Raw genomic sequence first — 55,627 nt, forward strand, 5'->3', positions numbered from 1 at the left:
CTTTTCGCGCAGCGGACCGCGGGTGCCAGCCGGCACCCGGTCTTCCCTGCGCCCTCTTGGAAAAGAGGGTGAAGTGACCAAGCAAAGCTCGGGCGAAATCAGCCGCGAGAATGCGAAGGCATGTCTGCACCTCCACACTCGCTGTCATCGCCCGCGAAGGCGGGCGATCCAGTACGCCGAGACGCCAGTGATTGAAACGAGGGGGCGCGGCGTGCTGGATTCCTTGCCTTCGCGGGGAATGACAAGTGTTACTTGGAGAACGCAGCGTCGCCTCACACTCCGTCATTGCGAGCGCAGCGACTTGTCCGCCGAAGCCTTTGGCGAAGGCGGAAGCAATCCAGAATCTTTCCGCGGCGGGATTTTGGATTGCTTCGTCGCAAGGGCTCCTCGCAACGACGAGGAGGAGAGAGCGAGCGCTACACGCTCTCGTGCCCCGGACGCGGCGCAGCGTCCCCCGGCGATGCGAAGCATCGTCCGGTTCGACGATGCGCTGCAGAGCCGGGCCCATCAATCTGCGCCGTACCATGTCACCCTGGGTCCCGGCTCTGCGCCGCAACGCCCCGCGTTGCAGCTTGTCCGGGACACGAGAGATGTGCATCGCTTCGCGTGGGGCCGCCGCCGACTCACTTCCGGTATGCCGCCTGTCGTCCAGAGCGGATGTTCTGTGCCTTCCGAAAGATCTTAGGTTGTGGATCGTCATTCTAGCGAGGTATCGGCGTAAGGAAGCCCGTGTCTTCCCGGTAACGATTGTGCTGCTTGTGCAACACCCACATCGGATTTAACCCTCATCACCGGCGGTTCGCACCGCCGCCGCTTTTTGGCCACACCCGAACATGAATAAAATCGCTCTAATGTTTTAAGGGCAGTGGCGGTCTTCGAAGGCGACGAGAAAATCCCAAGGTCGATTCAAATCTTGGCTCTGATTTTTCGGGTCTGAAAGGGTTGGCAGGGGAAGCTGGTTGCGATGGGCGCGAAGATCAACAAGCAAAGGCTGCCGAGCCGTCACGTGACGGAAGGCCCTGCGCGCGCGCCGCATCGGTCCTACTTCTACGCCATGGGTCTGACCACCGAGCAGATCCACCAGCCCTTCGTCGGCGTCGCCTCGTGCTGGAACGAAGCTGCTCCCTGCAACATCGCGCTGATGCGTCAGGCGCAGGCGGTGAAGAAGGGCGTCGCGTCCGCCGGCGGCACGCCGCGCGAATTCTGCACCATCACCGTGACCGATGGCATCGCCATGGGTCATGACGGCATGCGCTCCTCGCTGCCGTCGCGCGAATGCATCGCCGATTCGGTTGAACTGACCGTGCGCGGCCATGCCTATGACGCGCTCGTCGGGCTCGCCGGCTGCGACAAGTCGCTGCCGGGCATGATGATGGCGATGGTCCGCCTCAACGTGCCCTCGATCTTCATCTATGGCGGCTCGATCCTGCCCGGCAATTTCCGCGGGCAGCAGGTCACCGTGCAGGACATGTTCGAGGCGGTCGGCAAGCATTCGGTCGGCGCTATGTCGGACGAGGACCTCGACGAGATCGAGCGCGTCGCCTGTCCCTCGGCCGGCGCCTGCGGCGCGCAGTTCACCGCCAATACCATGGCGACCGTCTCCGAGGCGATCGGGCTGGCGCTGCCGTACTCGGCCGGTGCTCCGGCGCCCTACGAAATCCGCGACGCCTTCTGCATGACCGCGGGCGAGAAGGTGATGGACCTGATCGCCCAGAACATCCGGCCGCGCGACATCGTTACCCGCAAGGCGTTGGAGAATGCGGCCGCCGTGGTCGCCGCGTCCGGTGGCTCGACCAATGCTGCGCTGCACCTGCCTGCGATCGCGCACGAGGTCGGCATCAAATTCGACCTGTTCGACGTCGCTGAAATCTTCAAAAAGACACCATATGTCGCGGATTTGAAGCCGGGTGGCCGTTATGTCGCCAAAGACATGTTTGAAGTAGGTGGCATACCGCTTCTGATGAAGACGCTGCTCGACAACGGCTTCCTGCACGGTGATTGCCTTACCGTCACAGGCCGCACGATCGCTGAAAACCTCAAGAGCGTGAAATGGAATCCGCACCAGGACGTGGTGCACCCGGCAGACAAGCCCATCACTGTGACAGGCGGTGTGGTCGGCCTGAAGGGCAATTTGGCGCCAGAAGGTGCGATCGTGAAAGTCGCGGGAATGTCCAACCTCAGGTTTACCGGTCCAGCCAGGTGCTTCGACCGTGAGGAGGACGCGTTCGAGGCGGTCCAGAACCGCACCTACCGCGAAGGCGAAGTCATCGTGATCCGCTACGAGGGGCCGAAGGGCGGTCCCGGCATGCGGGAAATGCTCCAGACCACGGCAGCGCTGACCGGCCAGGGCATGGGCGGCAAGATCGCGCTCATCACCGACGGTCGCTTTTCCGGTGCCACCCGCGGCTTCTGCATCGGCCATGTCGGGCCGGAGGCGGCGGTCGGCGGCCCGATCGGGCTGCTCGAGGACGGCGACGTCATCGAAATCGACGCGGTGGCCGGTACCCTTAACGTAAAATTGAGCGACGCCGAGCTCGCCCAGCGCAGAACCAAATGGAGCGCCCGCGCGACTAACCACACGTCGGGTGCGCTCTGGAAATATGCTCAGCAGGTTGGACCGGCGGTCGGGGGGGCAGTGACCCATCCGGGCGGCGCGCACGAGAAACAGTGCTATGCGGACATTTAGGCGTGCCACAGTTGCGTTTGTGTTGGGGGCGGCTGCGCTGGCCGTGCCGGCGTTCGCCTTCGACGGTTCGCCGGTCAATCCCAAGGATGCGACAATCCCGGTCGTGACGACCTTGCCCGGCGCTGCGGGTGCGGTGCGCACCAAGGTTCCGCCGCAGGTCGCAACCCAGGAGACCTCGCTCAGCGCGCTGCAATATGCCGCCGAGGGCGGCCACCCCATCGCGCAGTGGAAGCTCGGCCGCATGTACGCCAACGGCGACGGCGTCGCCCAGGACGACCTGCGGGCCTTCGAATATTTCAGCCGGATCGCCAATGCGCATGCCGAGGACAGCCCGTCGGCGCCGCAGGCGCAGATCGTGGCCAACGCCTTCGTCGCGCTCGGCCGCTACTATCTGGCCGGCATCCCGAATTCGAAGGTCAAGGCCGACCCGGACCGCGCCCGCGAGATGTTCTCCTATGCCGCATCCTATTTCGGCAACGCGGACGCGCAATACGACCTCGCCCGTCTGTACCTGAAGACCCCGGACGCCTCGCGCGAGGACTACCGCTATGGCGCGCGCTGGCTTGGCCTCGCCGCGCAGAAGGGCCAGCACCAGGCCCAGGCCTTGCTCGGCCAGATGCTGTTCAACGGCGACCGCCTGCCGCGGCAGGCCGCGCGCGGCCTGATGTGGCTGACGCTGGCGCGCGACAGCGCCGGTGCCGACGAGGTCTGGATCAAGGAAAGCTACAACCGCGCCTTCGCCAAGGCCTCCGACGACGACCGCGCTATGGCCCTGCAAATGCTGGAGCAATGGGTGCAGGGGCGTCGGGAGTGATCGGCTGAGGCGGCCTTAAGCCGCCTCGAGATCCAGATCCGCCCACACCGGCACGTGGTCCGACGGCTTCTCCCAGCCGCGCACATAGCTGTCGATGCCGACATTGGCGAGCTTGTCGCTGGCCTGCGGCGACAGCAGCAGGTGGTCGATCCGCAGCCCCTGGTTCTTCTGCCAGGCCCCGGCCTGGTAGTCCCAGAACGTGTAGAGCCCGCCCTCGTCGGTGACGGCGCGCAAGGCGTCGCTGAGGCCGAGGCCGAGCAGGGACTGGAAGCTCTCCCGCGTCTCCGTCTTGAACAGCGCGTCCTCGGTCCAGGCGGCCGGATTGTGCACGTCGCGGGCATGCGGGATGACGTTGAAATCGCCGGCCAAGATCAGCGGGACCTCCTCCTTGAGTCGCTCCTTCGAATAATCAAGAAGCCGCGACATCCATTTGAGCTTGTAGGGATATTTATCGGTCCCGACCGGATTGCCGTTGGGCAGATAGAGGCAGGCGATGCGCAGCACGCCTCGCTTGAGCGTCACCACGCCTTCGAGGAAGCGGGCATGGCTATCCTCGTCGTCGCCGGCGAGGCCCGAGTTGGTCTCGTCGAACCTGAGCTTGGAGAGCAGGGCGACGCCGTTGAACGTCTTCTGCCCGTGCGTCACCACGTTGTAGCCGAGCGCCTCGATCTCCAGCCGCGGAAAGGCCTCGTCGACGCACTTGATCTCCTGCAGGCAGACGATGTCCGGCTGGCACTCCTTCAGCCAGGTCAGGAGCAGATCGATCCGCTGCCGGACCGAGTTCACGTTCCAGGTGGCTACTCTGATGGGCATTGGGAGGGCTCCGCGCAGGGGGTCTTGGGTTAGAACAAAATGCAAACGCGCCCGTCAAGCCGTCCGCAAAATCTCCCACAAAATTAACCCGGCTTAAGCAGGCCGCAGGCCATTGATCGTCAAGAGGTTCCTCGGATGGATGGCCGGACAAGGCGATGAATCGAACTCAGCCGCGTGACGGCCTGATCGGCGCGTTCCTGTATTGGCTCGGCGGCTTCGAGATCGAGGACGGTCTGACCGCCGATCTCAGCGAGCGCGAGATCCGCCGCATCCGCGCCAAACAGATCGACGCGGTGACCCAGCTGATCCCCGTGACGATGGCGGTGACGATGCTGAACGTCGCCATCGTACTGATCCTGTTCTGGGGCAGGGGCTGGAACGACTTCCTCGCGATCTGGGGCCTGACGCTCGCCGTCACCGCTTCGCTCGCGGTGCGCGCGTGGCACAGGTCGCATCAGGACCCGCCGCAGGAGGCTTCGCCCCGCGCGGCGCGGCAGACGCTGCGGCAGGCGTTTTTTCTCGCCGCGATCTGGGGCGCGCTGCCGCTCGCTCTGTTCAGCCGCATCGAGCCGACCAGTCAATTGCTCCTCGCCTGCCTGATGGTCGGCATGATGTCCGGCGGCGCCTTCACGCTCTCGACCTTCCCGCGCGCGGGCCTCGTCTATCTCGCGACCATGACGATCGCCTGCGCCGGCGCGCTGCTCCTGTGCGGCACCGGCCCATATCTGGTGACCGCCGTGTTCCTGCTGCTGTTCGCATTCTTCATGGCGCGTAACATCGTCTCCCAGGGCAACCTCTTCCTCGGCAATCTCAAGGCCCAGCTCGAGCTCGAGCGCCAGACGGAGATCATCTCGCTGCTGCTGAAGGATTTTCAGGAGAACGCCAGCGACTGGCTCTGGCAGACCGATGCCGAGGGACGTCTCGTCGACGTGCCGCAACGATTCGCGGACGTCGCGCAGCTGCCGCTTCCGCTGCTGAAAGGCGCGCAGTTCGCCGACGTGCTCGACATGCTCTGCCCCGAGGGCAAGTCAGCGGCCTACAACATCGTCGGCCTGATGGAGCAGGCCGAGCCGCTGCACGAGATGAATCTCAAGGTCGTCGCAGGCGGCGAGGCCCGGCTGTGGTCGCTGACGGCGAAGCCGGCCCATGACCGTGACGGTCATTTCCTCGGTTATCGCGGCTTCGGACGCGACGTCACCGAACGCTGGCGCGCGGAAAAGGCCGAGGCCGAAAGCCGCGCCAAGTCCGACTTCCTGGCGGTGATGAGCCACGAGATCCGCACGCCCATGAACGGCGTGCTCGGTCTTGCCAGCATGCTCCTCGAAACCAGGCTCGATCCGGAGCAGCGCGAGGCCGTCGCCACGATCCGCGAGTCCGGCGACAACCTCCAGCGCATCCTCAACGACATTCTCGACCTCTCCAAGCTGGAAGCTGGCCGCTTCCAGTTCGAGGCGATCGACTTCGCGCCGCAAGCGCTGGTCGAGACGGTTGCGACCGTGGTGCGCGCCAGCGCCAAGAGCAAGGGGCTCACGGTCAAGGTCGAGCTCGATCCGAACCTGCCGCCGACGCTCCGCGGCGACGTCGCGCGCATCCGCCAGGTGCTGCTCAATCTCGCCTCCAACGCTGTGAAGTTCACCGACGAAGGCGAGGTGACGATATCGGCGACCTGCCAGGCGCGGCGCGACCTGCTGGCGACCGTCGAATGGACGGTGACTGACAGCGGCATCGGTATCGCGCCCGACAAGCTCGGTCTGCTGTTCAGCGATTTCGCCCAGGCCGATGCCTCGATCAGCCGCCGCTTCGGCGGCACTGGCCTCGGCCTTGCCATCAGCAGGCGGATCATCGAGCAGATGGGCGGCACGATCGGCGTCATCTCGACGCCGGGAGAGGGCTCGACCTTCCGTTTCACGCTGGTCCTGCCCTGGAGCCAGGCGCAGGCGTCCGATCAGGCTGGCGGCCGCGACGAAGCCGACGAGCTCAAGGCCCGGATCGCCGGTCTCGACCGGCCGCTGAAGGTGCTTGTCGCGGAGGACGATGCGGTCAACCGCATGGTCGTGAGCAAGATGCTGGGGGCTTTCGACATCGAGCAGCGCGTCGTCACCGACGGGACCGAAGCCGTCGCGGCTGCCTGCGAAGGCAATTACGATGTCGTGCTGATGGACGTGCGCATGCCCGACATGGACGGGCTCGCCGCCACCCGGGCCATCCGCGCGCAAGGCGGGCGCTTCGAGACCTTGCCGATCGTCGCGCTGACCGCCAATGCCTTCCCCGAGGACATCAAGATCTGCCGCGAAGCCGGCATGTCGGACTTCCTGGCCAAGCCGCTGCGCAAGCCGGCGCTGGTCGGAGCGTTGCTGCGGGCGCTGGACGGCCACGTCATGTCGGAGGACGCGCCGCTCCAGCCGGCGTTGATGCCGACCGAGGTGGCCTGGACGGACGAGGAAAGGCAGATAACGGGCGCGTAGCCGCGTTAGACCGAGAAGCTCGTCCCGCAGCCGCAGGACGCGGTGGCGTTGGGATTGTTGACGCGGAACGAGGCGCCGATCAGGTCATCGACGAAATCGACCTGCGACCCCGCCAGGAACGGCTGGGAGGCGGAATCGACCAGCACCACCGCATTGTCCTGCTCGATCACGAGATCGTCGTCGGTGCGGGCACGGTCGATGTCGAACTTGTACTGGAAGCCGGAGCAGCCGCCGCCCTCGACGGAGATGCGCAGCATCGCGCCAGAACCTTCACCCTTGAGGATCTCCCCAATCCGGCGTGCGGCCCGGTCGCTGATGGTCACGGCAGTCGTCATTGCTGGTCTCCGATAGTCCCGGCGTCATACCCAATTCATTTGGTATCCCGCACCCGACATAGTTAAGTGCCACCATACGCAGAATCAAATGGATAGGGACTAAATTCGCCGTGTCCGTCGGAATGGCAGCCCCCCGAGCGCCCTATGCCTGCGACCCCGATCGCAGCCGCGGCCGGTTGGTCGCCGAGCCCCCGAGCCGGACCCGCAGCCCGTTCCGGCGCGATTGCGACCGGGTGATCCATTCCACCGCGTTCCGACGCCTGAAGTACAAGACCCAGGTGTTCGTGTTCCACGAGGGCGACCACTACCGCACCCGGCTGACCCATTCGTTGGAGGTGGCCCAGATCGCCCGCGCGCTGGCCCGCCAGCTCGGGCTCGACGAGGATCTCACCGAAACATTGGCCTTGGCCCACGACCTCGGTCATCCGCCGTTCGGGCACGCGGGGGAGCGGGCGCTGGATGCTTGCCTGAAGCAGTTCGGGGGGTTCGACCACAATGCCCAGACGCTGCGCGTCGTGGCTTCGCTCGAGCACCGCTATCCCGAGTTCGACGGGCTCAACCTCACCTGGGAATCGCTGGAAGGCATCGTCAAGCACAACGGGCCGCTGACCGATCGCAGCGGCGCCCCGGTCGGGCGCTACCGCGAGCATGGCGTTCCCGTCGGGATCGCCGACTACGTCAAGACCTACGATCTCGAATTGTGGAGCTTCGCCTCGCTGGAGGCGCAGGTCGCCGCGATCGCCGACGACATCGCCTATGACGCCCATGACATTGATGACGGTCTGCGCGCCGGCCTGTTCCAGCTCGACGATCTCAAGGTGATGCCGCTGACGGCCGAGATCATCGCCGAGACTGCGGCGCATTATCCCGATCTTGAAGACGTCCGGCGCGGTGCCGAGCTGGTGCGGGAGCTGATCTCGCACCTGATCGGAGCGGTGTTTGCGGAGACAGAGAAGAACCTCGCGGCCGTGAAGCCGCAATCGGCCCAGGATGTCCGGCGGCAGAGCCGGGCGCTGGTCGCGTTTCCCGCCGAGGTGGCGGAGGAAGAGGCCGCCATCAAACGCTTCCTGTACCAGCACATGTATCGCCACGCGCGGGTGATGCGGGTGATGGGCGAGGCCGAGCAGATCCTGTTTGACCTGTTCGCGAAATACCTGAAATCCCCCAGCGAGCTGCCGCCGGAATGGCTGCTGGGGGCTGAGGCGGACGACGAGGGCGACCGGGCCCGCCGGATCGGCAATTTCATTGCCGGAATGACTGACCGCTTCGCCCTGACCGAGCACCAGCGGCTCTTTGACTCGACCCCGGATTTGCGTTAGGCGGCGGCCATGCCCCAGACATCCTCATCGCTGCATCTGTTCGCCGACGTGCTCGCACGCGTGCACGGCGCCTGCCGCGCGCTTGCGGCGGATTCCAGCTGGCCCGAGGGCATCGATTTCTCCCGCGTCGTCGTCGAGCCGCCGCGCGATACCTCCCATGGCGACATGGCGACCAACGCCGCCATGGTGCTTGCGAAAGAGGCAAAGGCAAAGCCGCGCGATCTCGCCGAGCAGATTGCCGAACGGCTGCGTTCCGACGCGCTGATCGCCAAGGTCGATGTCGCCGGTCCCGGCTTCATCAATCTGACTCTGAAGCCCGCCGCCTGGGCCGAGGCGCTGCGCACGGTGCTGCGCGAGGGTGCCGAATACGGCCGCATCCGGGGCGCCGCCAAGGTCAATGTCGAATACGTCTCGGCCAATCCGACCGGGCCGATGCATGTCGGCCATTGCCGCGGCGCCGTGTTCGGCGACGCGCTGGCGAGCCTGCTCCAGTTCGCCGGCCACGATGTCACGCGCGAATATTACATCAATGACGCCGGCGCCCAGGTCGACGTGCTCGCGCGCTCAGCCTTCCTGAGGTATCGCGAAGCGCTCGGCGAGGACATCGGCGCGATCCCGGAAGGGCTCTATCCCGGCGACTACCTCAAGCCGGTCGGGCAGGCGCTGGCGACGGAGCATGGCGACAAGCTGCTCGCGATGAGCGAGGCCCAGTGGCTGCCGACCGTGCGCGCCAAGGCGATCGCGATGATGATGGACGAGATCAAGGACGATCTCGCCGCCCTCAACATCCGCCACGACGTGTTCTTCTCCGAGCGCTCCCTGATCGAGACCGGCAACAACAAGGTTGCCGAGACCATCGACTTCCTGAAGGCCAAAGGCGACATCTACGAAGGCCGCCTGCCGCCGCCGAAGGGCGCGCCGGTCGAGGATTGGGAAGACCGCGAGCAGTTGCTGTTCAGGGCGACCGCCTATGGTGACGACGTCGATCGTCCGCTGATCAAGTCGGACAATTCCTACACCTACTTCGCCTCCGACATCGCCTATCATAAGAACAAGTTCGACCGCGGCTTTGCCGAGATGATCGACGTCTGGGGCGCCGACCACGGCGGCTACATCAAGCGCATGCAGGCCGCGGTGAAGGCGACGACGTCGGCTAAGGGAGCGCTGGACGTCAAGATCGTCCAGCTCGTGAAGCTCTTGCGCAACGGCGAGCCGGTGAAGATGTCCAAGCGAAGCGGGGACTTCGTCACCTTGCGTGAAGTGGTGGATGAGGTCGGCCAGGACGCCGTCCGCTTCATGATGCTGTACCGGAAGAACGACGCGGTGCTCGATTTCGACCTGGCCAAGGTCATGGAACAGTCGCGCGACAATCCGGTGTTCTACGTCCAGTACGGCCATGCCCGCGGTCACTCGATCTTCCGCAATGCCCGCGCCGAGGTGTTCCCGGAACTCCCAGAGGATGCCGGCGCGCGGATCGCATGGCTCGCTGAGTCGGCGATGGAACGCCTGTCGGACCCTGTCGAGCTCGATCTTCTTAAGCGCCTCGCAATTTATCCGCGCATGCTAGAAGCTGCCGCCGCTGCCCATGAGCCGCACCGAATTGCCTTTTATCTCTATGATTTAGCCAGCGAATTTCATGCACTTTGGACGAAAGGGCGCGATTTGCCCTATTTACGCTTCATTATCAATAATGATGCAGATCTTACAAAGGCGCGATTGGCAATGGTCCAGGGCGTCGTCTCGGTCCTGGCATCGGGCCTCGCCATCCTCGGCGTCCATGCCCCGGACGAGATGCGGTAGTTTGGGGCGAACTACTTAAGGGGAATTCGGGGGTAACCGGCAGAAGCCGGATCGCTTAGACTTGGTTGAAAGCCTTGTGGGTCGAAAGCCGTGCCTTGGTCGAGGGGCGCGCGGCTTTCCCGAAGGGACGCATCATCACGATGGCCGAACGATATCAGGACAGACCGTTTCCTTCCGATGACTATGGTCGCGGCGGCGACCAGCATGGGAAGGCGGATAGCGATCCCTTGGCCGAGCTCGCCCGTCTGATCGGGCAGACCGATCCGTTTGCAGCGCAGTCGCGTCCGCCGGCGGCGCCCGCCCATAGCTATCAGGACCACGATTACCGCCAGCTCGATGATCAGCAGGACTACGCGGAGCAGGCACCGTCGCCGCCTTCATGGATGCGGCGTGCCAACGTACAACCGCAGCCGGCACCCGCGCCCGAGCCTGACTATCCGGTCACCGTAAGCCCGGTTCATCCGCTGCATCGCTACGCGGCCAAGCCCGCCGCGCCCGAGCCTGTCGTTCATCAGCCGCAGGCCTACCAGGACTCCTATCAAGATCAGGCTCATCCGGAGCAGGCCTATCAGCAGCATGGTCAGGCCTACCAGGAGCAGTCCTATCAGGAACCGTATGCGCAGCCCGATCCGTCGCGCTACGACGATGCGCTCTATGGTCGGCTGGAGACGAGCGAGCAGGACTATCAGCGCGAGCCGGCCTATCCCGACGACCCTTACGCCTACCAAAGCGACTATCCCGAGGAAGAGGTCGAGGAGCCGAAGAAGCAGCGCGGCGGCATGATGACGGTTGCGGCGATCCTGGCGCTTGCCGTGCTCGGCACCGGTGCTGCATTCGCCTACAAGACCTATATCGGCTCGCCTCGTAGCGGCGAGCCGCCGATCATCAAGGCCGACAACACCCCGACCAAGATCGTGCCGGCGCCAACGGACTCCGCGGCCAAGGTGCCGGACCGCATGGTCAGCGGTGACGGCACTGAAAAGATCGTGCCGCGCGAGGAGGCGCCCGTCGACGTCAACGCCACGGCGGGCGGGCCGCGCGTGGTGTTCCCGCCGCTGAACCAGAATGCGAACCCGCCCTCGGTGGCGAGCGTGTCGCCATCCACCGTGCCGCCGCCGAGCGCGGGTCCGAGCCCGAGCAACGGCACGCTGCCGAACAATTCGCCGCGCGCGATCAGGACCGTTGCGGTGAAGGGCGATCAGACCGATAGCGCCGTGCCGCAATCTGCCGCCGCCAAGCCGGCGCCCGCGGCGCCGAAGCCCGTTGCCGCGCCGGTTGCGCCCGCCGCGCCGCGCAATCCGCCGACCTCGGCCAATGCCAGCGCCAACCAGCCGATGTCGCTGGCGCCGCAATCGTCCCCGGCGGCCGAGCCGCCGCAGCGGATGGCTGCGACCAACCCGACGCAGATCGCGCCGACCAGCAGCGGTGGCGGCTACATCGTGCAAGTCTCCTCGCAGCAGAGCGAGGATAGCGCCGCCGCATCCTACCGGGTGCTTCAGAGCAAATACGGCAGCGTGCTCGGTTCCCGTTCGCCCGTCATCAAGCGTGTCGACCTCACCGACAAGGGCAAGGGAGTCGTCTACCGCGCCTTCGCCGGCCCCTACGGTTCGGCCGAGGAAGCGACGCAGGCCTGCAACAATCTGAAGTCCGCAGGCCTGTCTGCCTGCTTCGTCCAGAGGAATTAACGGCCGTTTCCTTGACCCCCTCGCGGGGCAGGGTTAATCGGCCGTTATGAGAACGCGGGCCTTCATTACCGGCGTATCCGGAACGGAACTGACCGCCGCCGAGCGGGAGTTTATCCGTGCCGAACGCCCATGGGGCTTCATCCTGTTCAAGCGCAATGTCGCGACACCGGCTCAAGTTGCTGCATTGGTTGCGGAATTGCGTTCGGTCGCGAAGGCCCCCGACGCGCCGGTCCTGATCGACCAGGAGGGGGGACGGGTGCAGCGGCTGGGGCCGCCACACTGGCCGGTTTATCCGCCGGGGGCCGTATTCGCGAATTTGTACGACAGTGATTCGGCCCTCGGGCTCACCGCGGCGCGCCTCAGTGCCCGCCTGATCGCAGCCGATCTCGTCGATCTGGGCATCACCGTGGATTGCCTGCCGCTGGCCGATGTGCCGGTGCCGGGCGCCGATGCGGTCATTGGCAACCGAGCCTACGGCACCGAGCCGGGCAAGGTCGCGGCGATCGCCCGCGCCGTCGCCGAGGGCCTGGAGCAGGGCGGCGTGCTGCCGGTGCTCAAGCATATTCCCGGGCATGGCCGCGCCACCGCCGACACCCATTTCAAGCTGCCGACCGTCGACACGCCCCGGGACGAGCTGGAGCGGACCGATTTCGCCGCATTCAAGCCGCTGGCTGATCTGCCGATGGCCATGACTGCACATGTTGTGTTTAGCGCCTTCGACCCCGCCCATCCGGCGACGACATCTGCGACAATGATTGCTGACGTGATTCGCGGCGCAATCGGGTTCCAGGGTTTGTTAATGAGTGATGACGTGTCGATGAACGCGCTGTCGGGGAATATCGCCGAGCGGACTCGCGCGATCTTGGCGGCCGGCTGCGACGTGGCCCTGCATTGCAACGGCAACATCGAGGAGATGCGCGACGTCGCCGGCGAGACACCTGAACTGGCCGGTGGGGCGTTGGAGCGGGCGAACGCCGCGCTCGCCGCACGCAAGCCGCCGCAGCCGTTCGACCGCGTGGCCGCACGCGCCGAACTGGATGCATTGATCGCACGGGCAAACACGGCATCGGCATGACTGCAGAAATCCTATCGTTCGAAACCGGGCGGCCCGCAGAGCTCGCCGAGGGTGAGCCGGCGTTGGTGGTGGACGTCGAGGGCTATGAGGGCCCGCTCGATTTGTTGCTCGCGCTGGCGCGGCAGCAGAAGGTCGATCTCGCCAAGATTTCGATCCTCGCGCTCGCCGACCAGTACCTCCATTTCATCGAAGCCGCGCGAAAGATCCGGCTGGAGCTCGCCGCGGACTATCTGGTGATGGCCGCATGGCTTGCCTTCCTGAAGTCGCGCCTGCTGCTGCCGGAGCCGCCGAGCGCGGAAGGCCCGAGCGCCGAGCAGATGGCGACGGCGCTCGCCAACCGGCTGCGCCGCCTGGAAGCCATCCGCGAAGCCGCCAACCGGCTGATGAACAGGCCGCAATTGCAGCGCGACATCTTCCCGCGTGGCGAGCCCGAGCACATCGCCGAGATCAAGCACCCGAAATACACGGCCACGCTCTATGATTTGCTCACCGCCTATGCCGCGCAACGCCAGTCGCGCGTGCTGGCGAGCGTGCATCTGGCCAAGCGCACGGTGTGGTCGCTCGCCGAAGCGCGCGCCACGCTGGAGCGGCTGGTCGGCAGCATCACCGAGCAGGACGATTGGGGTGTTCTCGACGACTTCCTGATCCGGCATGTCGCCGACCCGACGCAGCGCGCGACGGTGTTCGCCTCAAGCTTTGCCGCCGCGCTCGAACTGGTGCGCGAAGGTCAGCTCGAGCTGAATCAGAAGGAAGCGTTTGCGCCGATCTATTTCCGGAAGGGGCGCCCAAAACCGGTCCCGGACGCAGCTCCTGCGCCTGATGCGCCGGTCGCTTAAGTGCAAGAAGGAGAATCTGCCATGGCAAGCCTGGCTGAAGTGCGGGTAGAAGAGGCCGAGCCGATGGAGAACGAATCCCAGGCGCGTCCTGAGGAGTTGCGGCTGCTGGAGGCGCTGCTGTTCGCCTCGAATGAACCGCTGGACACCGCGACGCTGGCCAAGCGCATGCCCGAGGGCGTCGACGTCAAGACGGCGCTCGAGCAATTGCAAGCCGATTATGCCTCGCGCGGCGTCAATCTCGTTCGCGTCGCCAACAAATGGACGTTCCGCACCGCGGGCGATCTGGCTTGGCTGATGACGCGGGAGAGCACCGAGACCCGCCGCCTGTCGCGGGCCGCAATCGAGGTGCTCGCGATCATCGCCTATCACCAGCCGGTGACGCGGGCCGAGATCGAGGAGATCCGCGGCGTCGTCACGTCAAAGGGCACGCTCGACGTGCTGCTGGAGACCGGCTGGATCAAGCCGCGCGGCCGACGCAAGACGCCGGGCCGGCCCTTGACCTTCGGAACCACCGAGGAGTTCCTGTCGCAGTTCACCTTGGAACAGCTCGGCGACCTGCCGGGCCTGGAAGAGCTGAAGGGGACGGGCCTGTTGGATTCGCGCCTGCCCACCGGGTTCAGCGTGCCGACGCCGTCGGACGATCCGGCGCTGCGTGAGGACGAGGATCCGCTGGAACCCGGCGATGACCTCGATCTCGCCCTTGCGCCTGCGGTCGAGCCTGAGAGCCCGCCAGAAGGCGGCAATGAGGGTGGCAGCGAAGGCGGCGCCGAGGACTGACGTACCGGCGAATTACGGGCCCCTGCGACCAGTTAACACTAGCAAGATTGCGTAGCACCGACAGCGAATTGGCGCTGCCTTGGTCCTTGTTTTTGAGGCCTGCCAAGCCTAGGTTTCGGTGAGATCGGCCGGGTCCCCGGCTATGCGCGTTTGGAGGGTTGCAGGATGGGTTCACTCAGCATTTGGCACTGGATCTTGGTGATCGCAGTGGTCCTGCTGCTGTTCGGCCGCGGCAAGATTTCGGATCTGATGGGCGACGTGGCTCAGGGCATCAAGGCGTTCAAGAAGGGCATGCAGGACGACGACAAGGCTGCCGAGAAGCCCGAGCCGGCGAAGTCGATCGAGCACAATGCTGCGCCGACCGCGACACGGTCCGACGTCGGCAGCAAGGCCGTCTGAGCCGGAAGAAGCACGCGAGACGCGGGTAGCGGCCCGATCCTGCGCGCAAGGGATGGGCCGGCTCCGGCTTCGCGTGAACGGAAGACCTCATGTTCGACATCGGGTGGAGTGAACTGGTCCTCATCGGGGTCGTGGCCCTGATTGCCATCGGCCCGAAAGAGCTGCCGGGCGTGCTGCGCATGGTCGGGCAGTGGATGGGCAAGGCGCGCAAGATGGCGGCCGAATTCCAAGGCCAGTTCCAGGAGGCGATGCGTGAGGCCGAGATGGCCGACCTCAAGAAAAGCTTCGACGAGGTCAAGGAAGCCGCCACGGGTTTTAATCCGATGAGCTCGCTCCAGAAGGACGTGAGCGACGCGCTTCGCATCGATGCGCTGGACAAGCCGGCCGAGACGCCGGCGGCCACCGCCGTCGATCCGCCCGTCACGCCCACGACACCGGAGACCCCGACGCCGTCGACCTTCATGGAAGCCGAAGCGCATGCGGCCGCGGACGAGCCGCTCGCGATCACCCGTGAGGTCGAACAGGCAAAGGTTGCGCAGGACACCGCGCCATCCGAAGCGATCAAGGACGCCAAAGCGTCATGACCGACGCCGATATCGAGGCCAGCAAAGCCCCGCTGATGGACCATTTGATCGAGCTGCGCTCGCGGCTGATCAAGGCGCTGCTCGGCTTCGGCATTGCGTTCATCTTCTGCTTCTTCTTCGCCAAGCAGATCTACAACGTCCTTGTCTGGCCGTTCGTGTGGATTGCGGGTCCGGAGAACTCGAAATTCATCTACACGGCGCTGCTCGAATATTTCATCACCCAGCTCAAGCTCGCGCTGTTCGGCGCCGGCTTCATCTCGTTCCCGATCGTGGCGACGCAGATCTACAAGTTCGTCGCGCCCGGCCTCTACAAGCACGAGAAGCAGGCGTTCCTGCCGTATCTGGTCGCGACGCCGTTCTTCTTCGTCCTGGGCGCGGCGCTGGTCTATTTCGTCGTGCTGCCGATGCTGGTGCGCTTCTCGCTCGGCATGCAGCAGTCCGGCGGCGACGAGACTGCGCAGATCCAGCTGTTGCCCAAGGTCGGCGAATATCTGTCGCTGATGATGTCGCTGATCTTTGCCTTCGGCATCGCCTTCCAATTGCCGGTGATCCTGACGCTGCTCGGGCGGATCGGCATCGTCAGCTCGACAATGTTGCGCGAGAAGCGCCGCTACTTCATCGTCATGGCCTTCGTGATCGCAGCCGTGCTGACGCCGCCCGACGTGCTCAGCCAGTGCTCCCTCGCGTTTCCGCTGATGGCGCTCTACGAGGGCTCGATCCTCGCGGTGGCGATGGTGGAGAGGAAAGCGGCCGCCGCACAGGCTGCCACCGGCACTGACGTGTCGACGCCGGCCAATCCGGCGGAGTAGGGCACTTTCGCACTATCATGTCGTTGTCCAGCCCATGATTCGTCATGCCCGGGCTTGACCCGGGCATCCACGACTTGATCTAAGGCGGCAGATACGTGGATGGGCGGGACAAGCCCGGCCATGACGGGAAGACAGCCATGCACGACATCAAAGCGATCCGCGACAATCCGCAAGCCTTCGACGCCGGCCTCGCGAGGCGTGGCTTGACGCCGATGTCGGCCTCGCTGCTCGCGATCGACGAGAAGCGGCGTGCGGCGATCCTGGCCTCCGAGCAGGCGCAGGCGCGGCGCAATGCAGCTTCGAAGGAAATCGGCGATGCCAAGAAGGCCAAGGACGAGGCGCGTGCGGCCAAGCTGATGGCCGAGGTCGCCGAGCTCAAGACCACGATGCCCGAGCTCGAAGCGGCGGCGAAAGCCGCCGACGATGAGCTGAACAAAGAGCTGGCCGCGATCCCGAACATCCCGTTCGACGACGTGCCCGACGGCGTCGACGAGCACGGCAACGTGCAGCACCACGTGTACGGCAACAAGCGCAACTACGCATTCGCGCCGAAGCTGCATGACGATCTCGGCACCGCTCTCGGCTACATGGATTTCGAAGCGGCGGCAAAGCTCTCCGGCGCGCGTTTCGTCGTGCTGAAGAAGGGGCTGGCGCGGCTCGAGCGTGCCATCGGCCAGTTCATGCTCGATCTGCACACCACCGAGCATGGCTACACCGAGATCAATCCGCCGCTCTTGGTGCGCAACGAGGTGATGTTCGGCACCGGACAATTGCCGAAATTCGAGCACGATCAGTTCTGGGCGATCAAGGGCGAGCTGCTCGCCTCGCCGGACCATGAGCGGCTGAAGACCGAGCGCCTCGGTCTGATCCCCACCGCCGAAGTGTCGCTCACCAATCTCGCCCGCGAATCCATCCTCGATGAGAAGCAATTGCCAATGCGGCTGACCGCGCTGACGCCATGCTTCCGCGCCGAGGCGGGTGCGGCGGGGCGCGACACCCGCGGCATGATCCGCCAGCACCAGTTCACCAAGGTCGAGCTGGTCTCGATCACGACGCCGGAAGTGAGCAAGGACGAGCTGGAGCGGATGCTGTCCTGCGCCGAGCAGGTGCTGCAGAAGCTCGACCTGCATTACCGTGTGATGACGCTCTGCGCAGGAGATATGGGCTTCTCGGCGCAAAAAACCTACGACATCGAGGTCTGGATGCCCGGGCAGGGCGAGGGCGGGGCGTTCCGCGAGATCTCGAGCTGCTCGGTCTGCGGCGACTTCCAGGCACGGCGCATGGATGCGCGCTCGCGCGGGCCCGACGGCAAGCCGCGCTTCGTGCACACGCTGAACGGCTCCGGCACCGCCGTCGGCCGCGCGCTGATCGCCGTGATGGAAACCTATCAGCAGGAGGACGGCTCGATCGCGGTTCCGGACGTGCTCCAGCCCTATATGGGCGGGCTGAAGGTGATCGCGCGCGACTAAAGCGTTTTCCTGCGAAGTGGACACCGGTTCGCGTCCGAAAACGCGGCATGACGAGAATCGCGTTGCGAAGATCGGGCGGCCCGCTATCCTGCCGGCCCGTCCACGCGAACCCTCCGTTCATGGCCTTGCACCGCGACATCTTCTGGGTCGGCAGACAATGGGCGGTGACGGGGGCCGGGATCCAGGCCATCGATCAGCGCCTCCGCGGCGTTCTCGACATCGAGATCGCGCGGCTCTGGGACGACGATCTCGTGCAGAGCCGGCGGGCCAAGCCCGGGGTCAATGCTGCGGATTTCGACAAGGCGCTGAGCGTGGCACGCGAACGCTTTCCGCAGGAGCCGACGTCCGATCCGTTCGTCGCGCAGCTAAAGGCGCTCGGCGTCATCGAGGCTTCCGTCGTGAACCCGGTCGTGCCGGCGATGCAACTGCGTGCAGAAGGCCGGCTTGCGCGCTTCCTGCCGCAATGGCGCGTTCGCCGCTAGCGGGACCAGCCAGGGAACCAGCCGCCGGCCCGCCGCAATCGTCCGGTTTGCCTGATCGGCGCTGGCCGGATAAGACGGCTCAGACCCGCTTTCAGGAATCGAACCTTCCGCATGCGCATTCTCTGCACCAATGACGACGGCATCCACGCTCCCGGCCTCAAGGTCGTGGAGGAGATTGCGCGCGCTTTGACCGATGATGTCTGGGTGGTGGCGCCCGAGCTCGACCAGTCTGGCGTGTCGCACTCGCTGTCGCTGAACGATCCCTTGCGTCTGCGCGAGGTCGGCCCACGGCACTTCGCCGTGCGCGGCACGCCGACCGACTGCGTCATCATGGGAGCGCGCCATATTCTGGGAGCCAAGCTGCCCGATGTCGTGCTGTCCGGCGTCAATAAGGGCCGCAACGTCGCCGAGGACGTGGTCTATTCCGGCACCATTGCCGGCGCATTGGAAGGCACCATCCTGGGGTTGCCGTCATTCGCATTGTCGCAGGAGTTCAGCGTCGAGACCCGCGAACGGCCGCCCTGGGACACGGCCCGCAAATTCGGGCCGGATATCCTGCGCAAGGTGATCGCCGCCGGCGTTCCGAAGGACACCGTCATCAACATCAACTTCCCGTCCTGCGCGCCGGAGGATGTGCTGGGCATCCGCGTCACGCGGCAAGGCAAGCGCAATCTCGGCTTCCTCAGGATCGACGAGCGCCGGGACGGCCGCGGCAATCCTTATTTCTGGATCGGATTCGAGCGGACCGCGATGCTCGACACGCCCGCCGACGGCACCGATCTCGCGGCGCTGCGCGAGCGCTACGTCTCGGTCACCCCGCTCAGGCTCGACCGCACCGACGAGGCGTTTTCGGAAGCGCTTGGCCTCACCCTGAAATAAGGGTTAGCTGCCGCGAAGCGCGGCCTCGATGGTCTTGCCGAGCGCGTCGAGCTGAAACGGCTTCTGGAGCGCCGGCCGGTCGCGATATTGCTCGGGCAAGCCGGAGGAGCCGTAACCGGTAGCGAAGATGAACGGGCAGCCCTTGGCCATGATGACATCGGCGACCGGCGAGATGACCTTGCCGTTGACGTTGACGTCGAGAATGGCGAGATCGAACTCGGTGGATTGCGCAAGCCGCATGGCCTCATTGATGTCGCCCGCTTCGGCGGCAACCCTGTAGCCGAGCTCCTCCAGCATGTCCGCAACCATCATTCTGATCATGACCTCGTCCTCGACGAGGAAAACAGAGCGGCCCGAAAGCCCTGTCGCAGTCATGGTTGAGTCCTTGCCCATTCCCGTAAACGTTCGCAGATAACGATAGGCGACGCAATGCGCGTTTCGGCGAACGCAAACCTCGCAAATGGCTTAGCGCTTTGAAAGCCTTGTTGTGGTCAAATGCTGCACTGAAACGCTATCATGAGTTCCTGAGCCGGAACAAGATTCTCGTCTCGGGTTCTTGCGGTGCAGTGCCGCGATCCGCCCGGACGAGATGAGCAATAGCAGCAATGACGCCCCACCAGCACCCGCCGGAAAAGATGATGTTTCAGCTCACCCTGAGGCGTCGGGGCATCAGCGATCAGGCCGTGCTCCGGACCATGGAAGAGGTGCCGCGCGAGCTTTTCGTCGACGAGGCCGATCGCGAGGGCGCCTATCATGACAGCGCGCTGCCGATCGCCTGCGGGCAGACCATCAGCCAGCCCTTCGTCGTCGCCTACATGACCGAGCAGCTCCAGCTCCAGAAGCAGCACCGGGTGCTCGAAATCGGCACCGGCTCCGGCTACCAGGCCGCCGTGCTGTCGCGGCTCGCCGGCCAGGTGCTGACCGTCGAGCGCTATCGCAAGCTCGCCGACACGGCACGCGCCCGGCTTGAGAAGCTCGATTGTCACAATGTTGAGGTGATGCTCGGTGACGGTCTCAATCTGCCTCCCAACATCGGCCCGTTTGACCGCATCATCGTCACCGCCGCGATGGAGCAGATACCGGAGAACCTGGTCGAGCGGCTGGAGGTCGGGGGCATCCTGATCGCCCCGGTCGGCCCGCATCAGGGCGTGCAGACGCTGACCCGCCTGGCCCGCAGCGAAACCGGAATCGAGCGCAAGGAACTCGTCGAGGTCCGCTTCGTGCCGGCACTGCCCGGGGTGGCGCGGGAGCTGTAGAATCCCGGATCGGCAGTGCCGCCAACATCTTATTGTGAGGGTTAAGCCGTTATTTACTCGGCGCGTGTTTACTTAAAACACCAGTTCTGTTGCGTACGAGTGAGTAACCATGTCCGCTGTCGCCGAGTTGCTTTACTCGCGCCGCGTGCCGCAGGTCGCGGTGCTGGCGCTGATCTCCTTCAGCTTTGCAGGGTGCAGCGCCGACATGTCGTCGCGGCTGTCCCAGACGAACTTCTCCAATCCTTTCGCCTCCGAGCAGACCGGTTCGGTGCAGCAGCCACCGCCGCCGCAGCGTGAGCTGCCGCAATATGCGCGGCCGCAGACGCAGCCCGGTTACTACCAGTCGCAGGCTTTGCCTCCGCCCGCGGTGTCTGCCCCGCAGTCCTATCCCGTTGCCTCCGGGGGCGGGGTGTCCGGTGGCGGACGCGGCGTCAGCTCATATGCGCCCCCGGCGCAACCGCACCTGGAGACCACGGCCACCGTCCCGCCGCGGTCGGTCGCGGCCGCCCAGCCGGCCGGCGGAACCAAGATCATCGTCGGTACCAGCGACACGCTCGACGTGCTCGCCAAGCGCTATCGCGTCACGCCGCAGGCGATCCTTGCCGCCAACGGCTACAAGGGTCCGCGGGCGCTCTCGCCCGGCCAGCAGCTGATCATTCCGTCGCCGGCGACGGCAGCTGCACCGGCGCCCGCGATGGCCCCGGTCGCGGCAGTGCCTGCGGCGAAGCCGGTTGCTGCCGTCGCGGCACCGCCGAGCACGCACTTCGTCAACCGCGGCGACACGCTCGCCAGCATCGCGCGCAAGAACCGCATCTCGGCGGCAGAGCTCGCCCGTGCCAACGGCCTCGATCCGTCGGCAAAGCTGAAGCTCGGCACCAAGCTGACCGTGCCCGGTGCCAAGACAGCCGCCGTCGCGGCGCCGGTCGCTGCGGCTCCGATCGCGGCTGCACCGGTGGCCGGAACGCTCCAGCCCGTCGCGGCAGCTCCGGCGCCCGTGACCAAGGTGGCCACGGCCGCTGCGCCCGTGCAGAGCGCGCGGCTCGCCCAGGCCACGAGCAATGTGGAAGAGAAGGCTGCCGAGACGCCGGCGAAGGCTGCGGAGGCCACCGGCGCGCTGCCGACCTTCCGCTGGCCCGTCCGCGGCAAGGTGGTCACGAGCTACGGTGCCAAGACCAATGGCAAGTCCAATGACGGCATCAATCTCGCGGTGCCCGAGGGGACGCCGGTCAAGGCGGCCGAAGATGGCGTCGTCGCCTATTCCGGCAACGAGCTGAAGGGTTACGGCAATCTGGTTCTGGTTCGGCACTCCAACGGCTACGTCACCGCATATGCCCATGCGAGTGAGCTGTTGGTGAAGCGCGGCGATACCATCAAGCGCGGCCAGGTCATTGCCAAGTCGGGTCAATCCGGGGAAGTGGCGTCGCCGCAGCTCCACTTCGAGATCCGCAAGGGATCGAGCCCGGTTGACCCGCTTCAATTCCTCAACGGGGCGTGAGACTTACGTAGCCTCCGCACGAACAGTGTCGTCGCCCGGCTCGACCGGGCGACCCAGTACGCCGCAGCCTCTCGATCAATCACAACGGTCTCTGGAATACCGGATCGCCCGCTCCAGTGCGCAAGCGCGCACAAGGCGGGCGATGACAGTTGAATTCGGGGTAACAGCTCGCGCTACTACGCCGTCAGCTTCACACCCAGCCGTCCCGCCAGCTCCTGCACGAACTGCCAGGCAACGCGGCCCGAGCGCGAGCCGCGTGTCGTCGACCATTCCAGCGCCTCGCGCTCGAGCGCCTCGTCGTCGATCCCGATGCCGAAATGGCTGCAATAGCCGCTCACCATGGCGAGATATTCGTCCTGGCTACAGCGGTGGAAGCCGAGCCAGAGGCCGAAGCGATCCGACAGCGAGACCTTCTCCTCCACCGCTTCGCCCGGATTGATCGCGGTCGAGCGCTCGTTCTCGATCATCTCCCGCGCCAGCAGATGGCGCCGGTTGGAGGTGGCGTAGAGGACGACGTTCTCTGGCCGGCCCTCGATGCCGCCTTCGAGCACCGCCTTGAGCGACTTGTAGGAGGCATCGTTGCCGTCGAAGGAGAGGTCGTCACAGAACACGATGAAACGGAAGGAAGAGGCCCGCAGCTGCTCCATCAGGGCCGGCAGGCTCTCGATGTCCTCACGGTGGATCTCGATCAGCTTGAGCTTGTCGGCCGATTTGCGCTCCGCGTTGATGCTGGCATGCGCTGCCTTCACCAGTGACGACTTGCCCATGCCGCGTGCGCCCCAGAGCAGGGCGTTGTTGGCAGGCAGGCCGTTGGCGAAGCGCTCGGTGTTCTCCATCAGGATGTCGCGCATCCGGTCGACGCCCTTGAGCAGGAACAGCTCGACGCGGCTCACGCGCGGCACCGCCGAGAGGCGTCCGTCGGGATGCCAGACATAGGCGTCCGCCCGCTTGAACGACTCGGCCTCGACCGCCGGCTTGCCTTGGGCGGAGAGGTGCGCCGCAATGGTCTCCAGGGCACGGACGATGCGCTCCTGCGCGGGGTCTGGCTCTGCCTTGGTGACCGCCGCCGTGGGGCGTTTTGCCGCGACACGGGTGGGCTTGTTGGCAGGGGTGCGGGGGCCTTTGCCGGCCGGGCTTTTGCTATGGTTTTTGGGCATGTCCGAAGTTCCTGAGAACGCAGCCTTATCGGGCCTCACGGGCCGCCGCAAGGTGGCCCAAAAGGGCAGTCTGGCAGCGTTGCAATTGGGGCAATGGCCGCTATAGTCCGCGCGAATTTGACCGAACCGGTCGCCTTCGAGGGCCTGACCGGCTTTCCCCCGTTCTCACGAGGATCGTCCGAATGCTGATTACCCCTGCGTATGCCCAGGCCGCGGCCGCTGGCGACACCAACAGCATGTTGATGTCGCTGCTGCCGTTCGCCCTGATCTTCGTGATCATGTACTTCCTGATTCTGCGCCCGCAGCAGAAGAAGGTCCGCGACCACGCCGAGCTCGTGAAGAATATCCGCCGCGGCGACACCATCGTGACCTCGGGAGGTCTCGTCGGCAAGGTTACCAAGGTGGTCGACGACGACCAGATCGAGTTCGAGATTTCCGACGGCGTGCGCGTGCGGCAGATGCGCCAGATGATCTCGGGCGTTCGTGCCAAGGGCGAGCCGGCCAAGGAAAGCGCAAAAGAGAGCGCCAAGGACGACACCGCGGCGAAGTGAGAGCTTCACCGCGAGTCTCAAGTCTCCTGATCTGACAGGTCCAGTCGATGTTGTATTTCACGCGGTGGAAGGCGCTGGGGATTATCCTGACGGCGCTGATCGTGTGCCTCTGCGCGGTCCCCAACTTCTTCCCCGAGGCGCAAGTCAAGAGCTGGCCCGCCTGGGCGCAGCGCCGCCTCGTGCTCGGCCTCGACCTCCAGGGCGGCTCCTATCTGCTACTCGAGGTCGACGCTGCCTATGTGAAGAAGGAACGGCTGGATCAGATCCGCGACGAGGTTCGCCGGACGTTGCGCGACGCCAAGATCGGCTTCACCGGCGGCGTCACCGTCCGCAATGACGCGGTCGAGGTTCGCATCACCAAGGAAACCGACGTGCAGCCGGCGCTCGCCAAGCTGCGCGAGCTGTCCCAGCCGCTGGGCGGCCTGATGGGATCCAGCGGTCAGCGTGACCTCGAGGTGACTGATGCCGGCGGCGGGGTGATCCGCCTGAGCGTCCCGCAGGCCGCGGTGCTCGATCGCCTGCGAAAGACCATCGAGCAGTCGATCCAGATCGTCGAACGCCGCGTCAACGAGCTCGGCACCGTCGAGCCCGTCATCCAGCGCCAGGGCAACGACCGCATCCTGGTGCAGGTCCCCGGTCTTCAGGACCCGACCCGCCTGAAGGAACTGCTGGGCAGGACCGCGAAGATGGAATTCCGCATGGTCGACACCTCCGTGCCGCCGGATCAGGCGCAAGCGGGCAGGGTGCCGCCGGAATCCGAACTGCTGATGAGCGCCTCGCCTCCGCCGACGCCCTACGTGGTCAAGAAGCAGGTGCTGGTCGCCGGCGGCGACCTGACCGATGCGCAGGCGACCTTTGACCAGCGCACGGGTGAGCCGGTCGTCAGCTTCAAGTTCAACACCTCGGGCGCGCGCAAATTCTCGCAGGCCACGCAGGAGAACGTGGGGCTGCCGTTCGCGATCGTGCTGGACAACAAGGTGATCTCGGCGCCCGTCATCCGCGAGCCCATCACCGGCGGCCAGGGCCAGATCTCCGGCAATTTCACGGTGCAGTCGGCCAACGATCTGGCCATCCTGTTGCGCGCCGGCGCATTGCCGGCTCCGCTCACGGTGGTCGAGGAGCGCACCGTGGGTCCGGGACTCGGCCAGGACTCGATCGAGAAGGGTCAGCTGGCGGCCTATGTCGGCTCGATCCTCGTCATCATCTTCATGCTCGTGACCTACCGGCTGTTCGGCGTGTTCGCCAACATCGCGGTGGCCATCAACGTCGCAATGATCTTCGGCCTGCTGTCGCTGCTCAATGCCACGCTGACGCTGCCTGGTATCGCCGGCATCGTGCTCACCGTCGGCATCGCCGTCGATTCCAACGTGCTGATCTACGAACGCATCCGCGAGGAATTGCGCGGCGGACGCAATGCGATCTCGGCGATCGACGCCGGCTTCAAGCGGGCGCTCGCCACCATCCTCGATTCCAACATCACCACATTCATTGCCGCCGCGGTGCTTTTCTACATCGGCACCGGTCCGGTGCGCGGCTTCGCCGTGACGCTCGGCATCGGCATCATCACCACGGTGTTCACCGCCTTCACCCTGACCCGGCTGATCGTCGCCTGGTGGGTGCGGTGGAAGCGGCCGCAGAGCGTGCCGATCTAGGAGCCTGATCGTGACTCAGACCGTTCTCATCGGGCTCGGCGTTCTCATCGCCATTCTCACCGTGGTCTCGGCGCTCGGCCTGCTGCCGTCGCTGCGCATCGTCCCCGACGATACGCATTTCGACTTCACGCGCTTCCGTCGCATCAGCTTTCCGATCTCGGCGGCGCTGTCGATCGTCGCGATCGTATTGTTCTTCACCCACGGCCTGAACCTCGGTATCGACTTCAAGGGCGGCACGCTGCTGGAGGTGAAGGCGAAGTCCGGCGCCGCCGACATCGCGGCGATGCGTACCTCGCTCGACGGCCTGGGCCTCGGCGAGGTCCAGCTGCAGCAGTTCGGCGGTCCGGAGAACGTCCTGATCCGCGTTGCGGAGCAGCCGGGCGGCGACGCGGCCCAGCAGGCAGCCCTGCAGAAGGTTCGTGGCGCGCTTGGCGACAGTGTCGACATTCAGCGCACCGAGGTGCTGGGTCCGCGCGTCGCCGGCGAGCTCCTGGCCTACGGCATGCTCGGCCTGATGCTCGCGATCGTCGGGATCCTGATTTATCTCTGGTTCCGGTTCGAATGGCAGTTCGCGCTGGGCGCGATGATCGCCAACGTGCACGACATCGTGCTAACGATCGGCTTCATGTCGATCAGCCAGGTCGATTTCGATCTGACCAGCATCGCCGCGCTTCTGACGATTCTCGGCTACTCGCTCAACGACACCGTCGTCATCTACGATCGCATCCGGGAAATGCTGCGTCGCTACAAGAAGATGCCGATGCCCCAGCTGCTCAACGAATCCATCAACTCGACGCTGTCGCGCTCGATCATCACCCACGTCACGGTGACGCTCGCGCTGCTCGCGCTGCTCTTGTTCGGCGGCCATGCTATCCACAGCTTCACCGCGGTGATGATGTTCGGCGTGGTGCTGGTCGGCACCTACACCTCGATCTTCATTGCAGCGCCGATCCTGATCTATCTCGGCGTCGGCGAGCACCGCGAAGACGCGCCCGATACGACGACGCCGGCGAAGAAAAGCAAGGCATGATCCGAACCTCGTGCCCTCGCAGGCGTTTGCGAGGGCAGTAAGCCCATTCGGACGAAACTCATGGCCGGCGATCCCAACGCTCCGCATTTCCCGCGCTCGGCGCCGATCGACGCCTATGGCAAAGGCGGCTTCGCCTTTGCCGGCATGTCCCATCGGGGCTCGCTGCTCTGCCTGCCCGACGCGATCTGGGCCTGGGACGTGACCGACCCCGCGAAGATCGACCGCTACTCGCTGGATCGGGTGTTCACGGCGGCCAACAGCATCGACACGCTTCTGGTCGGCACTGGAACGGGGCTGTGGCTGCCGCCGCCGGAGCTGCGTCAGGCGCTCAAGGCGGTGAGGGTGGTGCTGGACACGATGCAGACCGGCCCGGCCGTGCGCACCTACAACATCATGATCGGCGAACGGCGGCGGGTTGCCGCCGCGCTGATCGCCGTGCCATGAGCAGCCCGGCGCCGCCATCCGACTCCGCCGCGTTCTGCGCCGATCTCGTGCGCAGCCATGACTTTCCGCGCTACGCCGCGACCCTATTCGTGGCGGCCGCCGAGCGCCGCGCGTTGCTGGCGCTGTACGCCTTCAACGTCGAGATCGTCCGCGTCCGCGACCAGGTGAGCCAGCCCTTGCCCGGCGAGATCCGCCTGCAATGGTGGACCGACATGCTGTCGGGCCATGTCCATGGCAGCGCCGAGGGTAATCCGGTGGCGGCGGAGCTGCTTCGTGCGATCCGCGATTTCGACCTGCCGGTCGAGCCGCTGTCGCTGCTTGCCGAGGAGCACCAGTTCGATCTCTACAACGACCCGATGCCGACCATGGCCGCGCTGGAAGGTTACCTCGCGGCGACCTCATCGGCGTTGTTTGCCCTGGCAGCGCAAGTGTTGGGACCGCCTTCGGAGGCGGCCGAGCATGTCGCCCGCCATGCCGGGCTGGCGCAGGGTATCGTGCAGGTCATCGCCAATCTGCCGCGCGATGCCGCGCACCGGCAATTGTTCGTGCCGCAGCAGGTGCTGGAGCAGCACGATTGCAGCATGGGGGATGTCTTCGCCGGCAAGGAGACGCCCAATCTCCATGCGGTGCTGGAGCAGCTCGCGGGCGAAGCCCGGCAGCATATGACCGCGGCTTCATCGCTGCTGGCGCAGCTGGCGCCGCCGTTGCGGCCGGCGTTTCTGCCGCTGCGCCAGGCGCAGGCCGATCTCGAGCGCCTGTCGCGCCCGGGACGCAATCCGTTTAGGTTGCAGCCGACCTCGCGGTTGCGCACGCTCTGGACGCTGTGGCGCGCCTCGCGATCGCGTGAATTTACCAAATAGACGCCGGCTTATCGCCTGGCCCGCCCAAATGCTCTATGCTGTCCTATGGCTGACATGTCCCAAAGCTCGTTCGATCTCAGCGGCCTTCCGGTCGCCCCGGAAGACATTCACGCCGCCGCCAAGACCATCCAAGGCGCCGTTGTCGAGACGCCCTGTAGCCACAGCCGGACGCTGAGCAGCATCTGCGGCTGCGACATCTGGCTCAAATTCGAGAACCTGCAGTTCACCTCCTCGTTCAAGGAGCGCGGCGCGCTCAACCGGCTCACCGCGCTGACGCCGGACGAGCGCGCGCGGGGCGTGATCGCGATGTCCGCGGGCAACCACGCGCAAGGCGTTGCCTATCACGCCAAGCGGCTCGGCATTCCCGCCACCATCGTGATGCCGATCGGCACGCCCATGGTGAAGATCGAGAACACCAGGCATCACGGCGCCGAGGTGGTGGTCACGGGCGCGACGCTGGAGGAGGCGGCCGCCTTTGCGCGCAGCCACGGTGAAGCGCACGGCATGGTCTTCGTCCATCCTTACGACGATCCGCTCGTCATCGCCGGGCAGGGCACGATCGGGCTGGAAGTGCTGAAGGCGGTCCCGGAACTCGACACGCTGGTCGTCCCGATCGGCGGCGGCGGTCTGATCAGCGGGATTGCCATTGCCGCGAAGTCGATCAAGCCGTCGCTCAGGATACTGGGCGTCGAGGCTTGGCTCTATCCCTCGATGTACAACGCCATTCACGACGGCAATCTGCCGGCGCGCGGCGATACGCTCGCCGAGGGCATCGCGGTGAAATCACCGGGCAAGATCACCACCGAAATCGTTCGGCGCCTCGTCGACGATATTGCGCTCGTCAACGAAGCCGAGCTCGAGCGCGCAGTCGCGACCCTGATCTCAATCGAGAAGACCGTCGTCGAGGGCGCTGGCGCCGCCGGCCTCGCCGCGCTGATGTCCGATCCGTCCCGCTTTGCCGGCGAGAAGGTCGGCCTCGTGCTGAGTGGAGGCAATATCGACACGCGGCTGATCGCCTCCGTGCTCACCCGCGAGCTGGCGCGCGAGGGGCGGCTGACGCAGTTGTCGCTCGATATCCCCGACAGGCCGGGGCAGCTCGCCGCGGTAGCGGCACTGCTGGCCGAGGCGGGTGCGAACATCATCGAGGTCTCACACCAGCGGACCTTCTCCGACCTGCCGGCCAAGGCGACGCTGCTGCAGCTTGTCATTGAGACCCGCGATGCCGCGCATCTCGACGAGGTGATGGCCAGGCTCAGCGCATCCGGACTGAGCGCGCGCTGCACCTGAGCACGCGCTAACGTGACGCCAAATCCGCGACGTGGTCGATCAGCCGGTCGATCTCGGCTTGGGTGTTGTAGTAGTGGGGAGAAGCCCGGACGAGCGGCGGCAGCTCGCGGATCTCGGCATCGATGCGGGTACTCGACGGGTCTGAAGCGCCGATTGTGATGCCCGCCGCCGCGGCGCTGCTGACAATGGCCTCCGCTTCATATCGATCCAAAGTGAAGCTGACGATGGCGCCAGGCTTGCGGCCAAGGTCGTGAATAGTGATGCCGCGAATGGAAGCGAGGCCGCTGCGAAGGCGGCCCGCGAGCAGCCGGCAGCGCTCCTCGATGGCATCCATGCCGATGTCGAGCGCATAATCGACGGCAGCGCCGAGCCCAAGCCGGGCGGCGTAATTATTCTCCCATGTCTCGAAGCGGCGGGCATCGTCGCGGAGCCGATATTCATCGCGCGAGACCCAGGGCGCTGCAAAATGGTCGATCATCGGTGGCTCGAGCTGCTGCAGCAGCGGGCCGCGCACATAGAGAAAGCCGGTACCACGCGGCCCCCGCAGGAATTTGCGTCCCGTGGCCGACAGCATGTCGCAACCGATCGCCTCGACGTCGACCTCCATCTGGCCGATCGCCTGGCAGGCATCGAGCAGATAGGGGATGCCGTGTGCTCGCGCAATTCTGCCGATGGCCGCTGCGGGATTGGTTAGCCCGCCATTGGTCGGAACCCAGGTGACGGCGATCAGCTTCACGCGTTCGTCGATCATACGTTCGAGTGCGCCGACATCGAACTCGCCCGTCGCATCGCTCGGTACCACATCGATGACCGCGCCTGTGCGTTCGGCGGCCTGAAGAAACGCAACATAGTTGGCGGCGTACTCCGCTTCGGCCGTCAGGATCCGGTCGCCCTCTCGAAATGGAAGCGAATAGAACGCCATCTGCCAGGCAACCGTCGCGTTTTCCACCAGGGCGATTTCATCCGGCGATGCGTTCAGGAGCCGGGCCACTGAGCCGTAAACGGCTTCGAGCCGATCTGACGCGCGATCGGCTGCGGCATAGCCGCCGATCTCGGTCTCGAGATCGATATGTCCCTTCATCGCCGCGACGACGGGCGCGGGCATGAGAGCCGCACCGGCATTGTGGAGATACGCGAGCCGGGAGGCAGCAGGCGTGTCGGCACGAATCTGGTTGATGTCGATCACGTCAGAGCCTCCATCGTCAGGTTCCTCGTAGACACAATGACGTACGCGAGCAAGCTCGGGCAAACGACTGTTCCAGCTGGAGCATGCGGATCGGGATGCCTATGCTGATCGGAAGCGCAATCTGGCACGGAATCACAGGGAATACCCAATGGCAAAGAACACGATCTGCCTCTGGTACGACAAGGATGCTGAAGCCGCGGCCCGCTTCTATGCCGAGACGTTTCCCGACAGCGCGGTGAGTGCGGTCCATCGCGCGCCCAGCGACTATCCGTCCGGCAAGGCAGGCGATGTCCTGACCGTCGAGTTCACAGTAGCCGGCGTTGCCTGTCTCGGCCTCAATGGCGGACCCGTCTTCAAGCACAACGAGGCCTTCTCGTTCCAGATCGCCACCGACGATCAGGCGGAGACCGATCGCTACTGGAACGCCATCGTCGGCAATGGCGGGCAGGAGAGTGCGTGCGGCTGGTGCAAGGACAGATGGGGAGTCTCCTGGCAGATCACGCCGCGTGTGCTGACTGAGGCGTTGGCCGCCGGTGGCACGGAGGCCAAGCGCGCCTTCGATGCGATGATGGGGATGACGAAGATCGACGTCGCCGCGATCGAAGCCGCGCGCCGCGGCTGAGACGGTCGCGCCTCAGATGCAGAGGCCGAGCAGCTTGACGTGACAATTGCCGGACTTCGGCTTGCTCGCGGGCGGTACCTCGCGCTTCACCGCGACGACGGGCTCCTTGTCCTTTTTCTTGCCTTTGCCCTTGAGCCCGTAATCGCCCGCGATCACCATTGCCCAATAAGTGCGCTTGCCACTCGCATTCTTGGCGCTGGCAATGCCGACGCGCGAGGCGTTGTGCAGCAACAGGTTCTTGCGGTGCCCGGAGGAGTCGATCCACTGGCCCAGCGTCTTCTCGAAGCTTTCGTAGCCGTAGGCGATGTTCTCTGCGGCACGGCCCGCGCCGGCCGGTGCGACGCGCCGGTTGAATGGGCCGAGTGCGTCGTGGCTGAGGTCGTCCTTCGCCGCCATCGCGCGGGCCTGATCCATGGCTATGCGATCGAGGGTGGCGTCGCGGACAACGCGGGCCTCACCATGCTTGAGACGGAAGCTGGAGATCAGCTCCGCCGGTGAGTCGGCCAGCGCAGGCGCCCCTGCCAGCAGCACAAGGCCGGCGATCGTTCCGCCAACCATACGATGCATCATCGTCCCCCGAGCGCCCATGATCTCTGCCAATTCTGCGTGATCCAAGCGCTTCTCGATCGCCATTGTGGAGGCTTCAAGGCGCAGATTCCGCGCTAGCTCGTCGGGAGCTTCGCCTCGAAATTGAAGCGGTCGCGCAGGTTCTTGCGCTGCTCCAGGATATCCTTGAGGAAGGCGCGATCTTGCTCGTTCTTCATCATCGGCTCGATCAGGTCGAGCTGGTTCATGGCGACCAGTTGCAGGACCTCGATGCGCGGCTTGCCGCTGGTGTTCCGTGGCAGGGCGTGCACGACCTGGATGTGCTCGGGCGGCTTCGGTCCCTTGGCGGCGGCAAGCTCGCTGCGGAGCTGGCCCTCGAGCGCGGCCTGATCGGCTTCGACGAAGGCGTAAAGCCCGACGCCGGAGCGACGGTCGGCAAAGGCGACGATGGCGGCGTCGCGCACGGCGGGATTCCGGCGGATCAACTCGGCCAGCACCGGCGCGTCGTTGACGAGCCGACGGCCGCCGCCCTCGCGGTCGGTGAAGTTGAACAGGCCGCGGGTGATGGCGCGATAGACCTTCTTGCCGGTGGCGAGCCACAGGCTCGCGGCGAACGACTTCCTCGCCAGGATCTTTCGCTCTCGCGGCGTCAGCGCCTCGGGCGCGTAGGAGCGCTTGTGCTTGAGCAGATGCCGGAGGTCTTCATAGGCGAGGATGCGATAGAGCCGGCCGCGGCGCTTGAAGCACGCGGCGAGCTGGAAGTCGGTGACATAGGCGCGGCCGTCGCGGCCGACCAGCCAGTTCTGCTCCTTGGCGAGATCGTTGTGGCAGATGCCGGCGCGGCGCAGCCGACGCAGTGCGGCCTTGGCGGAGCGGAAATAGGCGACATCGCCATGGGGCTTTGCCAGGTGCAGCGCGACGCCGTCGACGAAGCCGCGCACCAGAGCGCGGCGCCCGGCCCAGAGCAGCTCGGGGCCGACGTCGAGGCCCTTGGCCCGCACCAGGGCCTGCTTCTCGCGGGCGAACAGGTGGCGTGCCAGCAGAAACGACCACCATGGCACCTCGTCGAGCCGGCGCAGCACCGCGTCGATCTCGCCGCTTTCGCTGCGGAAACGGCCGCGCTCGACAGTCGAGAACACGTCGCGCTTGAGCATCACGCCTTCGGTCCAGCGCGCCGACAGCTCTGCGGCGTCGTCTTTGGGCAAGCTCATTGCAAACTCACGCGGCGGCGGCAATGCGCAGGTGATCGGCGATCCAGCGATCGAGATCGGCGAGCGCCCGTGCGCTCAGCGCCTGCTTCTTGGCCACCGTCTTCTCGTTGCCGCGCAGCCGCGTGCCGTCGGGCTTCTTCGTAGGCACGCTCGTGAGCGGTGGAAACAGGCCGAAATTGATGTTCATCGGCTGGAACGAGCGCGTGCCCGGCTCGATGGTCTCGATATGGCCGCCGGTGATGTGACCGAGCAGCGATCCCAGTGCGGTCGTAGCCGGCGGGCTGACAAGCGTCTCGCCGCGCGCTTCCGCGGCTGCATAGAGACCCGCGATCAAGCCGACGCTGGCGGATTCCACATATCCTTCGCAGCCCGTCATCTGGCCGGCGAAGCGCAGCCGCGTCTGTGCGCGCAGCCGCAGCTGGCCGTCGAGCAGCTTCGGCGAGTTCAGGAAGGTGTTGCGATGCAGGCCGCCGAGGCGGGCGAATTCGGCGTTCTCCAACCCCGGAATGGTGCGGAAGATGCGCTGCTGCTCGCCATACTTCAGCTTGGTCTGGAAGCCGACGATGTTGTAGAGCGTGCCGAGCTTGTTGTCCTGGCGCAGCTGAACAATTGCGTAGGGCTTGGTGGTGGGATCGTGCGGATTGGTGAGGCCGACCGGCTTCATGGGACCATGACGCAGCGTCTCGGGGCCGCGCTCCGCCATCACCTCGATCGGCAGGCAGCCGTCGAAATAGGGCGTGTTGGTCTCCCATTCCTTGAACTCAGTCTTCTCGCCGGCGATCAGTGCGGCGACGAAGCCCTCATACTGCTCCTTGGTCATGGGGCAGTTGATGTAGTCGGCACCGTTGCCGCCGGGGCCGATCTTGTCGTAGCGCGATTGGAACCAGGCCACCGACATGTCGATGGATTCGCGGTGCACGATCGGCGCGATGGCGTCGAAGAAGGCGAGGGCGTTCTCGTCGGTCAGCTCGCGGATGGCGTCGGCCAGCGGCGCGGAGGTGAGGGGGCCGGTGGCGACGATGACGTTGCTCCACGCGGCCGGCGGCAGGCCCGCGATCTCGCCGCGCGCGATCTCGATCAGGGGATGATCGTTCAGCGCCTTGGTGACGGCCGCCGAGAAGCCGTCGCGATCGACCGCGAGTGCGCCGCCGGCGGGCACCTGGTTGGCGTCGGCCGCGCGCATGATCAGCGAGCCGAGGCGGCGCATCTCCGCATGGAGCAGGCCGACGGCGTTGTTGGCGGCGTCATCCGAGCGGAATGAGTTGGAGCAGACGAGCTCGGCAAGTCCGTCGGTGCGGTGCGCCTCGGTCATGCGGGTCGGCCGCATCTCGTGCAGCACCACGGGCACGCCGGACTTCGCAATCTGCCAGGCAGCTTCCGAACCGGCGAGGCCGGCACCGATCACGTGGACGAGGTTGGATTGGGGTCCTGTCATGGGGCGGACAGGTAGCGCTTTTCGGCGGAGAGTGGAATCGCCGAGATCGAGTTTTCTGCCACCAGATGCGACAACGCCCGCACGAGGCGGGCGCTATCGGTCCGTTCTAGTGGAGGGCTGAAGGATATCAGCCCTGATACTGACCGGCGGCAACGCGCGGGATGTCCGAGCGATCGAGGCCGATGTCGGCCAATTCGCGATCGCTGAGCTGGGACAGCTCGGCAACATTGCGCTGATAGTCCCGGAAGGCCTGGATCATGCGGATGAGCGAGAGCAGCATTGGTAGTCTCCTGTAGTTCGATTCAGCCTTTGCTTGAGGCCTCATCGTTGAAATGAATATAAGTGAGAGTGGTGCAGTGCGAAAGTTCCGATGTTGCGATGCAGCTAAGCGCTGTACGCATATCGATCGTAACCAACGATTAACTGACGGGCGCTCCTGCTCGTCCGCCGGGCACTATGTCCGAATGGGAGCCACAAATCACCGTGAATTCACGGGCTTATGCTCAAACCCTAGACGTGCAACGCCCACGTGGACATAGGGTGCTTTTCACAGTGCGCTAGCGAGCGTAATAGCGACTCAGCCCAAAACACGTATGCATGATTTGCATGCATCCGAAATCTTAGAAGTGAAAATTGATTCATTCAAAAGCCGTTCCGGCACCGATATTCGTACATCGGCGCACCGAATCTCTGCATGCTGCTCTGTGCCGAGTGCAACATCACGCAGTTCTCGCGAGGAGTTGATTGCGGCAAGTTGCCGCGCCCTGAGAAAAGTCGTGCTGCAGATTCCGGCAATTTCGCTGGTCTGCCTCATCTGAAGAAGGAAGTAACGTCATGACGAAGTTACTCGGGGTTATCGCCGTCGCCGCTGTTGCGTTCGCCGTCGCGCCCGCCGAGGCCGCCAAGCACGCCATCGGCGGTTGCAGCGGGGCCAATCTGGAGAAAACCGAAACTGCGATCGAGAACATGGCCGACGGCGACAGCAAGTTCGTCGCGCAGAAGGAGATCGCTGCGGCTCAGGACTCGCTGCTCAACGGCAAAATGGGTGCATGCGGTGCGCACCTGAACAAGGCGATGCATGCCACCATGGGCAAGTAAACGCGCCCAAGTAAATTCACCCAAGAGGGCCGGTCGCCTTGCGATCGGCCCTAGCGTTTTGACGTGTTTAGTCTAAGGGGCGCGCGCGAGCTGGGCGGCAAAATAGGCCACGGTCTTGGAGTAGACCTCGCTCTTGTTCCACTGCTTGAGCACCTCAAAGTTCGGGCTGCCCGGCTGCCAGTCCTTGCCCTTCTGCCAGCCATAGCCGACCAGATAATTGGCGGTGGAGGCGAGCACGTCGGGCACGTTATGCAGAAGATCGCGCTTGCCGTTGCCGTCGAAGTCGATGGCATATTTCATCCAGGATGACGGCATGAATTGGGTCTGGCCGAGCTCCCCGGCCCAGGCGCCTTTCATCTCGGCGGGCGCAAGATCGCCGCGCTGGACGATGCGCAGCGCATCCAACAGCTCGGCGCGAAACTGCTCGGAGCGACGGCAATCGTAAGCGAGCGTTGCAAGCGAGCGGATGGTTGCGAACTTGCCGGTGTTGACGCCGAAATCGGTCTCCAGGCCCCAGATCGCGACCAGGACTTCGCCCGGCACGCCATAGGCCTGCTCGATGCGCGACAGCACCGAGCCGTATTGCTTCATCCTGTTGGAGCCGCGCTCCAAGCGTGGCGGCACCATGCGGCCGGAGAACTCCTCGAAGCTCTGGGTGAATACCTTTTGCGAGCGGTCGCGGTTAAGCACGCTCTGGTCGAGTGTGACGCCGGCAAGCGCGGCAGTGATGGTCTGCTGCGAGATGCCCTTCGCCGCAGCGTCGGTTTTGAAATCAGCCAGCCAAGCGTCGAAATTGCCCGAGTCGCAGGCAACCGCGGCGGGCGCTGGCTGGACTGAGAAAAGGGACGCGGAGACGGCCAAGGCTGCGAGAGCAAGACGAGAAATCGTCGGAGTCATCAGATGAAATGGATTTCCGTGAATTGACCTGACCGGCAGCATAATCTCGGCTGTAACCGCGGCCAAAGCAAGGCGTGCGGCCCTGTCCGAACCGGCCAGGGCCGCACGTCACGAGATTGTCAGACGTCAGTCCGATTCCGCCACGGGAAAAGGTTGGCCGGAAGTCGGCGGCCGGCTTGCGCGGCCGATGCGGCGGAGGCGGGACCGGACGTGCGCCCGGATCGGACACGATCACCTTGCGGTAAAGGTGCCACGTGGCGTGCCCGAGCAGCGGGACCACAACGGCGAGGCCGAGGAAGGCCGGGATCGTGCCGAGCGCGAGCAGCACCGCCACGATCAGGCCCCAGGCCGCCATCGGCACCGGGTTTTTTGCGACCACGCGCAGCGAGGTGCTCATCGCCTCGAACGCACCGGCATGGCGGTCCAGCATCAAGGGGAACGACACGGCACTGAGACAGAGCGCGGCAAGCGCGAACAGGAATCCGGTGCCGCAGCCAACCACGATCAGCCACCAGCCTTGCTGCGTCGTCAGCACGCGCATCATGAAGTCCGAGAATCCGGTGACGCCCTCGTAGCCGAACGCCGCGACATAGATCGCCTGCGCGGTCGCCACCCAGGTGACGAACAGGGCGAGCAGCAACGTACCGAGGCCGAGCATCGCGCCGAACGACGGCGATCGCAGCACCTCCATGGCATCCCAGGCGCTGGCCGGTTCATAGCGCTCGCGTCGGCTGGAAAGCTCGTAGAGCCCGAGCGCAGCGAAAGGCCCGATCAGCACGAAGCCCGCGGCGAGCGGAAACAGCAGCGGCAGCACCGAATAGCCCATCACCACACGGGCGAGCATGAGGCCGAGCACCGGGTAGATCACGCAGAGGATGATCGCGTGGCTCGGAACGGCCTTGAAATCCTCCCAGCCGCGCCTGAGCGCGTCGTGCAGATCGGACAATTGAATGGTTCGGATCACCGGTCCAGCCGCATCCGTGGGCTGGGCCACCGTGGGGACATTGCCCTGGTAGAGTGTGGCCATGGTCGCTAGCTCCCTTGCCAAGCGGCTGCATCCGGCGCCGGCAAACGGCGCAAGCGGCCGCCCATTCTCTTGAAATCCCGCGATCCCGACCAGACGCGAATTCCGGATGGCATCGCGAGCTGAACGGCAAGCATACTCCCAAGTCCGAGTCCTGTCCCTCACGCTTGGATGAAATTCGATGCCGCGGCGCAATCAATGCGGCGTCATTCTGTCGTCATTTCGCCGCAGATAAGCTGATGCTGCTGTCCGCTCGCGGAAGTTCGCGGGCGCGGCGCACCAACTTCGTCTATAAGTGCCACGCAAGGCCCTTCCAACGGATTCCTTTTCGGGGAGCAGACATGAGCATTTTCGGGAAAATCATCAGCGCGATCTTCGGCGGCCAGCCGGCCTCCGCTGCACCGGCCGGTGGCGCCGCTTCGCCGGGCGCCCCCGCAGGGTCGGCAAGTCCTTCGGCTCCGGCCGGCGCGCCCATGGCCGCGGTCGACGTGGCGGCGATCGTCGACAAGGCGGCGGCCGCGCACAAGGGCGAGAAGCTGGAATGGCGTACCTCCATCGTCGATCTCATGAAGGCGCTCGACATCGATTCCAGCCTCGCTGCGCGCAAGGATCTCGCCAAGGAGCTGGGCTACAGCGGCGACATGAACGACTCGGCGAGCATGAACGTCTGGCTGCACAAGCAGGTGATGTCCAAGCTCGCCGCTAATGGCGGCAAGCTGCCGCCGGAGATCAAGCACTGACCGGACCTGGGGTAGTGCCGCAGGGCCCGCGATCGCCGCGGGCCCTTTTGCGTTCAGGCGACCAGATCCGCATCCTCCGGATGCCGGTCGAGATAGTCGACGACGAAGCCGCAGCCGGCGATCACCTTCTTGCCGTCGCGCCGGATCAGGTCGAGCGCGCCCTTGACCAGCTCGGAGCCGATGCCGCGCCCGCGCAACGCGCGCGGCGTCTCGGTGTGGGTGATGATTACGGCCGACGGAGTCAGCCGGTAATTGGCGAAGGCGATGTCGTCGCCGACATCGAGCTCGAAGCGGCTCCTGTCCTTGTTGTCGCGTACCGAAGCCGCCATGCGGGATCCCTCCGAACTGCAGATGCCTCCTGATCTAGGGGGCTGACACGGCCCTTGCCAAGGTGAGACCAGGGGAGATTGGTGCAGATGAGATATCTGCAAATGCGCGCCGCCCTCACCGCACTGCGGTATGGCCATGGCGCCCGGCGAGCATGGTCCGCGGCTCCGCAAATAATTCCCGATACCGCTCTTGCAAGCCGGGGTTCGGTTCCCACGTCCTGGAAAGGACATACGCCCGAATGCGGCCGGCAGGGTCGCTAGACATTCGGAGTGTCATGATCGCCAGCCGCAGACGTATGCCTCTTTTGCAGGAGGGTACGATGTCGGATTCTGGTTTCTTGAATACTCATCGAACATGGGAAGACTGGTGTGGGATGCTGCTGGGCGCGTTGATCGTGGCCTCGCCGTGGTTCCCGATCCAGGATCAGGCGATCTCCGGTCACCAGACGGCCATCCTGAACACCGTTGCGATCGGTCTCGTCGTATTTGGCATCAGCCAGCTCGAATATGTCGCCTTGCAGCGCTGGCAAGAGGTCACGACCATCCTGGTCGGACTGTGGCTCATCGCCTCGCCATACGTGATCGGCTATTCCGGTGAGGGATTTCTCCGCATCTATCACACGGCCCTCGGTGCGGTGGTGGTGCTGCTCGGCATTCTCCAGCTGTGGCAGGACTGGGATATGAATGACCAGGACTTGCTCAAGCACGGACAATAGACCCTAAGTTACGGCAGGCCCGCCGGCCACGAGCGGCGGGCCTATGCACTCACCGTGTCACGAGATCTGCATAGTCCGGGTGCTTGTCGATCCACGCCTTCACGAACGGGCATTGCGGGATCAGCTTCAATCCCTCGGCGCGGACCTGGTCGAGCGCGCCTTGCACCAGCTTCGAGCCAATGCCCTTGCCGCCAAGCTCCTTCGGCACGTCGGTGTGCTCGAAGGTGATGACACCGCCGTCGAGCCGGTAGTGCTCGGTCGCAAGATGACCCTCCACGTCGAGCTCATAGCGGTGATGGGCCTTGTTGTTGATGACGTCGCTCATATCGTTGCCTTGCAGCTGCCGGCCTCGCGCACGAGATCGTAACGCACGGTCCGGCCGTGGTTTCCAATCCGAAGCTGTTCCGTTCAATCGGTCGCTTTGGCGAGCCTGGAATCTTCGGCCTGTGGCTGCGGGCGGAGGCAGCCCTGGCAGATGACCAGGGAGCGGTTGACCCTGGCATCCTGTTCGGCCTCGATGCCATCCGCCTGCCACCATTCCCTCGAATGGGGCTGAGCCTCGGCTTGCGACCTGTTGCGCGCGGCGCGGCCGGCAGTCCGCGTCGGCTGCGAGGCGGCGCGCGGCCGGTTGGGATCCTCGCCGGCGCCATCCCAGGCATAGCGCGCAGGCTTGACGGCGAGATCGGATGCCAGATGCGCTTGCGGAGTCGCGGCACATCCGGCGAGCGCCAGTGACAACAGAAGGAGGGCAGGCGCTTTGACCATGATGCGGCACTCTGTACGCGAGAACTGAGCGAGGTTGCGTCGATCATGTTTAAGATTCTCTGAACGATAGCGGTTGTGGTTGCGACCAACGACCATGCGATATCTGATCCTTCTGCTCAGCTTGCTCGTGACCGGCGCGCGTGCCGACGACGCAAAGCCGTTCAATCCGGCCGATTATCCGCCCGGCGTGCAGAAGGCTGTGCGCTTTGCCAATGAGGAATGCGAGAGCCAGCAAGGCGGCGAGGTGACCTTCGCGCATGATACGGTGCGCAGGATCGACCTGACCGGCGATGGTCGTGAGGACTACATCGTCGATTTCCAGGACACCAAATGCGGCGATCGCGAGACGACCTACTGCGGAACCGGCGGCTGCGTCGTGAAGATCCTGGTGACGCTGCCGGACGGCAGCGTGCGCGAGGTGTTCGACGGCTACGTGCTCCGCTATAAGATCATGGCCCCGCCGGTGAAGCGCGGCGCCGCGCGCACGATCCGCTTCGATCTGCATGGCAGTTTCTGCGGCGGCTTTGGTCCGCAAGCCTGCTGGAAGACCAAGGCCATCACGGCGACGCCTTTTGCGTTCAAGCAGTAGGCCAAGTCCGCGGCAGCCGGCCTTGCAGGGCCGCTGGCGATGGCGATAAATGGGCTGCAATGAACGGACGGCTTGCGTGCCGCCCGTCGTCGAAGAGGAAGCCCAATGCAGCCCCTGCGCATGTCCCGCCGCGTCATGAATCTCGCCTATATGCTGACCCAGAATGCGCGGCGGCATGGCGCGCGTCCCGGCTTCGTCTGGGGAGACAAGTCCTGGACCTGGCGCGAGATCGATGCGCAGGTCTCCGCCCTGGCCGCGGCGCTCGCCGCGCGGGGAATTGCCAAGGGCGATCGCATCCTCGTCCATTCCAAGAATGGCGATGAGATGTTTGTCTCGATGTTCGCCGCGTTTCGCCTCGGCGCGGTCTGGGTGCCCACCAATTTCCGTCTGATGCCGGATGAAGTCAGCTATCTCGCGCAGGCCTCCGGCGCCAAGGCGTTCCTGTGCCATGTCGATTTCCCCGAGCACGCCGCGGCGGTGAAGGACGGTGCGCTGGAGTTCACCTGGAGCGTCGACGGCAAGGCCGCGTTCGGCGAGCGCTCGGTGGCCGATGCGATCGCCTCGCATGCGGGCGCCGTTGTGGAGAATGTCGCCGTCGAGCATGACGATCCCTGCTGGTTCTTCTTCACCTCCGGCACCACCGGACGCTCCAAGGCAGCCGTGCTCACCCATGGCCAGATGGGATTCGTCGTCACCAATCATCTCGCCGATCTGACGCCCGGCACGACCGAGCAGGATGCCTCGCTGGTGGTGGCACCGTTGTCGCACGGCGCCGGCGTGCACCAATTGATGCAGACCGCGCGCGGCGCGCGCACCGTGCTGCTGCCGACCGAGAAATTCGACATCAACGAGGCGTTCCGCCTGATCGAGGCGCATCGCGTCAGCAATCTCTTCACCGTGCCGACCATCCTGAAGATGATGGTCGAGCATCCCGCCGCCGACAAGTATGACCATTCCTCGCTGCGCTACGTCATCTATGCGGGCGCGCCGATGTATCGCGAGGACCAGAAGGCGGCGCTGAAGAAGCTCGGCAAGGTGATCGTGCAGTATTTTGGCCTCGGTGAGGTCACCGGTAACATCACCGTATTGCCGGCGGCGCTGCACGACCCGGAGGACGGCCCGCACGCCAGGATCGGCACCTGCGGCTTCGAGCGTACCGGCATGCAGGTGTCGATTCAGGACGATGAGGGCCGCGAGCTCAAGGCCAACCAGAGCGGCGAGATCTGCGTGATCGGGCCTGCCGTGTTCGCCGGGTATTACGACAACCCCGAAGCCAATGCGAAGGCGTTCCGCAACGGCTGGTTCCGCACCGGCGATCTCGGCCACATGGACGAGGAGGGTTTTGTGTACATCACCGGACGTGCGTCGGACATGTACATCTCCGGCGGCTCCAATATCTATCCGCGTGAGATCGAGGAGAAGATCCTGACCCATCCCGGGATCGGCGAGGTCGCCGTGCTCGGCGTGCCCGACGCGACCTGGGGCGAGGTCGGCGTCGCCGTCTGTGTCGTCAGAAAAGGCGCGAAGGCGGTGACCGAAGCGGAGATGGCGGCGTTCCTGTCGCCGAAAGTGCCGCGCTACAAGATGCCGAAGCGCTTCTTCTTCTGGGACGCGCTGCCGAAATCGGGCTACGGCAAGGTGCCGAAGCGCATGGTGCGCGACGAGCTCGAGGCGCGCGGGCTGCTCGACCTCGACAAGACGAAGACCGGCTGAGCACAGCAGATGCGGAGTATCAAGCAGCCGGGGGCGCCGCCTCCCGAACGCATTCAATGGGTGGAGGCGAGGGGGCGCGCCTTTTCCTTCACGCTTCAGGCCGGCATGCCGCTTCTGGAGGCAGCGCGGCGCGGCTTTGCGTCGGAGGGCTTTGCTGGCGGCGTGCTGAACTTCCGCCGCGGCGCGCTGGGGCCGTTCGCCTATGTCATGCCGGCGCTGTCGAAGACCGGTGAGAATGCGGCGTTCTACAGCGATACGTTCCGGCCCGCCGGCGCGACGCGTTTGAGGCTCGGCAGCATGACGCTCGGCACGCGCGACGGTGCGCCGTTCTTTCATTGCCACGGACTGTGGACGGAGGCTGACGGCAAGACGAGCGGTGGCCACATGATGCCGGACGAGACCGTCGTCGCCGAGCCGTTCGAGGTCGAGGCCTTCGGTCTGGACGGTGCGATGTTCACGGCCGAGCCGGATGCGGAGACCAATTTCAAGCTGTTCGGACCGGTCGCGGCTGCAAGCACCGGCGCGCGCACGACGAGCCGCGCCTTCGCGCTCCGCCTGCGCCCGAACCAGGATTTTGCCGGCGCACTCGAAGCGTTCTGCCGCACGAACGGCATCGCCCGCGCGAAGATCCATGGCGGCGTCGGCTCGACCATCGGCGCGCGCTTCAGCCATGGCGGCGTGACCGAGCCGTTTGCGACGGAGCTGGCAATCACGGCAGGGACAATCGCGCCCGGCGCCTCCGGCGCGCTGGAAGCTGCGCTCGATGTCGCCCTGATCGACTACACCGGCGGCGTTGCGGAGGGGCGTCTGATCCGTGGCGACAATCCGGTGCTGATGACGATGGAGCTGGTGCTGGAGGCAGGGGACTAGCTCGTGCGCCGTGACGTGGCGGGTGCAAGATAGCGCTTTTGCAATCCGGATGTTCCTGTCATGTTCCGTTGCGGATGCGAGTAGCGGCAGGACGTCATGGCACGAAAAGGCAATCGAACGATCAACCTGCCAGCGCCGTATCTGAAGCGGATATGGCTCGACCCGTCGCAGGTTCGCGACCGCGAGGCCTATCCGTTTTGCTTGCCCATCTTCCCGGATGATTTCGAGCTTAGCTTCGACAGCCCCATCACGATCATCGTCGGAGAAAACGGCACCGGGAAGTCGACCATCCTCGAAGGCATCGCAGCGCTCGCCGGCTATGACGATGCCGGCGGCGGCAAGGGCTACAGGCCGGTCGATCATTCCGAAGCGCGCGAGGAGATGGGCGGCCAACTCTCCAAGGCGCTGCGCGCAAGCTGGCTGCCGAAGATTACGAACGGTTGGTTCTTTCGTGCGGAGAGCTTTTTCTCGGTCGCGCGATATCTGGACAAGGCTGCGCGCGACGCCGGCCAGGTCGGCCCCGATTTCCTGTCGCACTCCCATGGCGAAGGCTTCCTGTGTTTCTTCGAGGAGCGTTGCCAGCGCCAGGGCATCTTCATCTTCGACGAGCCGGAATCGGCGTTGTCGCCAGCGCGCCAGATCGAATTCCTCAAGCTGCTGCGGCGCATGGAAGAGTCCCGCATCTGCCAGGTCATCATGGCAACGCATTCGCCGATGCTCATGGCCTATCCCAACGCGCGGCTGCTGCGGCTCGGCAAATACGGCCTGGAGCTTGTCACGGTGGAGCAGACCGACCATTACCGGCTGATGCGCGAGTTTTGTGCCGATCCGCGCGGGTTCGTGGAGGCGACGCTGGGGGAGTGAATGTCGTAGTCGACGGTCGTTCTCTCCGCCGTCATTGCGAGGAGCTCTTGCGACGAAGCAATCCAGCGGCCAACCTTCGTGTCCCGGACAAGCTGCAACGCGTGAGCGTTGCGGCGCAGAGCCGGGACCCAGCAACTCCCAATACCGCGGATACGTGGGCCCGGCTCTGCAGCGCATCACTTCGTGCTGCGCAGCGTCCGGGGCACGAGACCGTCGTCGATTGGCTGGCATAGGCTCGCATCCTCGCGGCAGAGTCCGCCCGAGCTTTGCTGCATTCACCACCCTCGAAAATGCCGAGGGCGCAGGGAAGGCCGGGTGCCGGCTGGCACCCGCGGTCCACTGTGCGAAGCGTGTGCTTGAAAAAGCTGCACAGCGGCATACAGGTGAAGCCAAACATCCGGCCTTCCCTGCGCAGTGGGTTGACGGCTTATGTCGTGCTCTCCCCGGGGAGCGATGCACTATTGCCCCGTCGCCTTGCGGATGACTGACGGTGCGGGGCCCGGTCGGCCCGCAACGTCACCGCAAGCCTTGGCGCACAGACCCCGGGCGCCAGGACCACACGATTTTGCCGTACGCAGACTGCGCCCGTCGTGTGCGCGCCTCGCCTGCTCACGGAGTGATCCGCCCTGCAAACCGCTTGCGCGCGACGCTGCCTGCGTCCACCACCTCCCATCCCGCGTTCGTGACGATCGCGATGCGCCCCTCGGCCCGGTTGGGGTGGTCGCAACATGCGATAATTCCGAATTCGAGTAAAGCGAATTATTTCGGCTTGGCCAAGTTGACCCCGGTCTGGTGTTTTGCCCGTCCGCCAACCCAATCAATGGTGTGCATTGGCTTTGCCACCGCCGTGCCACGAACGGGTCTCCCCATGGCCCAAAAATGCGCTAGCATGACCTCAGCGCGCGTCCCAAGTCGCGCAGATTGAGAAACGAGGAAACGAGATGAGGATGAGAAGCGGACCGGCGATCGCCGGGGTGGCGGCGCTGGCGGTGGCGGGGATGGCTCTGATGACGGCCTTCGAGCCGGTCCGGGCCCATGGACCGACGCGGCAGAAGGTGCGGGAATCCATCGAGATCAACGCGGCTCCGGCCAAGGTGTGGGCGGTGATCGGCAATTTTCAGGACATGAGCTGGCTTCAGCCGGTCACCAAGACCGAAGGCGAGAAGGGCAACGAGATCGGCGCCACACGCAAGCTGACCCTGACGGGCGGCGGAACGGTCGAGGAGGAGCTCTACAAATACGAGCCCGACATGCAGAGCTATTCGTACCGGATCACCAAGGTCGACGTGAAGGTGCTGCCTGTGACCAATTATTCCTCGACCCTGACGGTCTCGCCCGCGCCCGACGGCAAGGCCAAGCTGGAATGGGCCGGCGCATTCTATCGCGGCTATCCCAACAACGACCCGCCGCCGGAGCTGAGCGACGAGGCCGCGATCAAGGCGGTGAGCGGGCTCTACAAGTCCGGGCTCGAGGCGCTCAAGAAGAAGATCGAGAGCGGCAGCTGAACGTGCGGCTACTGGTTCTGGCGGCGCTCGCCGCCAGCCTTTGTTACGCCGGCTTTGGAAGCGCGCGCGCCGACGAGGCGTTCGTCACCAACCAGCTCAGCGAAGATCTGATGGTGGTGGATCTCGCTGGCGCGCGCGGCGTTGCGACCATCCCGATCGGCGGCAAGCCGGCGGGCGTCGCCGTCAGCGCCGACGGGCGCTTTGCCTATGTCACGAGCCCGGATGCCAAGGCGGTGACGGTGGTCGACGCTGCCACGCGGCAGGTCGCCGGCCGCGTCGAGGTCGGTGGCGGGCCGCTCGGCATTGCCGTGGCGCCCGATGGCAAGACAGTCTATGTCGCCGATTGGTACGCGGCCGCGGTGCGGGTGATCGATACGACCTCGCGCAGCGTTGTCGCCAGCATCGCGGTCGGCGCCTCGCCGTCGGGTCTTGCGGTGACGCCCGACGGCAAGCTGCTGCTCTCGGCGGACCGCGACGACGACAGCGTCTCGGTGGTGGACACGGCGACGCGCCAACGCAAGGCCGTGATCAAGGTCGGCACCCGCCCGTTCGGCGTCACCATCGATGTCGAGGGCAAGCGCGCCTACACCGCCAATGTCGGCTCCGACGACGTCTCCGTAATCGATATCGCGAAGGCCCGCGAGATCGGCCGCGTGCCGGCGGGGATGCGCCCCTATGCGGTGGCGCTGACGCAAGGCCGGGGCTTCGTCAGCGACCAATATGGCGGCACCGTCAGCGTGTTCGACCTGGCGAGCCTCAAGCCGGTCAAGCGCATCCATGTCGGCGATTATCCCGAAGGCATTGCGGCGACCGCCGACGGCAAGCGCGTCATCGTTGCCTGCTGGGAAAGCAACACGCTAAGCATCATCGACGCGGCCGAGCTCAAGGTCATTGGCGAGATCAAGACCGGCGACGGCCCGCGTGCGTTCGGCGCGTTCTTGCGCAGGGCGGAGTAGGGGGTGTGTAGGGTGGGTTAGCCTTGCGGCTGCGCGGAGCGCAGTCGGAAGGCGTAACCCACCTCTTTGGTTTCAGCGGAGACAGAAGTGGTGGGTTACGCCGCGAATGCGCGGCTAACCCACCCTACGAGTCCGAGCTAGCGTCGATGCAATCTCATCCATCCGCTCGAACACATGATCCGGCCCGAACGCCCGCAACGCCGCCGGCGCCGCATAGCCCCAGCATACCGCGCCGCAGGCAATTCCAACGGCCCGTGCCGCCTCGATGTCGCGGACCTCGTCGCCGATCGAAATGACCTTGTCGGGCTCAACGCCCGCGCGCCGGATGACCCGGCGGAATTTCGCGGCCTTGCCGAACAGCGAGGCAGAGCAGTCGAACTGCTCGAACAACGCTGCAGCCTCGCCAAGCTTCTCGCGCGCATTGGCCTCGCTGTCGGACGTCACCAGCGCCAGCTGCACGCCGTTCTCGGCCAGCGTCCGCAGCATCGCCTCGACGCCGGCAAACAGCGGAATCTCAGCTGCAGCCTCCGCCTTCAGCCGCCGCGCATGCCGCGCGATCGCCGGCAGCTTCCACGAGGGCACCTCCAGTCGGGCGAGGATCTCGCGGCTCGAGGCGTGCCTCAGCTCTTCAATCTCCCCATCCGCGACGCGACGAAAATTGAAGCGATCAGCGACATCGTTGATGGTGCGCAGGAACCAGGGAAAGCTGTCGGCGAGCGTGCCGTCGAGATCGAAGATGGCGAGGGCGTAGGGCATGAGGAGACGGAAGCACCGGGGGCTGGCACGTCGTGTCCAGCCGGCGACGCGCTGACAGATGTGATTGGAAATGCTATATTGAGATCCAGAGGTGACAGATGTCGGAGCTACTGGCAAGGATTACGGTCGATCCGCAGCGTATGCATGGACGCCCCTGTATTCGCGATCTGCGCATTACGGTCGCCGACATTCTGGGATTGCTGTCCGCGGGACAGTCGCGCGAGAGTATTCTCGAGGATTATCCATATTTGGAAGAGGCCGACATCGACGCGGTGCTCGCCTACGCCGCCCGTCAGGTCGACCACCCGATCATAGCGGCCAAATAGCTTGCCATACTTGATCGATGCTCAGCTTCCTTCGGCACTCGCGGAAGCCATGCGTCGCGCCGGATACGACGCGGTTCATGTGGCCGAGTTCGGGATGGCAAATGCGATCGACGGGGTGATCTGGAACGAAGCCATTTCTCGATCGGCTGTTCTCGTCACCAAGGATCGCGACTTTTCGCTTCTTCGCGTTGCAAAGGGTCAGGGACCGATCGTGCTATGGGTGCGCGTGGGCAACATCGATAATCGCGCGCTGATCCGCCAGTTTCTAGCCGCCATGCCTCAAATTGCCGAAGCCGTCGCACGGGGCGAGGCGGTGATTGAATTCGTCGGAAGCTAGCGAGACCGCAGCCCGCGGACGTCAACGTTGATGTCGAGATCGATGTTGCTGACGCAATCTGAATTGTTCGATGCGAGCCGCCTTCATGCCAGCGGCCATCCCGCGCCCGGGCACCACTGACATTGGCCAGCTTCAGGCACCGCCATTGCGGCAGCGGTCCGCTGCTTTCGCCTGCAAACTACCAGGCCAGCACGGTTTCCTCGCCGGACTTGTTGGTGCCGATGATATGCGGACAGAGCTCGCGACGGCGGCCCTTCGTAGACGCAAGTCACCTGTTGCTCGGCAAGGATCGCGTTCCGAAATACCGTATAGGTTCGACTGGCCATTGCTCCCTCCAGATCGATCATCTGGCCTTGCCAACCACTTGAGTGTAGTGATGCGGGACTGGAAGGGTAACCATGCCGATCAATGACACCAGCTCAGCAAGTTTCTGAGCCTCATCCTGCGCCACCAGCCGGAAACGATCGGGTTGGTGCTGGATTCGCACGGGTGGGCCAGCATCGACGACCTGATCGCCAAGGGAAATGCCGCCGGCACAAAGTTTGGCCGCGACGATCTGCTGCGTGTCGTCGCAGAGAGCGACAAGAAGCGTTTCTCGCTATCCCCTGAAACTGATCGCATTCGCGCCGCGCAAGGACATTCCGTCTCGGTTGAACTTGGCTTGGCGCCGCAGGAGCCGCCGTCGATCCTGTATCATGGCACGGCGACACGGTTTGTCGAGGCGATCCTGTCCGAGGGCCTGAAGCCGCAGGCGCGCCAGCAGGTGCACCTGTCCTCCGACGAGGCAACGGCGCAGCGTGTCGGTCAGCGCCACGGCAAGCCGCACATCTTCAAGGTCGATGCCGGCAGCATGCATGCCAAGGGATTCAATTTTTTTCGCGCAGAGAACGGTGTGTGGCTGACCGACCATGTGCCGCCGGAGTTCCTGGCCTAGCTTACGTCCTGGATTTCCAAACAGTCTCCTCGGTCCAGCCTAGTTCGGCGAATTCGGCGGCCCGCAGCGGCGCTTCGCCTTCCGCGAAGAATTCGTCGAGCTGCGGGGGCGCGACATCCGTTTCGCACAGCATGGCATGCGCCTGTCCGCGATGATGAATTTGATGTTGGAAGAGATGCATGAGCAGTCGGTCGCAGCGTTCGGTCTGCACGGTCGTGTCGCGGTTGATCCGGACGAAGGCGTCGAGCCGTTCAGTTGTCAGCGCATCGCAGATCGCAATCAGGCGCTTGTCCATTGCGGCCTGGGCAGCTTTCAGCTCGGCTAACGAGGGGTACGGCACCTCGTTCTTCCAGGCTGCCGGTCCGAGCCAACCCCCTTCAAGCGCATCGATGTAGAAGAAGTCGATGATGTAGATGTGGTTCAGCGTACGCTGCAGGCTTGGAAAGAAGCCGGTGCGGTGGGCTTCGAATTCAGACTGGGATAGCGCAGCGCAGGCGGCGAGCAGGCGATGGTTCGCCCAAGCGTTGTTGTGGGCGAAGGCGCGGTAGGTTTGGACGAGTCCAGCGGACATGTCGGCTCTTTCCCGATCGAATAGTGGCGGATTACGCTCCGCTAATCCGCGCTACAGCCCTGTGGCTCCGATGCAGCGCAATCTACTCCGCCGCCTCGCTCGCGGTTCGCCTCCGCTTCGGCTTCCGCGCCTTCTCCAGCACGGGAGCCAGGAACTTCCCCGTATAGCTCCGCGGCGCCTTGGCGATGTCCTCCGGCGGGCCCCACGCGACGATTTCACCGCCGCCGTCGCCGCCTTCGGGCCCCAAGTCGATGACCCAGTCGGCGGTCTTGATGACTTCGAGATTGTGCTCGATGACGACGACCGTGTTGCCCTGCGCGACCAGCTCGTGCAGCACCTCCAGCAGCTTCTTGACGTCGTGGAAGTGCAGGCCGGTGGTGGGCTCGTCCAGGATGTAGAGCGTGCGGCCGGTGGCGCGCTTTGACAATTCCTTGGCGAGCTTGACGCGCTGGGCTTCGCCGCCCGAGAGCGTCGTCGCTTGCTGGCCGACATGGATGTAGTCGAGACCGACGCGGTGCAATGTCTGAAAAGTCTCGCGCACGCGCGGCACCGCCTTGAAGAACTCGGCGGCTTCCTCGACGGTCATGTCGAGCACGTCGGCGATGCTCTTGCCCTTGAACAGCACCTCCAGCGTCTCGCGGTTGTAGCGCTTGCCCTTGCAGACGTCGCAGGTGACGTAGACGTCGGGCAGGAAGTGCATCTCGATCTTGATGACGCCGTCGCCCTGGCAGGCCTCGCAGCGGCCGCCCTTGACGTTGAAGGAGAAGCGGCCGGGCTCGTAGCCCCGTGCTTTCGCTTCCGGCAGGCCGGCGAACCATTCACGGATCGGCGTGAACGCGCCGGTATAGGTCGCCGGATTCGAACGCGGGGTGCGGCCGATCGGCGACTGGTCGATGTCGATGATCTTGTCGATGTGCTCGAGGCCCTCGATGCGGTCGTGCGGCGCCGCGCCTTCGCTGGCGTTGTTGAGCTTGCGGGCAATGGCGCGGTAGAGCGTATCGATCAGCAGCGTCGACTTGCCGCCGCCGGAGACGCCGGTGACGCAGGTGAACAGGCCGAGCGGAATTTCCGCCGTGACGTTCTTGAGGTTATTGCCTCGCGCGTTCACCACCTTGATGGTACGGCGATGGTTCGGCGGACGCCGCTCCGGCACCTCGACCTCGAGCTCGCCGGTCAGGTACTTGCCGGTCAGCGATTTCGGGTTGCGCATGATCTCGGCGGGCGTGCCTTCGGCGACGATGTTGCCGCCATGCATGCCGGCGCCGGGGCCGATGTCGAGCACGTAGTCCGCAAGGCGGATGGCGTCCTCGTCATGCTCGACCACGACCACGGTGTTGCCGAGGTCGCGCAGCCGCTTCAGCGTATCGAGCAGGCGGGCGTTGTCGCGCTGGTGCAGGCCGATCGAAGGCTCGTCCAGCACGTAGAGCACGCCTGTGAGCCCCGAGCCGATCTGCGAGGCGAGGCGGATGCGCTGGCTCTCGCCGCCGGACAGCGTGCCGGAGGAGCGGGACAGCGTCAGATAATTGAGGCCGACGTCGAGCAGGAAGGTGAGGCGCTCGCGGATCTCCTTCAGGATGCGGCCCGCGATCTCGTTCTGCTGCGCGTTCAGCGCCTCCGGCACGGTCTCGAACCACGCGCCGGCGCCCTTCACGGACAGCTCCGAGATTTCGCCGATATGCTTGCCGCCGACCTTGACGCAGAGCGCCTCGGGCTTGAGCCGAAAGCCCTTGCAGCCCTCGCAGGGGACGTCGTGGAAATATTTCGCCAGCTCCTCGCGCGCCCACTCGCTCTCGGTCTCGCGGTAGCGGCGGTTGATGTTGGTGATGACGCCCTCGAACGGCTTCTTGGTGTCGTAGGAGCGCACCCCGTCCTCGTAGGAGAACTTGATCTCGTCCTCGCCCGAGCCGTAGAGGAGCGCGTTTTGCGTCTTCTTCGGCAGATCCTTCCACTTGGTGTCGAGCGTGAACTTGTAGTGCTTGCCGAGCGCGGTCAGCGTCTGCACATAATAGGGCGACGACGATTTGGCCCAGGGCGCGATCGCGCCCTTGCGCAGCGTCAGATCCTTCTCGGGGATGACGAGGTCTTCGTCGACATGCTGCTCGACGCCGAGGCCGCCACAGGCGGGGCAGGCGCCATAGGGATTGTTGAAGGAGAACAGGCGCGGCTCGATCTCGGGGATGGTGAAGCCGGAGACCGGGCAGGCGAACTTTTCCGAGAACAGGATGCGCTCGGGCCCGCTCTTGTCGTGGATTTTCGCGGTCTTCTTCTTTTCCTCCGCAGGCGCAGCCGCCGCGGGCGCATCGGCGAACTCGACGACGGCAAGGCCTTCGGCGAGCTTCAGCGCGGTCTCAAAGCTCTCGGCGAGGCGCTGGCCGATATCGGCGCGCACCACGATGCGATCGACCACCACGTCGATGTCGTGCGGGAATTTCTTGTCGAGGCTGGGGGCTTCCGCCAGTTCGTGGAAGGTGCCGTCGATCTTGACGCGCTGAAAGCCCTTCTTGAGCCATTCGGCGAGCTCCTTCCTGTACTCGCCTTTGCGGCCGCGCACGACGGGGGCGAGCAGATAGAGGCGCGTGCCCTCGGGCAGCGCCAGCACGCGGTCGACCATCTGCGAGACGGTCTGGCTCTCGATCGGCAGGCCCGTGGCCGGCGAATAGGGCACGCCGACGCGGGCCCAGAGCAGGCGCATGTAGTCGTAGATCTCGGTGACGGTGCCGACGGTCGAGCGCGGGTTCTTCGACGTCGTCTTCTGCTCGATCGAGATTGCCGGCGACAGGCCGTCGATCTGGTCGACGTCGGGCTTCTGCATCATCTCCAGGAACTGGCGGGCATAGGCCGACAGCGATTCGACGTAGCGGCGCTGGCCCTCGGCATAGATCGTGTCGAAGGCGAGCGAGGATTTGCCGGAGCCGGATAGCCCGGTGAACACCACCAGCTTGTCGCGGGGAATCTCGACGTCGATATTCTTGAGGTTGTGCTCGCGCGCGCCGCGGATCGTAATTGCGCGCAGGCTCGAGCCCGCGTTCTGTTGTTGGCGCTTCGCCTTGATCACTTCATCCATCCGAGTTGCCCTCAAGGAAGCCCAAAGGTGCGCGATCGCGCCAACAAAAAAGGCGCGCTGCGCCCGGAACCGGGATCGGCGCCGATGGGTATGGCAGCGAACGTAGGAAGAACGGCGGCGGATTTCCAGTGGGACTTGCGAATCGTCAACGGATTGTTGGCGTGCTGGCGGGATCTGGCAGCAGGGACGCGCGGAACCGCTTCCGGAGCACCAGCCAAACAAAAAGGCCGGCGCGAGGCCGGCCTTTCGTGACGATGTGACCTCGGCAGGGAAGTTCAGTACTTCGCGACCACCGGGCCGCCGAAGGTGTAGTTGAGGCGAACGGTGCCCATGTCCACATCCTGCTTGATGCGGTCGATGCGGTCGTTGATGCCAAGACCCGCAAACGTGAAGCTGACATTACGGCCGCCCATAAACAGATGGTCGTATTCGATCGCAACGGACCAGTTCGGCGCGAAACCGAATTCGATGCCGGTGCCGACCGCACCACCCCAGCGCGTCTCCCTTGCGCTATCGAAGACGACGCCCCCCAACAGACCGTCGTATTTGGCGTGCGTCACGGCCGCGCCACCCTTCACGTACCAGAGCACGTTGTTCCAGGCATAGCCGACCTGGCCCGTGAACAGGCCAATTGCGTCGATCCTGGTCTGGTTGACCAGCGGCGCAAGAAACAGGCTGGTATTCGCGCCCTTCAGGTTAGCCCAATCGCCTTGGGCTTCGAGACCGAACACCCAGTTCGACGACTGCCAGCGATAACCGACCTGGCCGCCGACGACGCCGCCCGTCGCATTGTGACAGCCTTCAGCCGTATCAGGACCCGGAACGCCGAGGATGTTGTTGACATCCCAGCAGTTGCGGCTGGAGGCGCCGCCGCCGTTGATACCGAGGTAGAAGCCACTCCAATTGTACGCCGCGATCGGCGCCACCGGAGCCTTGGCGTAGGGGCGGGCCGCCAAATCGGCCGCCGAGGCCGGAGCCAACGCGCTGAGTGCGAACAAACTGGCCGAAGCCAGCAAAAGCTTCTTCATATCCATTCCCCACTTCCGTTTCTCATTCCGGTCTTCCGGAGAGCGGAAGAGCAGCGGACCTCATGACCCAAGTAACGTCATTGCTTTACACCATTGAAGCCAAAGGTTGTGTCACCTAGCGGCCACAGCCGTCCGAAAACGCGAGCGAACGGGCGGCCGCAACAAACAAAAAGGCCGGCGCGAGGCCGGCCTTTCGTGACGATGATGCGTCAGAGACGAAGCTCAGTACTTGGCGACGACCGGGCCGCCGAAGTGGTAGTTCACGCCGACCTGCACGGTGTGGAGGTCGAGAGTGCCGGTGTTGACCGGGAAGACGCCCGAGAAGTAGGTCTCGCCGCCCAGGCTGCGATAGAGGTACTCGCCCTTGACCGACCAGTTCGGAGCAAACATCGCCTCGACGCCCGCGCCGACCGTCCAGCCCGAATGGAACTGGCTCTCCGAGAGGCTCAGAACAGGGGGCGCGCTGACGCTGATCTTGTTGTTGATCCAGGCGTAACCACCCGTGGCGTACAGCAGGACGCTCGGGGAAGCGAGCCAGCCGATGCGACCACGCACGGTGCCGAGCGCGTCGATACGCGAACTGACCGTCGTGGGAACGAGGGCGCCACCAAAATCAACAAGACCGGTCGCTGAGGCGTTTACGTCAGCCCACGCGCCATCAGCTTCGATGCCGAACACGACGTTGGAGGTCTGCCAGTTGTAGCCAACGGTGCCGCCGACGAAACCGCCCTGCATGCGCGGATCATCGGAGCTGTTTTCCCAGGCGCCGCCGCCGACGATACCGAGATAGAAGCCGGTCCAGTTGTAGACCGAGGCCACAGGCGCGGGCGCCTTGGTGTAGGGGCGGGCTGCCAGATCAGCAGCCGAAGCGGGGGCCGCGAGAGCGAACAAACAGGCCGAAGCCAACAAAACCTTTTTCATTTTCAACTTAATCCCAGTCCCAGTTTCTGTTGTTGCCTTCCCTCACGGAAGGGCAGCGGACTCAACGGCCCAACTGGCGCCGTCTTTACACCACCAAAGCCGCAAGTTGTGTCTCCGAAAAGCCACAACAGCCGAAAAGGTGATGGTTGCTGACTTATTGACGTCCAGCCGTCGTGCCGCAAAAAAGAAGGGCCGGCGCTGGGGCCGGCCCTTCCATCGCTCACGAAATCAGAGGGAATCAGTACCTCGCGACCAGCGGGCCGCCGAAGCGATAATTCAGCCGGACCAAACCCATGTCGACGTCCTGATATATGCGATCGGATCCGAAGAAGGCACCGCCTGGCGTCGTGAAGTCCCGGGTCTGGTGGCCCAGGAAGAGGTGGTTGTACTCGAATCCGAGCGTCCAGTTCGGTGCGAATCCGAACTCGACGCCCGCGCCGACGGTGCCGCCCCAGCGGGTGTGATCGGCCGAGGCGAGCAGGGTGCCCGCACCGGGCGTGCCTGGCGCCGCGTAGACGTCGAACTCGTCGCTGACGACGGCGGCGCCGCCCTTGACGTAGACCAGGATATTGTTCCAGGCATAGCCGACCTGGCCGGTGATCAGGCCGAAGGCATCGATCTGAGACCGGTTGCGGCTGCCGGTGACGAGCGCGGAGCCCGGGAAGACGAGGCTGACATTGTCGCCGGAGAAGTCGGCCCAGTTGCCCTGGCCTTCGACGCCGAACACCCAATTAGCGGACTGCCAGCGGTAGCCGACCTGGCCACCGACCGTGCCTCCGGTCGCGTTGTGACATCCTTCACCGACGAGGGTGCCGGCGGCGCCGGTGACGAGGCCCGTGGTGTCGACGAAATCCCAGCACTTACGGCTCGTGCCGCCGCCGCCGTTGATACCGATGTAGAAGCCGCTCCAGTCGTAAACGGTAGCGACAGGGGCCGGAGCCTTTGTGTAGGGACGCGCAGCAAGATCCGCTGCACTTGCCGGCCCCGACAGCCCCAACGCCATTGCACCGATTGCACCAAACAGAACCTTGTTCATTACAGTCTCCCCAGTTTCGTCCGCTTCTTGAAACTCCCCGAAGCGGCTGATCAGGCGCGACGCCCATATGAATCAATTCCAACGCGAATGTAGCCTAAGAATGGGGCAGAGTCCGTCTCCGGAATGCCACACTCGCCACTCAAGTGAATGGAACAACTTAATGAATGTTAAGCGGTTTTTCTCGTTCAGGGGAACCCAAGAAGGTTCCATCGGAGCGCTGCTCATTATTTTGGCAATGGGCCAGAATGGCTGTCCTATTGCGATGAAGAACAAATCTGGAACAAAACGGAAGGGGATGCTATATATGGGGATAACCCCGGGGGTGGCAGGCTGATCGGTGCCCGCAGGCGTATAGGGTCGCCCTAGCGGGCGCAGAGGAACGCGGGCAGCGGATTCGCCCTTTTGAAATTCAGTGGCATTCGGAGTGGAGAGCGCGATGGCGGGAAGCGTCAACAAGGTCATTCTGGTTGGAAATCTCGGCAAGGATCCCGAAATCCGCCGCACCCAGGACGGGCGGCCGATCGCGAATTTGAGCATCGCGACCTCGGAGACCTGGCGCGACAAGAACACGGGCGAGCGCAAGGAGAAGACCGAGTGGCATCGCGTCGTGATCTTCTCTGAGCCGCTTT

General features: G+C 64.8%; 56 protein-coding genes and 2 pseudogenes (1 of these 58 only partly in view). 38 read left to right on the forward strand and 20 right to left on the reverse strand.

What is annotated here, in order from left to right; all coding sequences use genetic code 11:
- Window positions 1–964: 964 nt before the first annotated feature.
- Window positions 965–2,686 (forward strand): dihydroxy-acid dehydratase, encoded by a 1,722-nt coding sequence (ilvD, locus tag ACM43_RS02140; protein ID WP_036012786.1) that lies wholly within the window; start codon window positions 965–967, stop codon window positions 2,684–2,686.
- Window positions 2,673–3,500: a tetratricopeptide repeat protein gene (locus tag ACM43_RS02145; RefSeq protein WP_157286102.1), complete on the forward strand. Its 828-nt coding sequence runs from the start codon at window positions 2,673–2,675 to the stop codon at window positions 3,498–3,500. Before ilvD ends, ACM43_RS02145 begins: the two co-directional genes overlap by 14 nt.
- A gap of 15 nt (window positions 3,501–3,515) precedes the next feature.
- Here the strand turns inward: ACM43_RS02145 and xth are convergent, their stop codons facing one another.
- On the reverse strand, window positions 3,516–4,313 hold the full coding sequence (xth, locus tag ACM43_RS02150) for an exodeoxyribonuclease III (protein ID WP_271537818.1): 798 nt from the start codon (window positions 4,311–4,313) through the stop codon (window positions 3,516–3,518).
- A 155-nt stretch (window positions 4,314–4,468) separates the two neighbouring features.
- Between xth and ACM43_RS02155 the strand changes: the two genes are divergently transcribed.
- Window positions 4,469–6,778, forward strand: coding sequence for a hybrid sensor histidine kinase/response regulator (locus tag ACM43_RS02155; protein ID WP_271537820.1), 2,310 nt, complete (start codon window positions 4,469–4,471; stop codon window positions 6,776–6,778).
- Between the two features lie 5 nt (window positions 6,779–6,783).
- On the opposite strand, the gene erpA is transcribed toward ACM43_RS02155, so the two are convergent.
- Window positions 6,784–7,113 carry an iron-sulfur cluster insertion protein ErpA gene (gene erpA, locus ACM43_RS02160; protein ID WP_024342679.1) on the reverse strand — a complete coding sequence of 110 codons (330 nt, stop codon included), beginning with the start codon at window positions 7,111–7,113 and terminating at the stop codon, window positions 6,784–6,786.
- Window positions 7,114–7,223: 110 nt separating this feature from the next.
- On the opposite strand from erpA, the gene ACM43_RS02165 reads away from it, so the two are divergent.
- From ACM43_RS02165 to surE, 12 genes are all read left to right on the forward strand, one after another.
- On the forward strand, window positions 7,224–8,432 hold the full coding sequence (locus ACM43_RS02165) for a deoxyguanosinetriphosphate triphosphohydrolase (RefSeq protein ID WP_271537822.1): 1,209 nt from the start codon (window positions 7,224–7,226) through the stop codon (window positions 8,430–8,432).
- Window positions 8,433–8,441: 9 nt separating this feature from the next.
- Complete coding sequence (gene argS / locus ACM43_RS02170; RefSeq protein ID WP_271537824.1) at window positions 8,442–10,232, forward strand: arginine--tRNA ligase; 1,791 nt, start codon at window positions 8,442–8,444, stop codon at window positions 10,230–10,232.
- A 140-nt stretch (window positions 10,233–10,372) separates the two neighbouring features.
- Window positions 10,373–11,917: an SPOR domain-containing protein gene (locus ACM43_RS02175; RefSeq protein WP_271537826.1), complete on the forward strand. Its 1,545-nt coding sequence runs from the start codon at window positions 10,373–10,375 to the stop codon at window positions 11,915–11,917.
- A gap of 46 nt (window positions 11,918–11,963) precedes the next feature.
- On the forward strand, window positions 11,964–12,992 hold the full coding sequence (nagZ, locus tag ACM43_RS02180) for a beta-N-acetylhexosaminidase (RefSeq protein WP_271537828.1): 1,029 nt from the start codon (window positions 11,964–11,966) through the stop codon (window positions 12,990–12,992).
- Window positions 12,989–13,828: a segregation and condensation protein A gene (locus ACM43_RS02185; RefSeq protein WP_172783664.1), complete on the forward strand. Its 840-nt coding sequence runs from the start codon at window positions 12,989–12,991 to the stop codon at window positions 13,826–13,828. The genes nagZ and ACM43_RS02185 overlap by 4 nt, the downstream gene beginning before the upstream one ends.
- A gap of 21 nt (window positions 13,829–13,849) precedes the next feature.
- Window positions 13,850–14,605, forward strand: coding sequence for an SMC-Scp complex subunit ScpB (gene scpB, locus ACM43_RS02190; protein ID WP_271537830.1), 756 nt, complete (start codon window positions 13,850–13,852; stop codon window positions 14,603–14,605).
- A gap of 165 nt (window positions 14,606–14,770) precedes the next feature.
- Window positions 14,771–15,004, forward strand: a complete 234-nt coding sequence (locus ACM43_RS02195) for a twin-arginine translocase TatA/TatE family subunit (protein ID WP_036012762.1) — start codon at window positions 14,771–14,773, stop codon at window positions 15,002–15,004.
- An 89-nt stretch (window positions 15,005–15,093) separates the two neighbouring features.
- Window positions 15,094–15,588, forward strand: coding sequence for a Sec-independent protein translocase protein TatB (gene tatB / locus ACM43_RS02200; protein WP_271537832.1), 495 nt, complete (start codon window positions 15,094–15,096; stop codon window positions 15,586–15,588).
- On the forward strand, window positions 15,585–16,397 hold the full coding sequence (tatC, locus tag ACM43_RS02205; RefSeq protein WP_157286094.1) for a twin-arginine translocase subunit TatC: 813 nt from the start codon (window positions 15,585–15,587) through the stop codon (window positions 16,395–16,397). Before tatB ends, tatC begins: the two co-directional genes overlap by 4 nt.
- A 137-nt stretch (window positions 16,398–16,534) precedes the next feature.
- Window positions 16,535–17,866: a serine--tRNA ligase gene (gene serS, locus ACM43_RS02210; RefSeq protein WP_271537839.1), complete on the forward strand. Its 1,332-nt coding sequence runs from the start codon at window positions 16,535–16,537 to the stop codon at window positions 17,864–17,866.
- Between the two features lie 119 nt (window positions 17,867–17,985).
- On the forward strand, window positions 17,986–18,348 hold the full coding sequence (locus tag ACM43_RS02215; protein ID WP_157286092.1) for a hypothetical protein: 363 nt from the start codon (window positions 17,986–17,988) through the stop codon (window positions 18,346–18,348).
- Between the two features lie 111 nt (window positions 18,349–18,459).
- Window positions 18,460–19,227: a 5'/3'-nucleotidase SurE gene (gene surE / locus ACM43_RS02220; RefSeq protein WP_271537842.1), complete on the forward strand. Its 768-nt coding sequence runs from the start codon at window positions 18,460–18,462 to the stop codon at window positions 19,225–19,227.
- 3 nt (window positions 19,228–19,230) lie between these two features.
- Here the strand turns inward: surE and ACM43_RS02225 are convergent, their stop codons facing one another.
- On the reverse strand, window positions 19,231–19,602 hold the full coding sequence (locus tag ACM43_RS02225; RefSeq protein ID WP_157286091.1) for a response regulator: 372 nt from the start codon (window positions 19,600–19,602) through the stop codon (window positions 19,231–19,233).
- Window positions 19,603–19,832: 230 nt separating this feature from the next.
- On the opposite strand from ACM43_RS02225, the gene ACM43_RS02230 reads away from it, so the two are divergent.
- The gene (locus ACM43_RS02230) at window positions 19,833–20,483 is read left to right on the forward strand and encodes a protein-L-isoaspartate(D-aspartate) O-methyltransferase (protein ID WP_271537845.1); all 651 of its coding nucleotides are present in this window, start codon (window positions 19,833–19,835) and stop codon (window positions 20,481–20,483) included.
- A gap of 109 nt (window positions 20,484–20,592) precedes the next feature.
- Window positions 20,593–21,978: a LysM peptidoglycan-binding domain-containing M23 family metallopeptidase gene (locus tag ACM43_RS02235; protein WP_271537847.1), complete on the forward strand. Its 1,386-nt coding sequence runs from the start codon at window positions 20,593–20,595 to the stop codon at window positions 21,976–21,978.
- Between the two features lie 176 nt (window positions 21,979–22,154).
- On the opposite strand, the gene ACM43_RS02240 is transcribed toward ACM43_RS02235, so the two are convergent.
- A complete protein-coding gene (locus tag ACM43_RS02240; RefSeq protein ID WP_271537849.1) occupies window positions 22,155–23,135 on the reverse strand; it encodes an ATP-binding protein in 981 nt (326 codons plus the stop codon).
- A 182-nt stretch (window positions 23,136–23,317) separates the two neighbouring features.
- Here ACM43_RS02240 and yajC point away from each other — a divergent pair, with 182 nt between their 5' ends.
- From yajC to ACM43_RS02270, 6 genes are read left to right on the forward strand one after another with little or no spacing between them, the layout of a single operon-like run.
- Entirely contained in the window at window positions 23,318–23,686 is a 369-nt protein-coding gene (gene yajC, locus ACM43_RS02245; RefSeq protein ID WP_036012751.1) for a preprotein translocase subunit YajC, read from the forward strand.
- A gap of 47 nt (window positions 23,687–23,733) precedes the next feature.
- On the forward strand, window positions 23,734–25,338 hold the full coding sequence (gene secD / locus ACM43_RS02250; RefSeq protein ID WP_271537851.1) for a protein translocase subunit SecD: 1,605 nt from the start codon (window positions 23,734–23,736) through the stop codon (window positions 25,336–25,338).
- Window positions 25,339–25,348: 10 nt separating this feature from the next.
- A complete protein-coding gene (gene secF, locus ACM43_RS02255) occupies window positions 25,349–26,368 on the forward strand; it encodes a protein translocase subunit SecF (protein ID WP_271537853.1) in 1,020 nt (339 codons plus the stop codon).
- A gap of 60 nt (window positions 26,369–26,428) precedes the next feature.
- A complete protein-coding gene (locus tag ACM43_RS02260; protein WP_028179505.1) occupies window positions 26,429–26,812 on the forward strand; it encodes an Mth938-like domain-containing protein in 384 nt (127 codons plus the stop codon).
- Window positions 26,809–27,672 carry a phytoene/squalene synthase family protein gene (locus ACM43_RS02265; protein WP_271537856.1) on the forward strand — a complete coding sequence of 288 codons (864 nt, stop codon included), beginning with the start codon at window positions 26,809–26,811 and terminating at the stop codon, window positions 27,670–27,672. The genes ACM43_RS02260 and ACM43_RS02265 overlap by 4 nt, the downstream gene beginning before the upstream one ends.
- Window positions 27,673–27,717: 45 nt before the next feature.
- On the forward strand, window positions 27,718–28,959 hold the full coding sequence (locus tag ACM43_RS02270) for a threonine ammonia-lyase (protein WP_271537858.1): 1,242 nt from the start codon (window positions 27,718–27,720) through the stop codon (window positions 28,957–28,959).
- Window positions 28,960–28,966: 7 nt separating this feature from the next.
- Here ACM43_RS02270 and ACM43_RS02275 read toward each other — a convergent pair whose 3' ends face one another.
- Window positions 28,967–30,145 (reverse strand): aminotransferase class V-fold PLP-dependent enzyme, encoded by a 1,179-nt coding sequence (locus tag ACM43_RS02275; RefSeq protein WP_271537860.1) that lies wholly within the window; start codon window positions 30,143–30,145, stop codon window positions 28,967–28,969.
- A gap of 148 nt (window positions 30,146–30,293) precedes the next feature.
- Between ACM43_RS02275 and ACM43_RS02280 the strand changes: the two genes are divergently transcribed.
- Window positions 30,294–30,767, forward strand: coding sequence for a VOC family protein (locus ACM43_RS02280; protein WP_008547150.1), 474 nt, complete (start codon window positions 30,294–30,296; stop codon window positions 30,765–30,767).
- A gap of 12 nt (window positions 30,768–30,779) precedes the next feature.
- Here ACM43_RS02280 and ACM43_RS02285 read toward each other — a convergent pair whose 3' ends face one another.
- From ACM43_RS02285 to ACM43_RS02300, 4 genes are all read right to left on the reverse strand, one after another.
- A complete protein-coding gene (locus ACM43_RS02285) occupies window positions 30,780–31,334 on the reverse strand; it encodes a CAP domain-containing protein (protein ID WP_198399917.1) in 555 nt (184 codons plus the stop codon).
- Window positions 31,335–31,429: 95 nt separating this feature from the next.
- Complete coding sequence (locus tag ACM43_RS02290) at window positions 31,430–32,524, reverse strand: AMP-binding enzyme (protein ID WP_128261565.1); 1,095 nt, start codon at window positions 32,522–32,524, stop codon at window positions 31,430–31,432.
- A 7-nt stretch (window positions 32,525–32,531) separates the two neighbouring features.
- Window positions 32,532–33,959: a methylenetetrahydrofolate--tRNA-(uracil(54)-C(5))-methyltransferase (FADH(2)-oxidizing) TrmFO gene (trmFO, locus tag ACM43_RS02295; RefSeq protein WP_157286081.1), complete on the reverse strand. Its 1,428-nt coding sequence runs from the start codon at window positions 33,957–33,959 to the stop codon at window positions 32,532–32,534.
- Between the two features lie 127 nt (window positions 33,960–34,086).
- On the reverse strand, window positions 34,087–34,239 hold the full coding sequence (locus ACM43_RS02300) for a DUF1127 domain-containing protein (protein ID WP_007590701.1): 153 nt from the start codon (window positions 34,237–34,239) through the stop codon (window positions 34,087–34,089).
- A 554-nt stretch (window positions 34,240–34,793) separates the two neighbouring features.
- On the opposite strand from ACM43_RS02300, the gene ACM43_RS02305 reads away from it, so the two are divergent.
- A complete protein-coding gene (locus tag ACM43_RS02305; RefSeq protein ID WP_271537867.1) occupies window positions 34,794–35,057 on the forward strand; it encodes a hypothetical protein in 264 nt (87 codons plus the stop codon).
- Between the two features lie 72 nt (window positions 35,058–35,129).
- Here ACM43_RS02305 and ACM43_RS02310 read toward each other — a convergent pair whose 3' ends face one another.
- Both ACM43_RS02310 and ACM43_RS02315 read right to left on the reverse strand, forming a co-directional pair.
- Window positions 35,130–35,954, reverse strand: coding sequence for a lytic murein transglycosylase (locus ACM43_RS02310; protein WP_271537869.1), 825 nt, complete (start codon window positions 35,952–35,954; stop codon window positions 35,130–35,132).
- Between the two features lie 119 nt (window positions 35,955–36,073).
- A pseudogene (locus ACM43_RS02315) lies at window positions 36,074–36,981 on the reverse strand (DUF2189 domain-containing protein).
- A 338-nt stretch (window positions 36,982–37,319) separates the two neighbouring features.
- Between ACM43_RS02315 and ACM43_RS02320 the strand changes: the two are divergent.
- Window positions 37,320–37,718 (forward strand): DUF3597 domain-containing protein, encoded by a 399-nt coding sequence (locus ACM43_RS02320; protein ID WP_157286077.1) that lies wholly within the window; start codon window positions 37,320–37,322, stop codon window positions 37,716–37,718.
- A gap of 53 nt (window positions 37,719–37,771) precedes the next feature.
- Here ACM43_RS02320 and ACM43_RS02325 read toward each other — a convergent pair whose 3' ends face one another.
- The gene (locus tag ACM43_RS02325; RefSeq protein ID WP_036044205.1) at window positions 37,772–38,047 is read right to left on the reverse strand and encodes a GNAT family N-acetyltransferase; all 276 of its coding nucleotides are present in this window, start codon (window positions 38,045–38,047) and stop codon (window positions 37,772–37,774) included.
- Between the two features lie 275 nt (window positions 38,048–38,322).
- On the opposite strand from ACM43_RS02325, the gene ACM43_RS02330 reads away from it, so the two are divergent.
- Entirely contained in the window at window positions 38,323–38,763 is a 441-nt protein-coding gene (locus ACM43_RS02330; protein WP_333919197.1) for an SPW repeat protein, read from the forward strand.
- A gap of 49 nt (window positions 38,764–38,812) precedes the next feature.
- Here the strand turns inward: ACM43_RS02330 and ACM43_RS02335 are convergent, their stop codons facing one another.
- Window positions 38,813–39,088, reverse strand: coding sequence for a GNAT family N-acetyltransferase (locus tag ACM43_RS02335; RefSeq protein WP_225133681.1), 276 nt, complete (start codon window positions 39,086–39,088; stop codon window positions 38,813–38,815).
- A gap of 83 nt (window positions 39,089–39,171) precedes the next feature.
- Entirely contained in the window at window positions 39,172–39,528 is a 357-nt protein-coding gene (locus ACM43_RS02340) for a hypothetical protein (RefSeq protein WP_271537881.1), read from the reverse strand.
- Window positions 39,529–39,622: 94 nt separating this feature from the next.
- Between ACM43_RS02340 and ACM43_RS02345 the strand changes: the two genes are divergently transcribed.
- The 6 genes from ACM43_RS02345 to ACM43_RS02370 all read left to right on the forward strand — a co-directional run bounded on the left by ACM43_RS02345 (window position 39,623) and on the right by ACM43_RS02370 (window position 46,025).
- On the forward strand, window positions 39,623–40,117 hold the full coding sequence (locus ACM43_RS02345; protein WP_271537884.1) for a hypothetical protein: 495 nt from the start codon (window positions 39,623–39,625) through the stop codon (window positions 40,115–40,117).
- A gap of 105 nt (window positions 40,118–40,222) precedes the next feature.
- The gene (locus tag ACM43_RS02350) at window positions 40,223–41,830 is read left to right on the forward strand and encodes an acyl-CoA synthetase (protein ID WP_271537885.1); all 1,608 of its coding nucleotides are present in this window, start codon (window positions 40,223–40,225) and stop codon (window positions 41,828–41,830) included.
- A 9-nt stretch (window positions 41,831–41,839) separates the two neighbouring features.
- Window positions 41,840–42,700, forward strand: a complete 861-nt coding sequence (locus tag ACM43_RS02355; protein WP_271537887.1) for a PCC domain-containing protein — start codon at window positions 41,840–41,842, stop codon at window positions 42,698–42,700.
- Between the two features lie 96 nt (window positions 42,701–42,796).
- On the forward strand, window positions 42,797–43,564 hold the full coding sequence (locus ACM43_RS02360; RefSeq protein ID WP_271537889.1) for an AAA family ATPase: 768 nt from the start codon (window positions 42,797–42,799) through the stop codon (window positions 43,562–43,564).
- 941 nt (window positions 43,565–44,505) lie between these two features.
- Window positions 44,506–45,069 carry an SRPBCC family protein gene (locus tag ACM43_RS02365; RefSeq protein WP_157286070.1) on the forward strand — a complete coding sequence of 188 codons (564 nt, stop codon included), beginning with the start codon at window positions 44,506–44,508 and terminating at the stop codon, window positions 45,067–45,069.
- A gap of 2 nt (window positions 45,070–45,071) precedes the next feature.
- Window positions 45,072–46,025, forward strand: a complete 954-nt coding sequence (locus ACM43_RS02370) for a YVTN family beta-propeller repeat protein (RefSeq protein ID WP_271537891.1) — start codon at window positions 45,072–45,074, stop codon at window positions 46,023–46,025.
- 114 nt (window positions 46,026–46,139) lie between these two features.
- On the opposite strand, the gene ACM43_RS02375 is transcribed toward ACM43_RS02370, so the two are convergent.
- A complete protein-coding gene (locus tag ACM43_RS02375; RefSeq protein WP_271537893.1) occupies window positions 46,140–46,781 on the reverse strand; it encodes an HAD-IA family hydrolase in 642 nt (213 codons plus the stop codon).
- Between the two features lie 98 nt (window positions 46,782–46,879).
- Between ACM43_RS02375 and ACM43_RS02380 the strand changes: the two genes are divergently transcribed.
- The 3 genes and pseudogenes from ACM43_RS02380 to ACM43_RS02390 form a co-directional block, all read left to right on the forward strand.
- Window positions 46,880–47,107, forward strand: coding sequence for a DUF433 domain-containing protein (locus tag ACM43_RS02380; RefSeq protein ID WP_100230657.1), 228 nt, complete (start codon window positions 46,880–46,882; stop codon window positions 47,105–47,107).
- A 10-nt stretch (window positions 47,108–47,117) separates the two neighbouring features.
- On the forward strand, window positions 47,118–47,444 hold the full coding sequence (locus tag ACM43_RS02385; protein WP_271537896.1) for a DUF5615 family PIN-like protein: 327 nt from the start codon (window positions 47,118–47,120) through the stop codon (window positions 47,442–47,444).
- A 421-nt stretch (window positions 47,445–47,865) separates the two neighbouring features.
- A pseudogene (locus ACM43_RS02390) lies at window positions 47,866–48,378 on the forward strand (RNA 2'-phosphotransferase); the annotation flags it as partial.
- 1 nt (window position 48,379) lies between these two features.
- Here ACM43_RS02390 and ACM43_RS02395 read toward each other — a convergent pair.
- Window positions 48,380–48,949, reverse strand: coding sequence for a DinB family protein (locus ACM43_RS02395; RefSeq protein ID WP_271537898.1), 570 nt, complete (start codon window positions 48,947–48,949; stop codon window positions 48,380–48,382).
- A gap of 82 nt (window positions 48,950–49,031) precedes the next feature.
- Window positions 49,032–52,013, reverse strand: a complete 2,982-nt coding sequence (gene uvrA, locus ACM43_RS02400; RefSeq protein WP_271537900.1) for an excinuclease ABC subunit UvrA — start codon at window positions 52,011–52,013, stop codon at window positions 49,032–49,034.
- Between the two features lie 27 nt (window positions 52,014–52,040).
- On the opposite strand from uvrA, the gene ACM43_RS02405 reads away from it, so the two are divergent.
- Window positions 52,041–52,265, forward strand: a complete 225-nt coding sequence (locus ACM43_RS02405) for a hypothetical protein (RefSeq protein WP_271537902.1) — start codon at window positions 52,041–52,043, stop codon at window positions 52,263–52,265.
- 23 nt (window positions 52,266–52,288) lie between these two features.
- Here the strand turns inward: ACM43_RS02405 and ACM43_RS02410 are convergent, their stop codons facing one another.
- The 3 genes from ACM43_RS02410 to ACM43_RS02420 all read right to left on the reverse strand — a co-directional run bounded on the left by ACM43_RS02410 (window position 52,289) and on the right by ACM43_RS02420 (window position 54,998).
- Window positions 52,289–53,041, reverse strand: coding sequence for an outer membrane protein (locus ACM43_RS02410; protein WP_271537904.1), 753 nt, complete (start codon window positions 53,039–53,041; stop codon window positions 52,289–52,291).
- A gap of 222 nt (window positions 53,042–53,263) precedes the next feature.
- Complete coding sequence (locus tag ACM43_RS02415; RefSeq protein WP_157286061.1) at window positions 53,264–53,962, reverse strand: outer membrane protein; 699 nt, start codon at window positions 53,960–53,962, stop codon at window positions 53,264–53,266.
- A 238-nt stretch (window positions 53,963–54,200) separates the two neighbouring features.
- Window positions 54,201–54,998: an outer membrane protein gene (locus ACM43_RS02420; RefSeq protein WP_271537907.1), complete on the reverse strand. Its 798-nt coding sequence runs from the start codon at window positions 54,996–54,998 to the stop codon at window positions 54,201–54,203.
- A 436-nt stretch (window positions 54,999–55,434) separates the two neighbouring features.
- Here ACM43_RS02420 and ACM43_RS02425 point away from each other — a divergent pair, with 436 nt between their 5' ends.
- Window positions 55,435–55,627, forward strand: partial view of a single-stranded DNA-binding protein gene (locus ACM43_RS02425; RefSeq protein ID WP_025036423.1) — the beginning only. It continues 302 nt past the right edge of the window; 193 of the gene's 495 nt are visible here — the first part of the coding sequence; the start codon lies at window positions 55,435–55,437; its stop codon lies beyond the right edge, outside the window.

The organism is Bradyrhizobium sp. CCBAU 45321 (assembly GCF_028128975.1).
Taxonomy (GTDB): domain Bacteria; phylum Pseudomonadota; class Alphaproteobacteria; order Rhizobiales; family Xanthobacteraceae; genus Bradyrhizobium; species Bradyrhizobium yuanmingense.

Coding starts and splice junctions, on each gene's coding strand:
- ACM43_RS02235 (WP_271537847.1), top strand. CDS start 20,593: ATGTCCGCTGTCGCCGAGTTGCTTTACTCGCGCCGCGTGCCGCAGGTC.
- ACM43_RS02335 (WP_225133681.1), bottom strand. CDS start 39,088: ATGAGCGACGTCATCAACAACAAGGCCCATCACCGCTATGAGCTCGAC.
- yajC (WP_036012751.1), top strand. CDS start 23,318: ATGCTGATTACCCCTGCGTATGCCCAGGCCGCGGCCGCTGGCGACACC.
- serS (WP_271537839.1), top strand. CDS start 16,535: ATGCACGACATCAAAGCGATCCGCGACAATCCGCAAGCCTTCGACGCC.
- ACM43_RS02305 (WP_271537867.1), top strand. CDS start 34,794: ATGACGAAGTTACTCGGGGTTATCGCCGTCGCCGCTGTTGCGTTCGCC.
- ACM43_RS02345 (WP_271537884.1), top strand. CDS start 39,623: ATGCGATATCTGATCCTTCTGCTCAGCTTGCTCGTGACCGGCGCGCGT.
- ACM43_RS02410 (WP_271537904.1), bottom strand. CDS start 53,041: ATGAAGAAGCTTTTGCTGGCTTCGGCCAGTTTGTTCGCACTCAGCGCG.
- ACM43_RS02285 (WP_198399917.1), bottom strand. CDS start 31,334: ATGCATCGTATGGTTGGCGGAACGATCGCCGGCCTTGTGCTGCTGGCA.
- secD (WP_271537851.1), top strand. CDS start 23,734: ATGTTGTATTTCACGCGGTGGAAGGCGCTGGGGATTATCCTGACGGCG.
- ACM43_RS02365 (WP_157286070.1), top strand. CDS start 44,506: ATGAGGATGAGAAGCGGACCGGCGATCGCCGGGGTGGCGGCGCTGGCG.
- ACM43_RS02175 (WP_271537826.1), top strand. CDS start 10,373: ATGGCCGAACGATATCAGGACAGACCGTTTCCTTCCGATGACTATGGT.
- ACM43_RS02240 (WP_271537849.1), bottom strand. CDS start 23,135: ATGCCCAAAAACCATAGCAAAAGCCCGGCCGGCAAAGGCCCCCGCACC.
- ACM43_RS02215 (WP_157286092.1), top strand. CDS start 17,986: ATGGCCTTGCACCGCGACATCTTCTGGGTCGGCAGACAATGGGCGGTG.
- ACM43_RS02155 (WP_271537820.1), top strand. CDS start 4,469: ATGAATCGAACTCAGCCGCGTGACGGCCTGATCGGCGCGTTCCTGTAT.
- ACM43_RS02420 (WP_271537907.1), bottom strand. CDS start 54,998: ATGAACAAGGTTCTGTTTGGTGCAATCGGTGCAATGGCGTTGGGGCTG.
- ACM43_RS02260 (WP_028179505.1), top strand. CDS start 26,429: ATGGCCGGCGATCCCAACGCTCCGCATTTCCCGCGCTCGGCGCCGATC.
- argS (WP_271537824.1), top strand. CDS start 8,442: ATGCCCCAGACATCCTCATCGCTGCATCTGTTCGCCGACGTGCTCGCA.
- ACM43_RS02270 (WP_271537858.1), top strand. CDS start 27,718: ATGGCTGACATGTCCCAAAGCTCGTTCGATCTCAGCGGCCTTCCGGTC.
- ACM43_RS02310 (WP_271537869.1), bottom strand. CDS start 35,954: ATGACTCCGACGATTTCTCGTCTTGCTCTCGCAGCCTTGGCCGTCTCC.
- erpA (WP_024342679.1), bottom strand. CDS start 7,113: ATGACGACTGCCGTGACCATCAGCGACCGGGCCGCACGCCGGATTGGG.
- ACM43_RS02145 (WP_157286102.1), top strand. CDS start 2,673: ATGCGGACATTTAGGCGTGCCACAGTTGCGTTTGTGTTGGGGGCGGCT.
- ACM43_RS02195 (WP_036012762.1), top strand. CDS start 14,771: ATGGGTTCACTCAGCATTTGGCACTGGATCTTGGTGATCGCAGTGGTC.
- tatC (WP_157286094.1), top strand. CDS start 15,585: ATGACCGACGCCGATATCGAGGCCAGCAAAGCCCCGCTGATGGACCAT.
- ACM43_RS02280 (WP_008547150.1), top strand. CDS start 30,294: ATGGCAAAGAACACGATCTGCCTCTGGTACGACAAGGATGCTGAAGCC.
- ACM43_RS02225 (WP_157286091.1), bottom strand. CDS start 19,602: ATGACTGCGACAGGGCTTTCGGGCCGCTCTGTTTTCCTCGTCGAGGAC.
- ACM43_RS02395 (WP_271537898.1), bottom strand. CDS start 48,949: ATGTCCGCTGGACTCGTCCAAACCTACCGCGCCTTCGCCCACAACAAC.
- tatB (WP_271537832.1), top strand. CDS start 15,094: ATGTTCGACATCGGGTGGAGTGAACTGGTCCTCATCGGGGTCGTGGCC.
- ACM43_RS02185 (WP_172783664.1), top strand. CDS start 12,989: ATGACTGCAGAAATCCTATCGTTCGAAACCGGGCGGCCCGCAGAGCTC.
- ilvD (WP_036012786.1), top strand. CDS start 965: ATGGGCGCGAAGATCAACAAGCAAAGGCTGCCGAGCCGTCACGTGACG.
- ACM43_RS02325 (WP_036044205.1), bottom strand. CDS start 38,047: ATGGCGGCTTCGGTACGCGACAACAAGGACAGGAGCCGCTTCGAGCTC.
- ACM43_RS02290 (WP_128261565.1), bottom strand. CDS start 32,524: ATGAGCTTGCCCAAAGACGACGCCGCAGAGCTGTCGGCGCGCTGGACC.
- nagZ (WP_271537828.1), top strand. CDS start 11,964: ATGAGAACGCGGGCCTTCATTACCGGCGTATCCGGAACGGAACTGACC.
- ACM43_RS02360 (WP_271537889.1), top strand. CDS start 42,797: ATGGCACGAAAAGGCAATCGAACGATCAACCTGCCAGCGCCGTATCTG.
- ACM43_RS02340 (WP_271537881.1), bottom strand. CDS start 39,528: ATGGTCAAAGCGCCTGCCCTCCTTCTGTTGTCACTGGCGCTCGCCGGA.
- scpB (WP_271537830.1), top strand. CDS start 13,850: ATGGCAAGCCTGGCTGAAGTGCGGGTAGAAGAGGCCGAGCCGATGGAG.
- xth (WP_271537818.1), bottom strand. CDS start 4,313: ATGCCCATCAGAGTAGCCACCTGGAACGTGAACTCGGTCCGGCAGCGG.
- ACM43_RS02300 (WP_007590701.1), bottom strand. CDS start 34,239: ATGCTGCTCTCGCTCATCCGCATGATCCAGGCCTTCCGGGACTATCAG.
- ACM43_RS02350 (WP_271537885.1), top strand. CDS start 40,223: ATGCAGCCCCTGCGCATGTCCCGCCGCGTCATGAATCTCGCCTATATG.
- ACM43_RS02355 (WP_271537887.1), top strand. CDS start 41,840: ATGCGGAGTATCAAGCAGCCGGGGGCGCCGCCTCCCGAACGCATTCAA.
- surE (WP_271537842.1), top strand. CDS start 18,460: ATGCGCATTCTCTGCACCAATGACGACGGCATCCACGCTCCCGGCCTC.
- ACM43_RS02375 (WP_271537893.1), bottom strand. CDS start 46,781: ATGCCCTACGCCCTCGCCATCTTCGATCTCGACGGCACGCTCGCCGAC.
- ACM43_RS02320 (WP_157286077.1), top strand. CDS start 37,320: ATGAGCATTTTCGGGAAAATCATCAGCGCGATCTTCGGCGGCCAGCCG.
- trmFO (WP_157286081.1), bottom strand. CDS start 33,959: ATGACAGGACCCCAATCCAACCTCGTCCACGTGATCGGTGCCGGCCTC.
- ACM43_RS02380 (WP_100230657.1), top strand. CDS start 46,880: ATGTCGGAGCTACTGGCAAGGATTACGGTCGATCCGCAGCGTATGCAT.
- ACM43_RS02265 (WP_271537856.1), top strand. CDS start 26,809: ATGAGCAGCCCGGCGCCGCCATCCGACTCCGCCGCGTTCTGCGCCGAT.
- ACM43_RS02330 (WP_333919197.1), top strand. CDS start 38,323: ATGATCGCCAGCCGCAGACGTATGCCTCTTTTGCAGGAGGGTACGATG.
- uvrA (WP_271537900.1), bottom strand. CDS start 52,013: ATGGATGAAGTGATCAAGGCGAAGCGCCAACAACAGAACGCGGGCTCG.
- ACM43_RS02415 (WP_157286061.1), bottom strand. CDS start 53,962: ATGAAAAAGGTTTTGTTGGCTTCGGCCTGTTTGTTCGCTCTCGCGGCC.
- ACM43_RS02230 (WP_271537845.1), top strand. CDS start 19,833: ATGACGCCCCACCAGCACCCGCCGGAAAAGATGATGTTTCAGCTCACC.